The organism is Psychrobacter faecalis, assembly GCF_016107575.1.
GTDB lineage: Bacteria > Pseudomonadota > Gammaproteobacteria > Pseudomonadales > Moraxellaceae > Psychrobacter > Psychrobacter faecalis.
In genome coordinates, this window is record NZ_JABAST010000015.1 from 1 (window position 1) to 57,671 (window position 57,671).

42 protein-coding genes, 2 tRNA genes and 1 pseudogene are annotated in these 57,671 nt (G+C 42.0%); 24 read left to right on the top strand and 21 right to left on the bottom strand.

Annotated elements, in window-relative coordinates; all coding sequences use genetic code 11:
- Window positions 1-187: 187 nt before the first annotated feature.
- Both JFC07_RS06470 and JFC07_RS06475 read right to left on the bottom strand, forming a co-directional pair.
- Complete coding sequence (locus tag JFC07_RS06470; RefSeq protein ID WP_193029977.1) at window positions 188-1,651, bottom strand: hypothetical protein; 1,464 nt, start codon at window positions 1,649-1,651, stop codon at window positions 188-190.
- A 234-nt stretch (window positions 1,652-1,885) separates the two neighbouring features.
- Window positions 1,886-2,167 (bottom strand): SlyX family protein, encoded by a 282-nt coding sequence (locus tag JFC07_RS06475; RefSeq protein ID WP_193029978.1) that lies wholly within the window; start codon window positions 2,165-2,167, stop codon window positions 1,886-1,888.
- A gap of 217 nt (window positions 2,168-2,384) precedes the next feature.
- Here JFC07_RS06475 and JFC07_RS06480 point away from each other — a divergent pair.
- From JFC07_RS06480 to JFC07_RS06510, 7 genes and pseudogenes are all read left to right on the top strand, one after another.
- A pseudogene (locus JFC07_RS06480) lies at window positions 2,385-3,550 on the top strand (RNA-guided endonuclease InsQ/TnpB family protein).
- 50 nt (window positions 3,551-3,600) lie between these two features.
- A complete protein-coding gene (locus JFC07_RS06485) occupies window positions 3,601-5,550 on the top strand; it encodes an ATP-binding cassette domain-containing protein (RefSeq protein ID WP_193029980.1) in 1,950 nt (649 codons plus the stop codon).
- Window positions 5,551-6,015: 465 nt separating this feature from the next.
- A complete protein-coding gene (gene petA, locus JFC07_RS06490; protein ID WP_068404407.1) occupies window positions 6,016-6,600 on the top strand; it encodes a ubiquinol-cytochrome c reductase iron-sulfur subunit in 585 nt (194 codons plus the stop codon).
- Between the two features lie 22 nt (window positions 6,601-6,622).
- Window positions 6,623-7,828 (top strand): cytochrome b, encoded by a 1,206-nt coding sequence (locus JFC07_RS06495; protein ID WP_193030039.1) that lies wholly within the window; start codon window positions 6,623-6,625, stop codon window positions 7,826-7,828.
- Complete coding sequence (locus JFC07_RS06500) at window positions 7,828-8,541, top strand: cytochrome c1 (protein WP_068404411.1); 714 nt, start codon at window positions 7,828-7,830, stop codon at window positions 8,539-8,541. Before JFC07_RS06495 ends, JFC07_RS06500 begins: the two co-directional genes overlap by 1 nt.
- A 194-nt stretch (window positions 8,542-8,735) precedes the next feature.
- Window positions 8,736-9,350: a glutathione S-transferase N-terminal domain-containing protein gene (locus JFC07_RS06505; RefSeq protein ID WP_068404413.1), complete on the top strand. Its 615-nt coding sequence runs from the start codon at window positions 8,736-8,738 to the stop codon at window positions 9,348-9,350.
- 133 nt (window positions 9,351-9,483) lie between these two features.
- Window positions 9,484-9,921 carry a ClpXP protease specificity-enhancing factor gene (locus JFC07_RS06510; protein ID WP_068404415.1) on the top strand — a complete coding sequence of 146 codons (438 nt, stop codon included), beginning with the start codon at window positions 9,484-9,486 and terminating at the stop codon, window positions 9,919-9,921.
- A 148-nt stretch (window positions 9,922-10,069) separates the two neighbouring features.
- Here JFC07_RS06510 and dcd read toward each other — a convergent pair whose 3' ends face one another.
- The 8 genes from dcd to JFC07_RS06550 form a co-directional block, all read right to left on the bottom strand.
- Entirely contained in the window at window positions 10,070-10,645 is a 576-nt protein-coding gene (gene dcd / locus JFC07_RS06515; protein ID WP_102076576.1) for a dCTP deaminase, read from the bottom strand.
- A gap of 151 nt (window positions 10,646-10,796) precedes the next feature.
- Window positions 10,797-11,900 (bottom strand): DUF2804 domain-containing protein, encoded by a 1,104-nt coding sequence (locus tag JFC07_RS06520; protein WP_198328679.1) that lies wholly within the window; start codon window positions 11,898-11,900, stop codon window positions 10,797-10,799.
- 26 nt (window positions 11,901-11,926) lie between these two features.
- Complete coding sequence (locus tag JFC07_RS06525) at window positions 11,927-12,349, bottom strand: hypothetical protein (RefSeq protein WP_198328680.1); 423 nt, start codon at window positions 12,347-12,349, stop codon at window positions 11,927-11,929.
- 91 nt (window positions 12,350-12,440) lie between these two features.
- The gene (gene apbC, locus JFC07_RS06530) at window positions 12,441-13,664 is read right to left on the bottom strand and encodes an iron-sulfur cluster carrier protein ApbC (protein ID WP_068404422.1); all 1,224 of its coding nucleotides are present in this window, start codon (window positions 13,662-13,664) and stop codon (window positions 12,441-12,443) included.
- Window positions 13,665-13,924: 260 nt separating this feature from the next.
- Window positions 13,925-15,277 (bottom strand): magnesium transporter, encoded by a 1,353-nt coding sequence (mgtE, locus tag JFC07_RS06535; protein ID WP_198328681.1) that lies wholly within the window; start codon window positions 15,275-15,277, stop codon window positions 13,925-13,927.
- A 172-nt stretch (window positions 15,278-15,449) separates the two neighbouring features.
- Window positions 15,450-16,250, bottom strand: a complete 801-nt coding sequence (locus JFC07_RS06540; protein WP_198328682.1) for a 3-hydroxybutyrate dehydrogenase — start codon at window positions 16,248-16,250, stop codon at window positions 15,450-15,452.
- 67 nt (window positions 16,251-16,317) lie between these two features.
- Window positions 16,318-16,947, bottom strand: a complete 630-nt coding sequence (locus tag JFC07_RS06545) for a CoA transferase subunit B (RefSeq protein ID WP_193029986.1) — start codon at window positions 16,945-16,947, stop codon at window positions 16,318-16,320.
- A gap of 68 nt (window positions 16,948-17,015) precedes the next feature.
- Window positions 17,016-17,732, bottom strand: coding sequence for a CoA transferase subunit A (locus JFC07_RS06550; protein WP_198328683.1), 717 nt, complete (start codon window positions 17,730-17,732; stop codon window positions 17,016-17,018).
- 326 nt (window positions 17,733-18,058) lie between these two features.
- Between JFC07_RS06550 and JFC07_RS06555 the strand changes: the two genes are divergently transcribed.
- The 6 genes from JFC07_RS06555 to JFC07_RS06580 all read left to right on the top strand — a co-directional run bounded on the left by JFC07_RS06555 (window position 18,059) and on the right by JFC07_RS06580 (window position 26,620).
- Window positions 18,059-19,474 carry a GntP family permease gene (locus tag JFC07_RS06555; protein ID WP_193029988.1) on the top strand — a complete coding sequence of 472 codons (1,416 nt, stop codon included), beginning with the start codon at window positions 18,059-18,061 and terminating at the stop codon, window positions 19,472-19,474.
- A gap of 408 nt (window positions 19,475-19,882) precedes the next feature.
- On the top strand, window positions 19,883-22,000 hold the full coding sequence (gene metG / locus JFC07_RS06560) for a methionine--tRNA ligase (protein WP_197488861.1): 2,118 nt from the start codon (window positions 19,883-19,885) through the stop codon (window positions 21,998-22,000).
- A 308-nt stretch (window positions 22,001-22,308) separates the two neighbouring features.
- The gene (locus JFC07_RS06565; protein ID WP_193030040.1) at window positions 22,309-23,358 is read left to right on the top strand and encodes an ABC transporter substrate-binding protein; all 1,050 of its coding nucleotides are present in this window, start codon (window positions 22,309-22,311) and stop codon (window positions 23,356-23,358) included.
- 166 nt (window positions 23,359-23,524) lie between these two features.
- Window positions 23,525-24,553: an ABC transporter substrate-binding protein gene (locus JFC07_RS06570; RefSeq protein WP_193029990.1), complete on the top strand. Its 1,029-nt coding sequence runs from the start codon at window positions 23,525-23,527 to the stop codon at window positions 24,551-24,553.
- A gap of 341 nt (window positions 24,554-24,894) precedes the next feature.
- Window positions 24,895-25,794 carry an ABC transporter permease gene (locus JFC07_RS06575; RefSeq protein WP_068404436.1) on the top strand — a complete coding sequence of 300 codons (900 nt, stop codon included), beginning with the start codon at window positions 24,895-24,897 and terminating at the stop codon, window positions 25,792-25,794.
- A gap of 31 nt (window positions 25,795-25,825) precedes the next feature.
- Window positions 25,826-26,620, top strand: a complete 795-nt coding sequence (locus JFC07_RS06580) for an ABC transporter ATP-binding protein (protein WP_068404438.1) — start codon at window positions 25,826-25,828, stop codon at window positions 26,618-26,620.
- A gap of 75 nt (window positions 26,621-26,695) precedes the next feature.
- Here JFC07_RS06580 and JFC07_RS06585 read toward each other — a convergent pair whose 3' ends face one another.
- Both JFC07_RS06585 and JFC07_RS06590 read right to left on the bottom strand, forming a co-directional pair.
- Entirely contained in the window at window positions 26,696-27,349 is a 654-nt protein-coding gene (locus JFC07_RS06585) for a response regulator transcription factor (RefSeq protein ID WP_082894261.1), read from the bottom strand.
- A gap of 105 nt (window positions 27,350-27,454) precedes the next feature.
- Window positions 27,455-29,689: a sensor histidine kinase gene (locus JFC07_RS06590; RefSeq protein WP_193029991.1), complete on the bottom strand. Its 2,235-nt coding sequence runs from the start codon at window positions 29,687-29,689 to the stop codon at window positions 27,455-27,457.
- A gap of 236 nt (window positions 29,690-29,925) precedes the next feature.
- On the opposite strand from JFC07_RS06590, the gene JFC07_RS06595 reads away from it, so the two are divergent.
- The 9 genes from JFC07_RS06595 (at window position 29,926) to JFC07_RS06630 (ending at window position 40,767) form a co-directional block, all read left to right on the top strand.
- Window positions 29,926-31,302 carry a cytochrome c gene (locus JFC07_RS06595; protein WP_193029992.1) on the top strand — a complete coding sequence of 459 codons (1,377 nt, stop codon included), beginning with the start codon at window positions 29,926-29,928 and terminating at the stop codon, window positions 31,300-31,302.
- On the top strand, window positions 31,302-32,270 hold the full coding sequence (locus tag JFC07_RS06600) for a c-type cytochrome (RefSeq protein ID WP_198328685.1): 969 nt from the start codon (window positions 31,302-31,304) through the stop codon (window positions 32,268-32,270). The genes JFC07_RS06595 and JFC07_RS06600 overlap by 1 nt, the downstream gene beginning before the upstream one ends.
- A gap of 200 nt (window positions 32,271-32,470) precedes the next feature.
- Window positions 32,471-34,867 (top strand): FdhF/YdeP family oxidoreductase, encoded by a 2,397-nt coding sequence (locus JFC07_RS06605; RefSeq protein ID WP_193029993.1) that lies wholly within the window; start codon window positions 32,471-32,473, stop codon window positions 34,865-34,867.
- 132 nt (window positions 34,868-34,999) lie between these two features.
- Window positions 35,000-35,953 carry a formate dehydrogenase accessory sulfurtransferase FdhD gene (fdhD, locus tag JFC07_RS06610; protein WP_102076593.1) on the top strand — a complete coding sequence of 318 codons (954 nt, stop codon included), beginning with the start codon at window positions 35,000-35,002 and terminating at the stop codon, window positions 35,951-35,953.
- A 902-nt stretch (window positions 35,954-36,855) separates the two neighbouring features.
- Window positions 36,856-38,502: a sodium:solute symporter family protein gene (locus tag JFC07_RS06615; protein WP_198328706.1), complete on the top strand. Its 1,647-nt coding sequence runs from the start codon at window positions 36,856-36,858 to the stop codon at window positions 38,500-38,502.
- A gap of 102 nt (window positions 38,503-38,604) precedes the next feature.
- A complete protein-coding gene (locus tag JFC07_RS13175) occupies window positions 38,605-38,739 on the top strand; it encodes a putative transporter small subunit (RefSeq protein ID WP_219621718.1) in 135 nt (44 codons plus the stop codon).
- Between the two features lie 218 nt (window positions 38,740-38,957).
- A tRNA-Cys gene (locus JFC07_RS06620) sits at window positions 38,958-39,031 on the top strand.
- 122 nt (window positions 39,032-39,153) lie between these two features.
- Window positions 39,154-39,240, top strand: a tRNA-Leu gene (locus JFC07_RS06625).
- Window positions 39,241-39,402: 162 nt separating this feature from the next.
- Window positions 39,403-40,767 carry a tyrosine-type recombinase/integrase gene (locus tag JFC07_RS06630; RefSeq protein ID WP_198328686.1) on the top strand — a complete coding sequence of 455 codons (1,365 nt, stop codon included), beginning with the start codon at window positions 39,403-39,405 and terminating at the stop codon, window positions 40,765-40,767.
- Between the two features lie 21 nt (window positions 40,768-40,788).
- On the opposite strand, the gene JFC07_RS06635 is transcribed toward JFC07_RS06630, so the two are convergent.
- The 7 genes from JFC07_RS06635 to JFC07_RS06665 all read right to left on the bottom strand — a co-directional run bounded on the left by JFC07_RS06635 (window position 40,789) and on the right by JFC07_RS06665 (window position 52,440).
- A complete protein-coding gene (locus tag JFC07_RS06635) occupies window positions 40,789-41,685 on the bottom strand; it encodes a DUF6615 family protein (RefSeq protein WP_198328687.1) in 897 nt (298 codons plus the stop codon).
- A 173-nt stretch (window positions 41,686-41,858) separates the two neighbouring features.
- Window positions 41,859-43,955: a GmrSD restriction endonuclease domain-containing protein gene (locus tag JFC07_RS06640; RefSeq protein ID WP_198328688.1), complete on the bottom strand. Its 2,097-nt coding sequence runs from the start codon at window positions 43,953-43,955 to the stop codon at window positions 41,859-41,861.
- Window positions 43,956-44,087: 132 nt separating this feature from the next.
- Complete coding sequence (locus JFC07_RS06645) at window positions 44,088-44,741, bottom strand: M48 family metallopeptidase (RefSeq protein ID WP_198328689.1); 654 nt, start codon at window positions 44,739-44,741, stop codon at window positions 44,088-44,090.
- 2 nt (window positions 44,742-44,743) lie between these two features.
- Window positions 44,744-47,806: a type I restriction endonuclease subunit R gene (locus tag JFC07_RS06650; RefSeq protein ID WP_198328690.1), complete on the bottom strand. Its 3,063-nt coding sequence runs from the start codon at window positions 47,804-47,806 to the stop codon at window positions 44,744-44,746.
- 3 nt (window positions 47,807-47,809) lie between these two features.
- Complete coding sequence (locus tag JFC07_RS06655; RefSeq protein ID WP_198328691.1) at window positions 47,810-49,081, bottom strand: restriction endonuclease subunit S; 1,272 nt, start codon at window positions 49,079-49,081, stop codon at window positions 47,810-47,812.
- The gene (locus JFC07_RS06660) at window positions 49,081-51,120 is read right to left on the bottom strand and encodes a type I restriction-modification system subunit M (protein WP_198328692.1); all 2,040 of its coding nucleotides are present in this window, start codon (window positions 51,118-51,120) and stop codon (window positions 49,081-49,083) included. The genes JFC07_RS06655 and JFC07_RS06660 overlap by 1 nt, the downstream gene beginning before the upstream one ends.
- 243 nt (window positions 51,121-51,363) lie before the next feature.
- Window positions 51,364-52,440: a hypothetical protein gene (locus tag JFC07_RS06665; protein ID WP_198328693.1), complete on the bottom strand. Its 1,077-nt coding sequence runs from the start codon at window positions 52,438-52,440 to the stop codon at window positions 51,364-51,366.
- Between the two features lie 111 nt (window positions 52,441-52,551).
- Here JFC07_RS06665 and JFC07_RS06670 point away from each other — a divergent pair, with 111 nt between their 5' ends.
- Window positions 52,552-53,448 carry a competence protein CoiA family protein gene (locus tag JFC07_RS06670; protein ID WP_198328694.1) on the top strand — a complete coding sequence of 299 codons (897 nt, stop codon included), beginning with the start codon at window positions 52,552-52,554 and terminating at the stop codon, window positions 53,446-53,448.
- A gap of 106 nt (window positions 53,449-53,554) precedes the next feature.
- On the opposite strand, the gene JFC07_RS06675 is transcribed toward JFC07_RS06670, so the two are convergent.
- A complete protein-coding gene (locus JFC07_RS06675; RefSeq protein ID WP_198328695.1) occupies window positions 53,555-54,967 on the bottom strand; it encodes a purine-cytosine permease family protein in 1,413 nt (470 codons plus the stop codon).
- Window positions 54,968-55,107: 140 nt separating this feature from the next.
- Between JFC07_RS06675 and JFC07_RS06680 the strand changes: the two genes are divergently transcribed.
- Window positions 55,108-56,091, top strand: a complete 984-nt coding sequence (locus tag JFC07_RS06680; RefSeq protein ID WP_198328696.1) for a polysaccharide deacetylase family protein — start codon at window positions 55,108-55,110, stop codon at window positions 56,089-56,091.
- A 277-nt stretch (window positions 56,092-56,368) separates the two neighbouring features.
- Here JFC07_RS06680 and JFC07_RS06685 read toward each other — a convergent pair.
- A protein-coding gene (locus JFC07_RS06685; protein ID WP_198328697.1) for an IS3 family transposase occupies window positions 56,369-57,534 on the bottom strand; the annotation gives its coding sequence in 2 pieces (ribosomal slippage) (window positions 56,369-57,279 and window positions 57,279-57,534; 1,167 coding nt in all).
- Window positions 57,535-57,671: the final 137 nt, after the last annotated feature.

Sequence of the window (57,671 nt, forward strand, 5' to 3'; positions counted from 1 at the left end):
GATTAGTGAGGTGCTCTTCTTTTTTCAATCACTTTCGAAGTTGAGAGTGGGGTAAGTATATGCTTGCTTATAACCACTTTGTCAGATGAGAACGCTTTCGAACTTCCAAAGCATAAAAAAAACGACCCATTACGGATCGTTTTTAATATGACTAAAATAATTTTAGTTAGAATAAAGACATAAATTCTTAGTTAAAGTTCTGTTTAGCTTGATAAGATAGTTTTACGCCAAGAGCAAAACCGTCATTGTTTTCAAACTTACTGACGACTTGCTTGGTTGGGATTTGGCCATCTGCATCACCGAACCATAAATACTTACCGCCAGCAGATACTGCCCAGTTTTCAGTGATATCATATTTACCACCTAAACCAACGCTATAATAGCCTTCGATTGGACCGAGTGAAGTAACAGGGTTGCCTGCGCCACTATCCCAACCAACGGTACCGCTTACCGCAAACTTCGGTGCTAGACGTTTTGCAAGGCCTAATTCTACTTGCCATTGATCCTTATCGTAACTAACTAAAGGCAAACCTATATCATCTTTAGTTAGGTTTTTACTTACGTCATTATAAACAGGCGGAACAATGGCAAAATCTCCCCAGGGCACCCAACGTACTTTTGCTGTAGCTAAAGTTGTTGGATTAATACCAGTCTGAAAATCAAAGTTTACAGATTTTGGTGTGGTAATATCAATATCACCACCCTTTTTTATTCCTGCTACTGGATATTGTTCATATATAGGAAGGGTATGGTCAATTTCTGAACGATACGTCAATGCAGCTTTTAAAGCAATTTCAGGTTTGCTGTAAGCAATACCTGCTAACCAACCAATATCCTTATCAGAGCTAATATGGGCAGTATAACCGTTCGCTAAACCATAAGCCAGTCCTCTAAGCTTGACATCGGCCTGTACTTGCTGCGCGACTGGACCACCATACACTTGGAATTCTTTGTTAGTACCAAATTTTGCGCCTAATATTGCTGTAAGACTCTCAGTGCGTACCTCGACATTCGTACCCTCGCCTTTACTGTCTAGCTCAGATTTGACAGCATTTAAGGGTGCGCCAAGTTGTTCAGCTTCAGTTTTATAGCCTGTCGCTTTCTCTTTTGCATCTTGTGCCAAAGCAGCCAATCTACCCGCTTCAACAAGGTTGCCCTGCTGCTGAGCTAAGCCTGCTTGCTGAGCAAAACCTTGTGCCTTGGTAGCTTCTTCTACTGCATTGTTACGAGCACTATTAAAGTCTGAGTTTAGATCATTAAAAGAAGTATATTTACCTTGTGTTAAATACTTCGTAGAATTATCAACATTGCCTTGAGCTACGAAATCGTTATTACCAAGATAGTCAGCTGCAGCACCAAATGGTTCATCATATAAGATACCAATACTAAAGGTGTCATTGATATCCGTTTTTACACCATAACGGAAAAAGTCATAATCTTCTGCGATGTCATCAATTTTATTACCTGAAGAGTCTTTACCACTAACATCAGCATCGATATAGGTATAAACGGTTTCGGCATAGGTACCATCTTGCAAAAACGCGGTGATATCTTGACCTGAACGATCAAGACCTGCCGCACTAGCGATACTAGCTGCAGAAATAGCAGCCAAAGCTACCGTTAGAGTCTTTAGATTGAAATATGCGCCCATTATGTATCTCCAAACATCCACATTGTTTTACCGCTACACCGAACTTTGTTAGGTAGACAGTATCTAAGGTGAAGGATACTAATGTGTTTTTTACATGAAAACAACCGAAAAATACATTATTTCTGCAATATGACTGAATAGACGGCAAACCGTATATTTATGCTAAAATTCGCATATAAACTTATAATAAATGCTGTGCAATTGTTTGTTATCCATAATTAAAAAAACTTATTACTAATAATGCGGTGGTCTATCTGCCATGACATCAAAAGGCGCTACACCGCCCTCCCTATCTTGGTTTTGCACCTGCTTATAGATAAACTGTAGTTGGCGCTGCAAGGTTTGGATATCTCTATCTTGGCGCGTAATAACCTCATCAAGCCTCTCGACAGTAACTTCAAGGTGAGAGAGGTTCATTTGCAACTCAATGACCTGTGCTTGTAAATCTGCTTGGCTATCTGACAACTGAGCTTGTTGATTAGACGCGTCTTTTTCAATCGAATTTGGTTGGTTCATATTTTTCTCAATAGTAGTTCTCAATAATAGATAGTATGGTTATTTTCTTTATTAAATCTCAGACCTAACCATTTAAAACAGACTTTATAAAATAGTGTTTATCAAAAAGCCCCGTAAAACCACGTCACTTCTAGGGCGTGGATATCAGGCGTCAACCGTTGTCACCTAAGATTGAACCCACCTTGTTAACCAAACCCATTGAGAACATAATCACTCTATGAAAACGCTCAAACTACGCATCAAAGACAAACACACCAATCAGCTAAACATCTTAGCAGGGTCGGTTAATTTTGTCTGGAATTACGTCAATGAGCTTAGTTTCAAACATCTCAAACGCACGGGTAAATTCTTTACAGCTTACGATTTAGCAGCCTACACCAAAGGGGCTGGTGAATACCTAAATCTACACAGCCAGACCTTACAAGCTATTAGTGAGGTTCACGCTAAATCTCGCAAACAATTTAAAAAAGCCAAACTCAACTGGCGTACCAACAATCCTAAAGCCAAACGTAGAAACTTAGGTTGGATACCGTTTAAAAAGACCGCGATAAAATATCTAGCAACCCATCAATCAGGCAAGAAAAGCCTTAAATCCACCATTCAGCTAAGCCTCGCTAAGGGTAAAAATCTCACTATTGACCTATGGGATGGCTATAACCTAGCCCTATACAACATCAACACCTGTGAGCTGGTGCAAGATGCTCGCGGCCACTGGTATGCCTGTATCACCGTTAAAGAATTTCCAAAAACAGCTTGTGGTAGTGGTCAAGTCGGTATTGATTTGGGCTGTAAAGATGCCGCAGTCAGTAGTGATGGCGATCAACTACAAACCAAAGTCACGCATCAATACGCTGAAAAACTGGCGATTGCTCAAAGGGCCAAGAATAAAAAGCGGGTCAAGGCGATTCATGCCAAGATTAAAAATACCCGAAAAGATTTAACCCATAAATTTACTAATAAACTGGTTAAAGCCAATAGCTTAATTGTCGTTGGTAAAATAAAATCAACATCATTCACTAAGGGCAAACTGGCCAAATCTGTCTATGACGCTGGTTGGTTTGAGATTAAGCGGCAACTGGATTACAAATGCAAGCATGCAGGTTGCCACTATATCGAAGTGAATGAAGCGTACAGCACCCAAACCTGCTCGTGTTGCGGCTCACGCCAAGACAGTCCGAAAGGTAGAGCGGGTCTTGGTATAAGAGTGTGGTTCTGTCGTTCTTGTAAAACGACCCATCAACGGGACGTTAATGGAGCAAAAAACATACTCGCGGTCGGGCTTGGCCGTCTTGAGTAGGAATCCCCTTCGCTTTTAAGAAGGGGAGGAAGTCAAAAAGGCATTTACGCATACTACAGTTAGGTGGCAGCATGTTATACTGCTAGGAATTTTGCAACAACCCTTACCTCACTATTATATAAGCTTAAGATATTCTATGGCATTGATACATTTAAAAGATATTCACTTGGCATTTGGCGTGGCTCCTATTCTCGATGGCATCGATTTTTCAATCAATGCAGGCGAGCGCGTTTGTTTGATTGGCCGTAATGGCGAAGGCAAATCTACTTTATTTAAACTGATAAATGGGTCATTGCAGCCTGACAGCGGCGAGATTATCAAAAATAGCAGCATGCGTGTTGCGATGTTAGAGCAAGACGTTCCTGAAACCAGCGGACGTATCTTAGACATCGTGATGGGCGGTAGCCGCCACACCGCCAATTTGCTGATTAACTATAATAAGCAAGTCGATATGTGTGCCAATGGCGATATGGACGCTTGCGAGCATATGGCAACCTTGCAACACGATATCGATGCAGTACATGGCTGGGATTTAGAGCGTGATGCAACCCGTCTAATTACGACTATGGGACTTGATCCTGAAGCTGACCTGTCTTCATTGTCTGGCGGTCGTAAACGCCGTGTGCTACTTGCTCGTGCACTAGTCACTAAGCCTGATGTGCTATTACTCGATGAGCCAACCAACCATTTAGACGTTGAAAGCATCGAATGGTTGGAGCGCTTTTTACTCGACTGGCAAGGTCTGACGTTATTGTTCGTGACGCACGATAGAGCATTTGTCAATAAGCTCGCCACCCGTATCGTTGAGCTTGATCGTGGACAATTGACCAGCTATGACGTGACCCAAGGCGCTAAAGGTTATGCGCGTTATCAAGAATTAAAAGAGCAGCAGCTACTCGCTGAAGAAAAGAACAACGCTAATTTTGATAAAAAATTGGCACAAGAAGAAGTTTGGATTCGCCAAGGTATCAAGGCTCGCCGTACCCGTAATGAAGGCCGTGTCCGCGAGCTAAAAGCCCTGCGTGAAGAGCGCAAAGGCCGCCGCGAGCAAGTCGGTAACGTCAATATCACTATGGGTGAAGGCGAGAAAAGCGGCAAGCTAGTTTGTAAAGTTAAGAACCTGCATCTAGAATATGATGGCAACGTCTTGGTCGATAACTTTAGTACCATGATTATGCGCGGTGACAAAATTGGTATCGTCGGTCCCAACGGCGCGGGTAAAACCACGCTGATTAAAGCCCTGCTCGATATGTCTGATGATGAAGTCACCAAAACAGGCACAGTCGAGCTTGGCACCAATTTACAAATTGCCTTTTTCGATCAGCTGCGTGATCAGTTGGATTTAGAAGCCAGCGTGGCGCAAAACGTCTCAGAAGGTTCTGACTTCGTAGAAGTTGGCGGGCGCAAAACGCATATCATGAGCTATTTGCAAGATTTCTTATTTGCCCCAGAGCGTGCGCGTACGCCTGTTAAAGCCTTATCAGGTGGTGAGCGTAATCGCGTACTACTTGCCAAGCAATTATTAAAGCCTGCCAATATTTTGGTACTCGATGAGCCAACCAATGACTTGGATATGGCCACCCTGGAGCTTTTAGAAGAATCGGTCGCCAGCTTCAACGGTACTATCTTGCTGATTAGCCATGACCGCTCATTTATGGACAACGTCGTTACCTCTACTTGGGTATTTGACACGGATGAAAATGGTAATGGCATCGTCAAAGAATATGTCGGTGGCTATCAAGAATACTTGATACAAAAAAACCGTGAAGAAGAAGCGAAAGCTAAGAATGCTAAATCGTCTAACGATAATGCTGCTATTAGCAAAGCTAACAATAAAACTACGGTCACGGTAAAGTCTAATACCGCTGCCAAAAAGCTCAACTACAATGAACAGCGCGAACTCGATAATTTGCCAAAAGAAATTGCTGCGTTAGAAGCTGAGCAAACGGAGCTAGAAGAAAGGCTGGCTGACGGTTCATGGTTTACGAAAGATATGGAAGCCGCTACGGCTGCCAGTGAGCGTTTATTAGTCATCGAAGATGAGATGATGACTAAGCTTGAGCGCTGGCATACGCTTGAGAGTTAATACTATGTATCGCCATTTATGACCTTATAACTTTTATATTAGGCATGCTTTATATTGGACATAGTTAAGGGTTATAAATAGCTTACGACCACTTACAACCGTGTAATGTGCGGAAAGTTAGTGAACATTGTCTTGATTTCAAGTATCATTCCCTATTGCTGAATACCCTTATTAATTATAAGGTCATTATTCATAATAGTCTTGTTGATAAAAAAGCGTACTTTAAGGTAGGTTAAATATTGATAATTAAGCAGTTTTAGACTAATTATCTTGTTTAACACTGAAGTACGCTTTCTCAAGGCTGCTTTATTTTTAACACAATAATTTATTTTATGACCGAAATAGCTTAGAATAGCAACAATTAGCAAAATTAGGCACAGCTAACGTGGCTTGATAATTGTCATTTTTCTAAGCCACAAACCCAGTGTGGGATAATCCCATTTCATTCACCTGGAGGAAGTATTAATGAGCCATGCCGAAGGCGTTAACGTACAACGTCGTAGAGTTCTTATTGCCTCGACTGCCGTCATTGGTGCAGCTGGGGTAGCTGCTGTGGCGACACCTTTTGTCCGTTCTTGGACTCCGAGCGCAAAAGCCGAGGCTGCAGGTGCTGCAGTGACCCAAGATATTGGTTCTATCGAAGCAGGACAGATGATTGTCGTCAAATATCGGGGCAAACCTATCTTTGTGGTCAAGCGCACTGAAGAGATGCTGACCACCTTAGAATCAGTGAAGCCATTACTGTCAGACCCTGATTCAGATGAGTCGCTACAACCAGAATATTGTAAAAACCCTGAGCGCTCTTTATCACCAGAAGTCTTGGTGGTAGAAGGCGTCTGTACACATTTAGGCTGCGCACCAAACTACCGTCCTGATGTGGGCGCAGCTGATTTAGGCGGTAATGACTGGTACGGTGGATTTTTCTGCCCATGTCATGGCTCTAAATACGACTTATCGGGTCGTGTTTATAGTGGTGTCCCTGCACCGCTTAACTTACCAATCCCAGAGTACAGCATGGATGGTACTATCTTGACGATTGGGGAGGCTTAATATGAGCATGGGTAAAAAGTTAATGCATTGGGTAGACGCGCGCTTTCCTGCGACTGAAACCTATGAATATCATATGTCAAAGTACTATGCACCAAAGAACTTTAACTTTTGGTACTTCTTTGGCGTGTTATCAATGGTGGTATTGGTCAACCAGCTAGTGACTGGTATTTGGCTAACAATGATGTACAACCCAAGTGCCGAAGGGGCATTTGCGTCTGTTGAATATATCATGCGTGATGTCAAAGGAGGCTGGCTCATCCGTTATATGCACTCGACGGGCGCATCTGCGTTCTTCGTCGTCGTATACCTGCATATGTTCCGCGCCTTGCTATATGGTTCATACCAAAAACCGCGTGAGCTTATTTGGCTTATCGGTATGGGTATTTACCTCGCATTGATGGCAGAAGGTTTCTTCGGTTACCTACTTCCTTGGGGCAACATGTCATTCTGGGGCGCTCAGGTTATTCTAAACTTACCTGCAGCTCTACCTGTCATTGGCGATGGTCTTGCTGAATGGGTACGTGGTGACTATATCATCTCAGGTATCACCTTAAACCGCTTCTTTGCTTTGCACGTTGTTGCTATTCCACTTGTCCTTGTCGGCTTAGTGTTTATGCATTTAGTGGCGCTGCATCACGTTGGTTCGAACAATCCTGATGGCATTGATATTAAAAAGCTAAAAGATAAGAATGGCGTACCATTAGACGGTATCGAATTCCATCCGTACTATACTGTGCATGACATGGTTGGTATTGTGGTCTTCTTTATCTGTTTCTTTGCAGTGGTATTCTTCTTCCCAGAAGGCGGCGGTTTCTTCCTTGAGCCACCAAACTTTGAAGCAGCAAACTCACTGAAAACACCTGCGCATATTGCACCAGTATGGTACTACACACCTTTTTATGCCATCTTACGTGCGGTTCCTAATAAGCTTGGTGGTGTGATTGCAATGGGCGGTGCGATTGCCTTCCTATTCTTAATCCCATGGCTTGATAGATCGCCTGTACGCTCGATACGTTATAAAGGTATTTTGTCTAAGATTGCCCTTACTATCTTTGCTATCAGCTTTGTGGTATTAGGCTACTTGGGTGCGACACCTGCAACGCCAACAGCGACAATTTTGGCACGTATCTTTACTATTCTGTATTTCTTGTTTTTCTTATTGATGCCGTTCTACACAGCTATTGAGAAGTGTAAACAGCCACCAGAACGCGTTACCGGAGGTCACTAATGAGCACGCTAATTAAATCCCTAGCTGGTCTAGGCTTAGGCGCCGCGCTGACGTTGACTGCTGGCACTGCAAGCGCATCAGGTGGTGGATGTGGTACTTTTACCAATGCTGATGGTGTGGTTGAACACTTAGCTTGTAGTACAGCTCCTATTGATTTTACCAATAAGGGTTCGCTACAAAACGGCGCGAAAATCTTTATGAACTACTGCGCTGGATGTCACTCAGCAAAATATGTTCGTCATTCGCGCATTGCTAAAGACTTAGAGATACCGCCTGAGCTGGTTGAAAAGTATTTGATGGTCACCACCGATGAAATCGGTGACCATATCAATGCTGAAATCGACCCTGATGTTCAAGCATCATGGTTTGGCGCGGCACCTCCGGACTTGTCACTTGAAACAAGACTACGCGGTGATGACTGGGTTTATACTTACCTTCTATCGTTCTATGAAGATCCAAGCCGTCCTTGGGGCTCGAACAACTTAGTACTTGCAAACGCTGCTATGCCGCATGTGTTGCATAATATGCAAGAAACCTTGAGTGAAGAAGAGTTTGAATCTGAAGTTGGTGACTTGGTTAACTTTATGGCGTGGATGGCAGAGCCAGTACGTCATGACCGCCAAGTAATCGGTTTCTTTGTGATTTTATTCTTATTAGTACTACTCATTCCAGTTTACTTATTGAATAAAGAATTCTGGAAAGACGTAAAATAATAAAGCAATAAAGATCCAAAGTTAATCTAAAAAATAAGCACTACTTCGGTAGTGCTTTTTTATGTCTAATTAGACCATTAATTATAAAATCTTCTATTAAGAAATCGCCTTATATGCAATGTTTACGTACGCTACCTTGATAAACGCAGCGACATTGTTTACGATAATAGGCTTTATTAATACATTAGGCTTCCATGATTGATGCGAATGACATTCCAAGTAGTCAGCTGATTTTATACGCTGACGATGGCTACAACAGCCATGTGGTCCGCCTATTGCTTGAAGAAAAAAAGCTTGCCTATTATTTATCACGCCTGCATTCTGAGCGTCCGGAAGACTTGACCGAGCTCAACCCCTATCACACTTTGCCTGTTTTGCAACAGCGTGAGATTGCGCTATATGAGATTAACGTTATCTTCGAATACCTTGAGGAGCGTTATCATGCCAATAAACTATTGCCAGATACGCCGCAAGAGCGCGCCCAGTTTCGTCAATTGGCTTGGCGTATACAACATGATTGGTTAGTGCTCGGCAAACGATTGCTGATGCATCCGGACAGTTTTAACAAAGCGCAAGCAGCCTTGGCGAAAAAGCAGCTAAGCGACTCCTTGATTACTTTGTCGCCTTTATTTGCTCATAAACCTTATTTTATGGCCGACGAGTTTGGTTGGTGCGACGTGCTATTAGCGCCTTTGTTATGGAGATTGGAAGAGATGGGCATTGAGCTACCGCGTGCTATCAGCCGCCCCCTATTTGACTATCAAAAACGGGTCTTTGAACGTGACAGCTTTCAAAAAAGCGTACGTTAATTAGACAACCGCTGATGACTCCCCTAAAATAGACTCTGATATAGAATAGCGATATAGTGAATGATTTTTCTATAAATACGACTTTATCGCAAACGAGACAGTATTTAATAATAATGCATAAGGAAACCAAAAAATGAGCGAAGAAACCACCTCTATTACCCCAACACGTCCCTATATGGTGCGCGCGCTATATCAATGGATAGAGGACAATGCGCTCACCCCATACCTGATGGTAGATGCTACTGCTGACAATGTCCAAGTCCCTAAAGAGCATATCCAAGACGGACGTATCGTGCTCAACATTGCTAGCCGCGCGACCGGTAATATGAGCATGGAAAATGATTATATTCATTTTAGTGCGCGCTTCGGCGGTGTCTCGCAAGAGATTTGGGTACCATTGACGGCGGTAATGGGGATTTATGCCAAAGAAAATTCGCAAGGGATGTTTTTTGACCCTAATGAATACGATGATTATGTCCCTGAAGAAGACGCAGCGACTACCTCCAAGAAAAGTACTGCTGCCCCAAAACCTAAGCGCGATAATAAAGCAGGGTTAAAAGTTTTAAAATAATTATGTTGAAAAATCGACTTTAAAATAGCCGAAAGAATTAGCCATAAAAAAGCCAGTCATATTCCATATGCTGGCTTTTTTTATGGTCAGTCCAAAATGCTAACAGGCTCAAAAACACTTAATCTCTTGGCGTTTAAGTGCTTGAGTATTAAGTTCTTGGCAGTGTCACACCGCGCTGACCTTGGTATTTACCGCCGCGGTCTTTATAACTGGTCTCACAAACGTCGTCCGCATCGCTTTGAAAAAACAGCATCTGTGCCACGCCCTCGCCCGCATAAATACGCGCAGGCAAGTTGGTGGTATTACTAAATTCCAACGTCACATGCCCTTCCCACTCAGGCTCAAGTGGTGTGACGTTGACGATGATACCGCAGCGTGCATAGGTCGATTTACCAAGACAAATCGTCAATACATCACGCGGAATACGAAAATACTCCATCGTGCGCGCCAAAGCAAAAGAGTTTGGCGGAATGATACACTCGTCACCGATGACATCAATGAAGCTTTTTTCATCGAAGTTTTTTGGGTCTACAATCACTGAATGCACGTTGGTAAAGACTTTAAATTCAGGCGCACAGCGTACATCATAACCGTAGCTTGAGGTGCCATAACTGACCAAACGCTCGCCGGCATCATTAAAACGTACTTGACCTGGCTCGTATGGTTCAATCATGCCATGTTCTTCGGCCATTTTACGAATCCAGCGGTCAGACTTGATAGACATTGTTGTTCCTTAGCAAATATAAAATCGAGATGATGATATGAATGATATTTTGATAGCGACGATTATACGGAATTGACGGCGCAATTTATAGAGCGGCAACGACTTTAAAGTTAAACCTGCTATTTATAAGTGCATCATAAGCGCTCATAAGCTACCATTTAGCAAAATGATCTTCCGCTAAGCCCATTACCTTATCAAGCTTAATCACCTCATCTACTAGCCGTATCTCACCACTATACAAACCAAGCCATTGCTCAAAGATACTGGCGAGCACACCGAAGTTATCGGTCTTTTTATAGACAGTCATCGGCGTAAAGGTTAAATCAATATCAACCTTGCTCCAGCCAAGATTTTGATGATAAATACGCCAAGTATGCTGCGCAGCTGCATCCAAATCTTGACGTACAAACATCACAGGCGGCAAATACACTATCTGCCCATCAAGCCAGCAAGCGTTTTCACTGGCGCCGGTTTCATTGACACCCATCGATAAGTTAAGAGTAAAATGACGACCGTCTGGCAAGTAGCTATTAATACAAGTCCAAAACCAATTGGTCTTGTGGCGCATATAGCCAAGCGTCCAATCTAGATTGGCAATAGTCGTGTCAGTAAAGTCGATTTGCTTGGCTTTAGCATCAGGAACAGTAATATTAGATGTTGAATGAGATTTAATAAGTAGATGTCCAGATATTGCTGTCAGCGGCTCTTTTTGGGTAAAGGTCCAACCGCGTCTGCCCGTTGGTGTACAGATAGCTAGTGGCTGTGATTGTCTTGCTAAGGTTGCATTGAGTGCAAGGTTTTGACTATCTAGCACAACGTTAATCTGCGAAGGCGTAAAATCCAATGTTACGGTCAGCTTATCATGGGTAAACGCCATTTGACCTTGATAGCAATCGCCTTTTAATAAGGTCTGCCGCGGCAAAGGTTGCAAGGCTTCGCAAACTTCTAGCTCACTAATTTCATCATGATAAAGATAAACGAAGGCGCTGGTCGCAAGCTTAATCGTCGCCAGTGCTAGGCAAACTCGATAAGGCGGCTCGATAATTTGGATAAAACAAAATTGGTTGGCTTTAAGCGCTTTGCGCCAGTTTGGCAGCGCTTTTTGCGAGATAAGATAACTATGATAGTCAAGATAGTTGATGCGCTTAACGTTAGCAAAAACGCCTAAGTTAGGTTGACCGTTTTGAATAAGCTGGTCAATCTCAACTACTCTCAAGTGATTAGCGATAGGTTGATGATTATTATTTTGCTTCATGGTTAAGGCATCCTAGCCAAAATTCATTACGAGACTACCTGTCCTTGGTAGCTAACCATGCTGCTGACGATTCTTCTCTTCGCTTGTCCTAAAGCAGCCCAAACGGCTTCTCTAATAGCTTTAATCTCTATCATCGTCAAACCATCTATAAGTTCTTCTGTCACATTGACTACTGCAAAAGAACTTATGCCAAACGGATGCCTAGAAAACTTAAGCAATAAATCAGTCATAGCTTGTACTGCTTGTAAAAAATCAGCAATCACCATTCGGCGATTGCTAAAATCTGCATTAACCTGATAGCGTTTGCCACTGCCATCTTTATAGTAGCAAACCGCGCTTACTTGATTATTCGACAGCTCAATCACGTATATCGGCGGACGAAATAGCTTTAGGAGCTGATATTGCTTGGGGATAGTATCTAAATGACGTTGATAAATGGATAGACTCACGATACTTCCTTTTTAAAATTCAAAGTCATTTAGATTGTAAGACTTTATATGCTTAGGCTATTTTACTAACTTTAGAAGCCATTAAAAACTATTAGAAAATCCGCTTATCATCAACTGGTTTGGCAAATTTATTGATATTGGCTTCGATATTTTTAGCAATACTTAGATAATACGGCGCAAATTCATCATCGGCCAACACGCTCGGCTCACCTTTATCCACTTGGGCGCGAATACCGCTAGCAAGTGGCAACTGACCCAAGAGTGGCACATGGTATTGCTCAGCGATTTTTTCGCCGCCACCCGTACCAAAAATCGCTTCAGTATGGTTACAGTTGCTACAGGTATGCAGCGCCATATTTTCAACCACGCCAAGTACTGGAATATTGGTTTTATTAAACATCTCGATGCCTTTTTGCGCATCAAGTAAGGCGATATGCTGCGGCGTCGTCACAATCACCGCACCCGTTACCGGAATGCGCTGCGCCAATGTCAGCTGAATATCGCCAGTACCAGGCGGCATATCGATGACTAAGTAATCGAGCTGCGGCCAATTGGTTTGGTTATACAGCTGCATTAAGGCGCCAGTGGCTTTTGGTCCGCGCCACGCCACAGGTGTATTATCACCATCGAGCAAGCTACCAATCGATAGCATTGCCAAACCATGCGCTTCAATAGGTACAAATTGCTCGTTTTCTAGCTCAGGTTTGACTTTGTCCACGCCCAGCATCGTCGGCATACTTGGTCCATAAATATCAGCGTCTAGCACGCCAACCCGATTGCCCAATTTCTGTAATGCTAAGGCGATATTAACGGTAGTGGTTGATTTACCAACGCCGCCTTTACCCGAAGCGACGACGATAATATGGCGGATACGCGGATGCGCCGTTAAGGACGCTTGCGTCGGCGCCGCTTTCGTAATCGGCGGTTCAGCCTGATTGCTGCTATTTGTATTTGCAGAGGGTTTGGTCTGCTTTTCCATCGCGTTAGTGGTTTTTGGCATGGCTTTCGGTAGGCTTGAGCCCGCGCCTTTTGCAGGCGCTGGCAGGCGCACATTCATATGAATCACTCTGATGCCATGCGGATGCAGTAGATTGCCAAGCTCTTGCTGAATGGTCTCAGGGTCGCTATCTTGCGGCAGACGCAAATCCAAAGTCAGCTCATCGCCATCGCGCTCTAGACCTGTGACCATAGTTGCAAGACTGTTATTACCCAAATGGTAATTGAGCAACACTTGATCAACGGCGCTATCACGAGCCGCTTGTTGCTGCGGAGATTCGGATTTCGAAGATGCTCTTTTTTTTATAAAATTAAACATAGCTACCTCTACTACCTATATCGATGGTTAAATTTGGCAAAAACGATGAATCTTTTTAAACAATAACTGTTTAAAATTGTTTAAAAAAACTCTTAGCTAAAACTTTAGCCCATAAAACTTTTGCCAAATGCTTTTATATAGATACAGTGTAGCTCAATGGGCGCTATAAAAAAACCACACTGTCAGTAGGTATGAGGGTCAAAATTGGTGTTATTTTTTTATTTAAGCGGTCTTATGTAAATGACCGTTTATTAAACAAACTAACCAATCGGTAAAAATTTAGAAGCGATGAATAAATAGATCAGTACACCCGAGGCATCACTGATTGAAGTAATCAAAGGCGCACTGGCGGTTGCAGGGTCAAAACCGAGTTTATTGAGTATAAAAGGCAGACTCATGCCAATGACACTACCAATCATAACAACGCACAGCATACTTAGTGCCAAAACCAAAGAGACGGTCGCGTCACCGCGCACATAGCCAATAAGGGCAATGGCAACGGCCATCGTCGCCCCGAGCAGCAGGGCAACTAAGGCTTCGCGGCCAAGGAGTGAAAACCAATCACGCATCACCACATCACCCGTCGCTAAAGCACGTACCATTAAAGTCGCTGATTGCGAGCCGGCGTTACCGCCACTATCAACCAGTAAAGGTAAGAAAAATACCAATACTAAGTTTGCCGCAATGACGTCTTCGAAGTTAGCAATACTTAGCCCCGACAGCAAGTTGCCAAATACTAAAAACACCAGCCAAAAAACCCGCTTACGGTAAAGGACAGTAATACTGACGTCTTTTAAGCGCCCAACCATGGTCGAGACACCGCCTGACTTATGGAAGTCATCCGTGGCTTCATCACTTGCCACGTCCATCGCGTCATCATGAGTGACGATACCAACCAACGCCCCACTGGCATCAGTAATGGGTAGGGAGATTAAGTCATAACGGGCAACAGTTTTCGCAACGTCTTCTTGATCATCGTTGACATCAGAAGAGATGACCGAGCTGACCATGATGTCTTTAATCAGCTGCTCAGGCGATGATAAAATAAGCACCCTTAATGACACCACGCCCAAGAGCTTACGCGCGTCATCAATCACATAAGCATGATAAATAGTTTCGGCATCGGGCGCTTCTAAACGTAGCGCGTCCAAGGCTTCGGCGACAGTCATCTCAGCCCCTAACGTCGCATAATCAGAGCTCATCAAGGCACCAGCTGTGCCTTCTTCATAGGCCGATAGACGGCGAATATCCTCACGCTTCGCCTGCGCTAAGGCAGGTAATAACACGTCGCGTTGGTCTTGACTTAAGCGCTTATACAAATCAGTCCGTTCATCAGATGGCATCTCACCGACTATCTTGGCTAAAATAGCGCGCGGAAAGACATAAGCGAGCGCCACTTGACTATCTGGGTCTAAATAAGCAAATATCGTCGAGCGATTGGGCAAATGCGCAAGGAGCTGCCAAGCGAGTTTGGGTTCAATTAATGCCAATAAATCAGCTATATCGATAGGACGCAGGTTTTGAATCTCTTCAATCGCTTGCTCATACTGCTGCTGCTCGATAGCACGGCTTATTTTTTCGGCATAGGTCAACGCCAAGTCTTTATTATTCATCGCTTTTACTCCGTGCAGCGCAAAATAGGGCAACAGGCGCTCATAAAAAAGAGCCAATATTATTGGCTCAAATTAACATAAAATCAAATGCTAAAGGATTGAGGTTTTATTAGCAAGCGAATGATGCTTAAACCAAGCAAACAGCCCGCAAATCTATCCATTGACCAAACTATTAATTCATAAACCAACCATGACTGGCGACGATAGACTGCCCAGTAAATACATTGCTTGGAAAAGCCGCTAAGAATAATGCCAATTGAGCGATATCATCAACCGTGGTAAATTCTTTATCAACGGTATTGACCAACATAATGTCATTTACCACAGATTCTTCACTGATGCCTTTTTCAACCGCTTGTTGCGGGATTTGTTTCTCGACTAATGGTGTTTTGACAAAACCGGGACAAATGACATGTGCGCGTACATTATGTTCAGCGCCTTCTTTTGCCAACACCCGGCACAGTCCAAGTAGTCCGTGCTTGGCAGTAACATACGGTGCTTTAAATAATGACGCTTCATGCGAGTGCACCGAGCCCATATAAATGACTGTACCGCCTTTGTCAGCCTTATACATATGCTGCACAGCCGCTTTAGTGGTTAAAAATGCCCCATCTAAATGAATAGCAAGCATTTTTTTCCAGTCAGCAAACGCCATTTTATGAATCGGGTCAATGATTTGAATACCCGCATTTGATACAAGAATATCTATACCACCAAAGGTATCCACTAATTGCTGTACGCCAGAATTTACGGCACCCTCTGAGGTCACATCCATGGCGATCGCTAACGCACGTCCGCCAGCGGATTCGATAGCATCGACCGTTTGCTGTGCGGCTGCCAGATTAATATCAGCAATACCAACGGCAGCGCCTGCTTTAGCATAGGTTTCAGCGATATCACGGCCAATGCCGCTTGCAGCGCCAGTGACTAATGCCACTTTGCCGGTCAAATCTTGTTGTAATGTGGTCGCCATATTTTATAGTCCATTATTAAATAGGTTGTTTGGATGCCTATATTACCCGCTTGTTTATTAAACAGGCTTATTGAGTAATGCTCACTGGCGTTTTTTCTTGTAACTCCTCAAAACTTACGCCTTCTGCCAGCTCAACCAATTTTAGACCGTTGTCAGTGACATCTAATACGGCAAGCTCGGTAATGATACGGTCGACCACCCCTTTACCCGTTAGTGGCAGCTCACAGTCGGCAAGGATTTTTGGCTCGCCATGTTTGTTGACTTGCTCCATCAGCACAATCACCCGCTGCACGCCAGCCACCAAATCCATCGCGCCGCCCATGCCTTTGACCATTTTTTTCGGAATCATCCAGTTGGCCAAATCGCCTTTTTCGGATACTTCCATCGCGCCCAATATCGCAAGATTGACATGACCGCCGCGGATCATCGCAAACGACTCTGAACTACTAAAATAGCTGGCACCGGGTTCAGTGGTTACGGTTTGCTTGCCCGCATTGATTAAATCCGCATCGACATTTTCTTCGGTTGGAAACTCGCCAATACCGAGTAAACCGTTTTCAGACTGAAGCCAAACATCGACGCCCTCAGGGATATAGTTGGCGACTAGGGTCGGTAAACCAATACCTAAATTAACATAATAGCCGTCTTTTAATTCTTGAGCGGCACGCTGTGCCATCTGCTCTCTTGTCCATGCCATGATAATTTCCTTATTTTTTACAAAGCCTATTGTTATTTTTTCATTAAAACTATTAAATAATCTTTCATTTAAGCGCGTGTAGTGGCTGCTTTGGTAGTAGTTTTTTCAATACGTTTTTCGGGATTATTATTTAAGACAATACGTTGGACAAAAATACCCGGCAGATGAATATCATCGGGGTTTAGCTGCCCAATCTCTACGATTTCCTCAACTTCGACAACCGTAACTTTACCCGCCATCGCACAATCTGGATTAAAGTTACGCGCTGTTTTATTAAAAATTAAGTTGCCGGCTTTGTCAGCCTTTTGTGCTTTAATTAGTGCCACATCTGCCCGCAAAGTATGCTCAAGCACATAGGTACGACCATCAAACTCGCGCGTCTCCTTGTCTTCAGCCACTTGTGTGCCAACGCCAGTTGCGGTATAAAACGCTGGAATACCAGCGCCGCCTGAACGCAGTTTTTCCGCTAACGTGCCTTGCGGCGTTAGCTCAACTTCTAGCTCGCCTGATAAGTATTGACGCTCAAACTCTTTATTTTCACCTACGTACGATGAAATCATTTTTTTAATTTGGCGCGTTTGTAATAGTAAGCCCAAACCAAAATCATCGACACCGGCATTATTACTGATACAGGTTAATTCCTTGACCCTACTATCACGTAATGCTTCAATCAGCGCTTCAGGAATACCGCACAAACCGAACCCTCCAATAGCGAGAGTTTGACCGTCACTAACGATACCTTTTAACGCCTCTGCTGCGCTGCTATATACTTTTGATTGACTCATGCTTATCTCCTTGCAAGTCACTTTTTATATTTTATTTAATGATTTTTCCTGCATGATGCAACTCACATCATGGCAACTCTCGTCTTACCAACCAATAGACACAGTTATTCTAAAAGCAATACACTGCGTATCGATATATCTTATTTAAAATTCTTATGCTAACTTAACATATTATTCTCACAGCGACTAGAGAATAACCATAAGGAAATGGGAGCGGTATTTCACGTTTGGGCTATTTGATAATAGCGATATTACTATCGCCTGTACATGACGTAGTAGCAAACGTTATTTATTCGCTATTTAACATCGGCTAAGGAGAGGCTTTCATGTTTAGCACATTTGCTATTATTATCACTTTATTATTATTGATGTTCTTTGCTTATCGCGGCTATTCCGTGCTGATTTTGGCACCGATTATGGCGATGTTGGCTGTATTACTTTCAGGTGATTTCTTAAGCAGCATTCCTGCCTATACTGATGTATTTATGGGTGCATTAAGTGGATTTTTGCTAAAGTTTTTCCCTATCTTCCTACTCGGGGCACTATTTGGGCGCTTAATGGCAGACTCAGGTGCGGCAACAGCGATTGCCAAAACCGTGGTCGAAAAGCTCGGTGCCAGCAAAGCTATTTTGGCCGTTATTTTAGTATGCGCTATTTTGACCTACGGTGGTGTGTCATTATTTGTGGTGGCATTTGCAATCTATCCGATCGCTAAAGACTTGTTTAAAGCTGCGGATATTCCTAAACGCTTGATTCCAGCTGCAATTGCGCTAGGTTCGTTTACCTTTACTATGACTGCATTGCCTGGCACGCCAGCAATTCAAAATGCAATTCCCATCCCTTATTACAATACCAACGTTTTTGCTGCCCCTATTTTGGGTATTGTAGGCGGTCTTATAATGTTCTTTTGTGGCTGGTTGTGGTTACAATCAAGAGCCAAAAAAGCCGTTGCAGCAGGTGAAGGCTATGGTCAGCATGATGAAAGTGATGTGGGTGGTGTTGGTAGCGCAACAGTAGAAACCAATTTGGCGAGCACGCATCACAGTTCCTTTACCGTTGCTATGATCCCGCTGGTGCTGGTCATCGCACTAAACGCTTTATTAACTTACTTTATTTTTCCATCGATGGATTTTAGCGGTTTACAAGCCCAGTTTCCGGACTTAAATATCGCAGGTTCACTTGGGTTATGGTCAATTATCATCTCATTGGTCGTTGCTTGTACTGTACTCATTGTGCTGCGTATTGGACATTGGAACAATCTACAAAAAACCATTAACCGTGGAACTTATGACTCAATGTTGCCAATTTTTAATACGGCCTCGGAAGTTGGTTATGGCGCAGTTATTGCCTCATTAGCAGGTTTCCTTATTATTCGTGACAGTATCTTAAACCTAACCCCTGGCAACCCACTTATCTCAGAGGCGGTCGCTATGACCACGCTGGCTGGTATTACGGGGTCATCTTCTGGTGGCTTAAGTATCGCTCTATCGACGCTGGGCGAAGACTATTTGAGAATGGCTGTCGCTGCTGGCATTGACCCAGAGCTGATGCACCGAGTCGCTGTGATGGCAGCAGGCGGTTTAGACACCTTGCCACATAGTGGTGCGGTCATTACCTTGCTGGCGATTTGTGGTTTGACGCATAAGCAATCTTATCTAAACGTTGCTATGGTCACTATAGTAATCCCACTTATTGCGGTGGTTGTTATTATCATTTTAGGAACGATGTTTGGCTCGTTCTAAAAAGTAGCTAAAATATAAAAACGGACTATAAATACCACAGAAATCTACCCTTTCATCGAATCCACTTATTCATTAAACCTACTTAGCAAATTGCTGGGTGGGTTTTTTATGTTAGTTTTAGCATAGCTGACTTTAAATAAAGCTAATTTCCTCTATCAAACAAATAACCATATAAATGCTAAATATAGTTAATCACTGTCTTAGCATCGATTTAATTACCAAGGTAATATCACAAAATCGGCCGAATTACGGTATCATAGGCGCACTTTTTTAATTCTTCTCTTTTTTAGAGTTATTGGACGTTTTAAGTGTTAATAATTTAGCATTGATAATACGGTGCTGACTCCTCATAAAGTGCTCGAGACGTTTGAAAATCAACCCGTTTATATAAAAATATAGGTGACAAAAGTGCGTGAGATTTTAGTAACCAGTGCGCTGCCCTACGCCAATGGCTATATCCATTTGGGGCATCTTGTAGAATATATTCAGACCGACATTTGGGTACGTGCGATGAAAGCACAAGGCCATCAGGTCACCTATGTCTGCGCTGATGATGCACACGGTACGGCGATTATGCTCAAAGCAGAAGCCAATGGCGTCACCCCAGAAGAGCAAATCGCCTCGGTAAAAGCCTCACATGAAGCCGATTTTGCCAAATTTTTGATTGACTTTGATAATTATCACAGCACCCATTCAGAAGAAAACAAGCATTTCTCTGAGCTGATTTATCGTCGCCTTAATAGCGCCGGACATATCAGCACAAAGGACGTCAAGCAGCTTTTTGACCCTGAAAAGCAGCTGTTTTTAGCCGATCGTTTTGTCAAAGGAGAGTGCCCTGAATGCAGCGCGCTTGACCAATATGGCGATAATTGTGAGGTATGCGGTACCACTTATGATGCAACCGACCTTATCAATCCGCATTCAACGCTATCTAATGCGACGCCCGTGCTTAAAACTTCTAAGCATTATTTCTTTGATTTGCCTGAGTTTGAGCAATTCTTAAAAGATTGGACGCGTAGCGAAAATCGCTTGCAAGTCTCCGTCGCCAATAAACTGCAAGAATGGTTTGACGCGGGTCTGACCAGCTGGGATATCTCGCGTGATGCGCCGTATTTTGGTTTTCAAATCCCAGATACACCAAGCGATGAGCCAGAAAAATACTTTTATGTCTGGCTAGATGCACCAGTTGGCTATATGGCAAGCTTTAAAAACCTATGTGATAAGCGCGAAGGTAGCGACCAAGCGCTTGATTTTGACCGTTATTGGATGCAAGAAAACGAGCATAAAACCGAGGTGTATCATTTCATCGGTAAAGACATCGTTTATTTCCATGCGCTATTTTGGCCAGCGATGCTAGCCGGCAGCGAGTTCCGTACGCCAACCGGTGTTTTTGCCCACGGTTTCTTGATGGTCAATGGCGAAAAAATGAGTAAGTCACGCGGCACCTTTATCAAGGCCGAAACTTACGCGGAACACTTACACCCTGAATACTTGCGTTATTATTTCGCCAGTAAACTGTCTGACAAAGTTGAAGATATTAACCTTGATTTAGAAGACTTTATGCAAAAGGTCAACTCTGACTTGGTGGGTAAAGTGGTCAATATCGCCAGCCGTAGTGCCGGTTTTATCGTGAAGAAATACGACGGTATGCTGTCAGACAATTGCGTAGAATCAGAATTACTAGAAAATATCACCAAAACTGGTGATGAAATTGCCGCCGCTTACGAAAACCGTGAGTTCTCGCGTGCGATGCGCTTAATCATGCAGTGTGCCGACAAAGCCAATGAATATATCGACGAGAAAAAACCTTGGTCGCTTGCCAAAATCGAGGGCACTGAGAAAGAAGTGCAAGACGTCTGCTCGGTGGCGATTAATATCTTCCGCCAATTGATGGTTTATTTGGCGCCAGTATTGCCTGAGCTGACAGCCAATGCTAAAGAATTCTTAAATATTGATGATTTAAGCTTTGCTAGCCGAAATCAATGGCTACTTGGTCATAAAATCAATAAATTTAAACCTTTGATGCAGCGTATCGAAGAAAAAGACGTTGCGGCAATGGTTGAAGATTCAAAGGCCTCGTTAGCGCAAGCAGACGCCCCTACTGCTAACAGCGATAATAATTCAGATAATAAAAAAGCAGTAGTAAACACCCAGCCAGTACCAGCGGCTAATACTGACAGTGAAGCTGGGCAAGCGGACTATATTGGTATTGAAGACTTTGCCAAAGTTGAGATGAAAGTGGCACACGTCTTAGCCTGTAATTATGTCGAAGGTGCGGATAAGCTTTTACAATTTACCTTGGACGTTGGCGAAGACAAACCGCGTAATGTCTTTAGCGGTATCCGTAAGTTTTATGAGCCTGAGCAATTGCTGGATAAAAAGGTAATTTGCGTCACCAATCTTGCGCCGCGTAAGATGAAATTTGGCATCTCAGAAGGCATGGTATTATCGACTGGCAACCCGAAAACTCAGTTAACGGTGGTTACTTTACCGGACAACTGCGTGATTGGTGATGTGTTAGCTTAAATGCGGTTGTACTTATAGAATAAAAAAGATGCTTTCGTGGCATCTTTTTTTTGCCTAAAATTCATTGGTGACAAAATAAAAAGAGCGTGGGCAAAAAATAAAAATATCGACAAAAATCTGCCTTTATTCACTTTTATAAAATCAATGACAAATGCGTTTTATTTTCTTATTGCCATAAGTTACATTACTGTCATAATATGGACGTAATCATCAAGGGATTGATTACCTTTATGTTCGCCCGTTATCTCAGCATGCACATAACATTGACTCGGGTAACCTGCAATTTTTAACCTATGAGCCAAAATAAAATGACCTTTGCCACTACTTTACGCCTTAGCCTGTGCGGCGCTGCTTTTAGCGCGGCGCTTGGTTTAACCGCTTGCTCTAATAATGCGACCGACCCTGCCGTCAACGCTGATGATAGCGCAACTAACGATAAGCCTGCCAAAACCTTGGCCATCACGCAAATTGTCGAGCATCCTTCTTTAGATGAGATGCGCCGCGGCATTATTGATGAGCTGGCGGACAACGGCTACGCAGAAGGGCAAAACCTAACCGTTAATTTTCAAAGTGCGCAAGGGAATACCGCAACGGCTGGGCAAATTGCCAAACAGTTCGCCGGTGACAATCCAGATGCCATCGTCGCCATCTCAACACCTTCTGCGCAATCAATCGTAGCGTCGACTAAAACTGTTCCCGTTATTTATACCGCCATTTCAGACCCTGTGGCAGCCAAGCTAATTGACGAAAATGACGTGCCTATCCAAACCAATGTGACTGGTTTGTCGAGCGAATTACCTATTGAACCGCAGTTAGACAATATTCAAAAAATTGTCCCTAATGTGAAAACCATTGGTTATGTTTATAGCCCAGGCGAAGCCAATTCGGTGGTGGTTCTTAAACAACTGGAAAAAGCAGCACCAGCACGTGGGCTTAAGATATTGGGCGTTACTGCCAATCGCCCTACCGACGTTGCAATGGCGACTCGTAGTCTAGCAGGCAAGGTAGAGGTTATTTATACCTCATTAGATAACAACGTGGTTTCTGCCTTTGAAGCAATGGCAAATGCGGCTAATGAACTTGATATCCCAGTTATTGCCTCAGATGAGTTTAGCGTCAGACGCGGTGCGACGGCGGCACTTGGGGTTAATGATTATGACTTTGGCCGTACCACGGGCAAAATGGTGTATCGGGTATTAAACGGTGAAGCGACCAAAGATATCGCACCGCAAGTGATGAATACCTTAACGCTATATGTCAGCCCAAAACACGCCGCTGAACAAGGTACTAGCCTATCGGCAGACTTACTTAAAAACGCCATCAATGTCGACAAAGAAGCACAAAAGGTCAGTAAATAGTCACTAATAAATAGTTGCGACTCAATAGTAAAGAATAAATGGACGGTAATTAATAATCAGCTATACAACGGATTACACAATCAGCTAGGATAATGGCTGGCAGCGCTACCCTTTTTTATCTTTTATATAATGTACGGACACATTATTATTTTCAGGAGTCAGACCCATGTTGTATCAAAATCGTTTTGCCAAAGCTTTATTATGGGGCGGTGTTTGCACCGCTATCTTGACCGGCTGTAACCAGCCAGCACAAGATGCCAACACCACTGACGGCGCTGCAACGGGCGGCGATGCCAAAGCTGTCATGAAAACGGTCGCTATTACCGCCATCGTTGAACATCCAGCACTCGATGATGTGCGTAAAGGCGTTATCGACGAGTTAAGTGACGCCGGCTTCAAAGAAGGCGAAAACTTAACCATCAACTTCCAAAGCGCCCAAGGTAATACCGCCACTGCCGGTCAGATTGCCAAACAATTCGTCGCTGATGCACCAGATGTCATCGTAGCGATTGCCACACCATCGGCTCAGTCTGTAGCCGCTTCTACCAGCAGCATTCCTATGGTGTTCTCAGCGGTCACCGACCCTGTTGCAGCTAAATTGGTACCGAAACTTGATGGCTCTGGCACCAACGTTACTGGCGCCTCTGATGCCCTTCCTTATGCACCGCAAATCGATTTGATGCGTCAAATTATCCCAAGTCTAAAAAACGTCGGTTATGTCTATAGCCCAGGCGAAGTAAACTCAACCATCGTTTTAAAAGCGCTAAAAGAGAATCTGACCCCGCTTGGTATTAACGTTCACGAAGCGCCTGCGCAGCGTAGTAACGATATTGCGATGGCCGCTCGTAGCCTTGAAGGTAAAGTCGATATGATTTATACCTCAACGGATAATAACGTGGTTTCAGCATACGAATCACTGTACCAAATCGCTAAAGAAAGTAAGATTCCATTGATTGCCTCTGATACCAGTTCGGTTGAACGCGGTGCCGTTGCTGCGTTAGGAGTGAACTATTACGATTTGGGCCGCGAAACCGGTAAAATCGTTACGCGTATCTTAAACGGTGAAAAAGCAGGCGAAATCCCTGTTTATACGCCGCAATCGCTTGATTTACATGTCAGTCCAAAGAATGCGCAAGCCGAAGGCATCACGCTACCACAAGCCGTTATCGATAAAGCAAAAGTAGTGTTAGAATAACTGCCGCTTTTAACTCTAATTCTTAGACGATAGTTTTTATCAATTATCGTCTAGGTTAATTGGATATAGCTATTTTGATATGGCTATGTAGGTAGCGCAGACAAACCCAGCTCTCAGTCAGTAGGCTGGGCTTGTTTTTTCAAGGCTGTAAATAAGCAAAGCTTATAATCAAGCATTCTAAGAATAGGTTTTGCTTGACCCTAACTGCAGATACCTCTATCTGTTAAATTCACCGCTTAGTCGTTTAAGCAAAGTTGGCTGATTGATAGCGCGATATGTCGCCTATCTCAATTATCTCGCCATCATTTATTAAACGCTGGGTTATGACTTACTGATCTCTTATGTCTTTAATTGCTTTTTTTGGTGCGCTTGAAAGTGGTCTGATTTATGGCCTAGTGGCGCTTGGCGTCCTTATCTCATTTCGTACCCTCGACTTTCCAGATTTGACCGCTGACGGTAGTTTTCCGTTGGGCGGCGCTGTCGCGGGTATTTCTATCATCGCTGGAGTGAATCCTTGGCTTGCTTGTGCCTTTGGTATGCTAGCAGGGTCAGTCGCCGGTATTGTCACCGCGTGGCTACACGTTAAGCTGGGCATTTTACAGCTGCTTGCCAGTATCCTTGTGATGGTTGCTTTATACTCTGTCAATCTACGGATTATGGGTGCGCCAAACTTACCATTGTTAGGTGAAACGACCGTATTTAGTACCTTGGTCAGTGATGGTAATGGTTACTGGATGCGCTGCCTCATTATTGGTGTCGTCGTCCTATTGGCCATGTTGTTTTTAAACTGGTTTTATAGTACCGAAACGGGTTTATCGATGCGGGCGACTGGCTCAAACCTACGCATGGCACAGGCGCAAGGTATCAATACCTCATGGATGACCATCATTGGTATGGCGATTTCTAACGGCTTGATTGCGTTAGCAGGCGCATTATTTGTGCAGACGCAAGGTGGCGCTGATATCTCAATTGGTATCGGTACGATTGTCATTGGTTTAGCAGCGGTCATCATCGGCGAGACCATTATTCCAGCTAAGCGTATTTGGCTGATTACCTTTGCGGTGGTCGTTGGTGCGGTGCTTTATAAGCTCTTTATTCAAGTGGCTCTATCAAGCAGTACGCTACGTAGTATCGGATTTGGTCCCCAAGATTTGAACTTGATTACCGCGCTACTCGTGGTATTAGCCTTAGTCTTGCCAAAAGCTAAAAATAAATTTTTAAGTCGTAAAGTTCGGGCTTAATGTCAATATGCAACCATAAGGAATAATTATTATGATGCAAGCTACAGATTTGCGGTTGACCTTTAACCCTGGAACGCCCATTGAAAACCCTGCCCTACGCGGTATCAATTTAAATATCGCCGATGGTGAATTTGTCACCGTCATCGGTACCAATGGCGCAGGCAAATCGACCTTTTTAAATGCTGTCAGTGGCACCACGCGCGTGGATAGCGGTTCAATCTTGTTAAATGGTATTGATGTCACCAAAAAGACCGCACACCAACGTGCCCATTGGGTTGCTCGCGTTTTCCAAGACCCGATGGCGGGAACTTGTGAGGCGCTAACCATCGAAGAAAATATGGCGCTAGCCTATAAGCGCGGCGGCAAACGTGGTTTGAACTTTGCCCTTAATCAAAATAACCGTGACTTATTTCGCGAGAAATTATCGGTATTAAAATTGGGTCTAGAAAATCGTTTAACCGACCGTATGGGCCTGTTATCCGGTGGTCAACGCCAAGCCGTGAGCTTACTGATGGCGTCATTGCAACCGTCTAAGATTCTACTGCTTGATGAGCATACGGCGGCCCTTGACCCTAAAACAGCGGCGTTTGTTTTAGAATTAACCGATAAAATCGTCACCGACAATCAGCTAACAACGATGATGGTGACGCATTCGATGCAGCAGGCTCTAGCTCATGGTACGCGTACTGTGATGCTTCATCAAGGTCAGGTGGTATTAGACGTATCTGGCGATATCCGTAAAGGCATGGATGTGCATGATTTACTGGATATGTTTGAGCAAACCCGCGGTGAAAAGGTCGAAGATGACAGTTTGATATTAAGCTAACTCATTTTGCAAAATATTTTGAATTTAAAATAAAACGCCTTCTCATTAGGCGTTTTTTTATGGCTGTTTTAGTTTTTAAGAATCAAGCATGACCAATTTTTGAATCAATTCACTGACATGCTGCGCTTGCATTTTCTTCATCACCTGTGAGCGATGTACCTCTACCGTTCGTACCGATATGTCTAAATGGTCGGCGATATTTTTATTTAGATTGCCTTGCATCAGCTCATGAGCGACCTGTTTTTCTTTCTCGGTTAGCTGCGCATAGAGCTTTTTTATACTATAAAGCTCAGCTCGTTTGAGGGTTAATACTTGCGCACGCTCAAGCGCTTCTTGGAGACGGTGACTATTAATCGGTTTCTCTAAATAATCAGCGGCGCCTTGTTTGAGCATATTAACAGCATCAGCAATCTCACCTTGACCAGTTAATGCAATAAGCGCTATCGGACTGTCCTGTTGATTAAGGTGCGCTTGTAGTGCTTGACCGCTCATGGCTGGCATCATTAAATCACTGACGATCACCGCGGGATAATAGATATCAACTTGCTGCAAAAAAGTCAGGGCACTTGACCACACTTGGGTCGGCAATCCTAAGCTGCTAATTAAAAAATTACAGGAATGACGCACGCTTTCTTCATCGTCGATGATATGAACCAGTAGAGGTTCATTATTGCTATCAACTGGCGTTTGCCATTCTGAGTGCTTAACTGAATTATGCTGAGCATTCATACGCAACCTTATGATTAAGTTAATTTGTAAAATTTATAAATGCTTGGTTGTTGATAACCCTCTCTTGCTCACTTTCGCTTTTGCTTACTGTCTCTGTTGATTATCTTATTTCTGCGCATCATCTGCCAAATGCAACGGCAGATAAAAAGACACTTGCGCACCTACCCTGTTTGCTAATGGATGAGTGTTTTCCATTTTTATCAAGCGCACTTTACCATTTAACGACCGCTTTAAGCGTTGCTGATAACCATCTAACGCTTGTATAGTATTAAGCTCCTGCTGGAATTCGATATTGCCAAGCTGCATCATACCGCCAATTGACTTGCACAAACGCTGACATATCATCAGCCCCAAGCCTAAACCATTTTCTTTGGTCGATTTGGTGGCGTATTTATTAGTCAGACGCTGTTGTGATTGACCCTCAACTAACTGCTGATTACCCTCTAACGGTTTATGGTCAAGCAACTGCGCCTCATCAAAACCGCCTGCATCATCGGTTATATGCAATACGATATAAGATTTACCATTATAATCTTTTGCCTGACAACGTAACATTATCTGCGTTGCCCCTTGCTGCTCGGCATTGAGCATACTATTCATCAATAACTGGTCAAGAACCAAGCTTGGCAACTGCAAAGTCTGGTAGTCACTCGCCAACCAAAAGCCAATACTTGAGGCTTTTTCACCAAGTAGCAATATACACTGCGCATAGGTGGTGACGATGTCCACTTGAACGTTGTTCGGCTGCGAGCGCCCTGCCCAGCGCCGAATATTACTGATAACAGCCGCGACCCGTTCGGTTTCATTAACAATTTGCTGTAACGCACTTTCTGTCGCTTGTTTGTCTATTGCTTGCTTTTCTAGCACTTGCTTGTCCGTTAGGGTCTTTTCTAGCGCATTCAAACTATGGGCAGAGTTTTTATCCAGCACCGTACTTTCTTTACCGTCTTGGCGGCTGACACTGCTTTGACTGCGAATAAGTAAGCCTTGCGCATAATTTTGAATGGTCGCCAGCGGCTGATTGATTTCATGGGCGATGGATCCACTCATCTCACCGATGACAGCGAAGCGTTCTGATTGACGTAGCTGCTGGTCATAATCACGAATCAGTTGATTTTGCAGAATGATTTTTTGCCGTCGTCGCCATGCCAGCCAGCTCATCCACGCATAATTCACCGTTGATATCAGTACAATTAAAACGATAACTGCCATCCACAATCGATGCGCCTTTACCCAATCGACCATATGCGCGCCCAGCTGCTTTTGTGCTGGATGACGATTCATATCATAAAGGATACGTTCAGCATCGCTACTCGATTCGGCTGGTAGCCAGTGCTGTCCTATCCCTAACGACTCTTGCTCTGGTTGACTCTTTCCATATTGACTCAAACCAAATAAATTTTGATTGATTTGCCGAATCAAGGCAGCTGGCGTTTGCTCGGTCGCCGCCAATGTCCAATTGGGATATATCTTTGTTGAAGACTGACAGCTAGAAGCGGTCGCCACAGGGTGAATAAGTCGGTATTGTTTTTTGCTAATCTTCCCTTGCTGCGCCATCTCTTCCATCAAACAAAGTGGCGCAATCGCTGCATCTACACTGCCACTCGCCAATGCATGTAAGGTACGCTCAATAGGATAACCGACGAACTGGGTCTGATAACGGTTGGATGGCATACCGTTTTGTTGTAATAAATGCGCGACGAGCAGATAACCACCAAAAGCCTCACTGTCGACGGCAGCAATTTTACGCTGCTGCAAATCTTGCAGCTGATAAATGCCGCTGTCTGCCTTTACCCAAAGAGCACTAGCGACGGCTTCCATGGCGCTGGGCTCTTTTAACTGCCTATCTTGAGACAGTTTATTAAATTCATTAGCTAGATTAACCGTTGTAGAAAGCGGCTTATCAACGGTTTTATTGAAACCTTTTTCATGAAAAGCTTTTTCCTTAAAGTTTTTACCATTGATATCAGCAGGCGCATGCAATTGAGCGGTCTCTGTATCAGCTTGCAAGGTCGCAAGCCAGCGCCAATGGGTGGTATTCATTTTAATCAGTTGAACTTGTGGTCCAAGCACTAGGGCAAACTGCTGCGCTTCGATTTCCTGCTGCCAATTTTCTAACGCTAGCGGCACCAAGACCACAGTGTCTTCTCGGAGTTGCTCATTAAGTTGATTAAGCCAAGGTTGCCAACGCTCTTGCGCAGCCGTTTCCCCTTGCGGCGCCAGCACGCCTAAATAGTAGGTTTGTGCATTGGCACTGGCTAGCATTAACCAAGTAAAGGACGCTACCACGACAAGAAAATAAGCCTTCAAGCTCGCCCAGACTTTAGACTTTTTATCCATACACCTAGCCTTACAATTGAGCTATCAAACCTTCATTATAAATTAAAACCATAATTATAATGTGGTTTTCCACAATATCACAATGTTACACGCTCCTCTATACTGAATGACAATCGTGTAACTTTTCATTCACTAAGCTTAAATCCTAAATGTTTCATAGGACTATCTAATAGTCCTCATAGAATGTATATGACGAATGAGAAGCTTAGTAAAAATATCTTATGGAGGGCAGGCTTATGAAAAAGTGGCTATTAATCATTATTATGGCAGCCATTGTCGGGCTGATTTTAGCGTTTATTATTGGGCAAATACTGCCTAATATGCGCACAACCAGCAGTGACATTGAGGTTAATGTCACCGACCCTGCGCTTATTAAACAAGGCGAATACATCGCGCGTACTGCTGACTGTGTCGCCTGCCATACGACGCTTGACGGGGAGAACTATGCCGGTGGTCTGCCTATGCTGACGCCGCTAGGTGCCATTTATTCAACCAACATTACCCCTGATAAAGAAACCGGTATTGGTCAATATACCTTTAGCGACTTTAAAAATGCCGTCAAGCATGGCGTGCGCCGTGATAATAAAGCGCTATATCCTGCCATGCCCTATCCGTCTTATCAGCTTATGCCAGAGGAAGATTTGGCCGCGATGTATGCCTATTTTATGTCTGACGTCAAACCGGTCAAGCAAGCCAACTTAAAAAGTGAGTTGCCGCCAATAGCCAATTGGCGCTGGCCGCTGGCTTATTGGCAAGCACTGTTTGACCCAAAACGTGACTTTGTGCCAGAAACTGATGATGCGCTATTGACCCGTGGCCAGTATCTAATAGAAGGTCCTGGACACTGCGGCTCTTGTCATACTGAGCGCGGTATCGGTTTCCAAGAAATCGCCTTAAACAATGCCGACTCAGAAGAATATTTGAGCGGGGCGGTTATCGATGGTTGGCGCGCCAAAAGTATCCGCGGTGAGCATCGCGGTTTGGCTACGTGGACCGTCGCAGAATTAAATGATTTCTTTAAAACCGGTCGTACTGACACCACGGCTGCTTTTGGCGCCATGGCCGAAGTGGTCGAGCACAGCACGCAATATATGACAAACTATGATATCAACGCCATGTCATCTTATCTAAAAACCTTAACGCCAGCGCCCAATAAAGAAAAAACCTTGCCGGCGAAAAAAGACATTACCACGCAAAAACTGCTTGATGGCAATTATGATTCGCGCGGCTCGATTCTATACGCCGAGTATTGCCAAGTTTGTCACCGTGCTGATGGTAAAGGCGTGGCGCGTATCTTCCCAGCCCTTGATGGCAATAGTGCGGTATATGCGAAAAATGCCGACTCGGTACTCCAAATCACCTTGAGCGGTGGCCGCATGCCAGAAACCCCGCACGACCGCATGGCCTTTACCATGCCTGAATTTATTAACCTGAGTGATGCCGATGTGGCGGAAGTGGTCAACTATGTCCGTAATAGCTGGACCAACCAAGCACCTGAAATCGATGTCGATGATGTGGTAAAAATGCGCGCTTTTCTTGCCAAAAAACCAAAGACCAGTACCGATATCGCCCCAGACTTAAGTATTGATGCGCAAACAAAAGGAGCAAAATAATGAAAAACTCTCCACTCAACTTGCCTGCTATTGTTAGCGTAATCTCTCAGAAAATAAAAATGGGCAAACTAACCACCGCTGCCCTGACTGCTTCAGCGCTTAGTATCGCCGCTATTAGTAGTGGCTGCTCACAGCCCGAGCCTACTGAGCAAAACGCGCCTAAATATGGCTTAGTTACTGCTGATGATGCCAACGAAGACATCGGTACTTATGTACTGCCGCAAGATACTTCTATCTTGGATGAGCCAAACGCTGATGAAATCTTTTATGGTAAGCGATTATTAAACGAAACCAAGCGCTTATTACCCGAGCACGTTGGCGCGCAAATGAACTGTAATAGCTGTCATATTTCGCAAGGTAAAATCCCCCTTGGCGACCCGTATATCAACAGTTACAACTTCTACCCGCGTGTGATGCCACGCGCAGGTAAAGAAATCGATTTAATCAAACGCATCAATGGCTGTTTTCAGCGTTCGATGAATGGCAAACCATTAAAACCTGAATCCCCTGAAATGCTAGCAATGTTGGCCTATATGAAATGGCTGTCCCAAAATACGCCGAAAGAACAAAAGGTCGATATCCAAAACGCGGGTAAAGTGGATGAATCCTTGGTCGGTAACCCTGTACGCGGTAAAAAAATATACCAAGTACAATGCGCCACCTGTCATGGTGATAACGGCGAAGGCATGAAAGACAGTCGCGGTGATATTGTCTTCCCACCATTATGGGGCGATGAATCCTTTAATATCGGTGCGGGCATGGCGCGTACTTATAAAGCGGCGGCTTTTGTGAAATACAATATGCCGATGGGCATTCAAACCAAAGGTCTATGGGGTCATGGCAATGTGCTCAGTGATCAAGACGCCATCGATGTCGCTGAATTTTTTACCCATCAACCGCGTCCTGACTTTGCTGGCAAAGTAAACGACTGGCCTAATGGCAAAAAACCTAAAGATGCGCGTTATTAAATGCACTAACCTGACAACATATCAGTCATGCTGATTTTTAAAATAAAAAAACCTCAAACGCCTGAATGACTTTGAGGTTTTTTGTTATCTATGGTTAATGCGACTAAAAAATTTTGACCAGCCATTATATAGTAGTGCTTAAGGCAATGACTTTTATTACAGTCATACTTACTTATCGCCATTCGCTTATGAGGTCTATCATGCGTAAAATTCCTATTTACTCTCACCCTGCAGCTGGTTGGCCAGCTTTGGTTGCTTCTACTCGTAAGTTAATGGATTATAAGGCTTTTTTGCGTGGCAGCATAAGTATCTTGCATAGCAACCAGCCCAACGGCGGCTTTGACTGTCCGGGCTGTGCATGGCCAGATCATAAGACCCATAAAAGCCTTGATGTCTGTGAAACGGGTATTAAAGTCATTGCTAGTGAAACGATGAGTAGGCGCGCCGATGCCGCATTTTTTGCCAAACATAGCGTTAAAGAACTACAAGGCTGGTCAGGCTACGAGCTTGAGCACAGCGGCCGCTTATCAGAGCCGTTATATTATGATGCGGGGCAAGACCGCTATGTGGCGATTTCTTGGCAGGCAGCGTATGAGCGTATCGCCGAGACATTACAGAATCTCGATTCGCCAGATGAAGCGTTATTTTACACCTCAGGACGCGTCACTAACGAGCCTGCTTTTATGTATCAATTGTTCGTACGCTGTTTTGGCACCAATAATTTGCCAGATTGCTCAAATATGTGTCACGAGCCAACGTCAGTGATGCTCGGTAAACAGTTAGGCGTCGGTAAAGCCACGGTGGTTTTGGAAGATTTTGAACAGGCGAAGCTAATTATGCTGTTTGGGCAAAATCCTGCCACCAATCATCCGCGTATGCTTGAGATGCTGGCACACGCTCATAAGCAAGGCTGCAAAATCATCTCTATCAATCCGATGCGGGAGCAAGGTTTAAGCAAGTTTAGAAATCCACAAAAACCTACCCATATGGCCGCAGGGCAAAGTGATGAAATGGTTGATGAAGTCATTCAAATTCAAATCGGTGGTGATACCGCTTTATTGACGGGCTTGGCCAAATGGCTGACCAAAAATGGCAAAATTGATAATGATTTTATTGAGCAGCACACATCAGGTTATGAGGCGCTCGATACTTGGTTACGCCAGCAGTCTTGGGCAGAGGTAGAGCGTGGCTGCGGTATTAGTAAAGCAGACATTATCAAACTTGCCAAACTTGTTGCTGATAGCCCAGCAACCATTTGTACCTGGGGCATGGGTATTACCCAACATGTCCAAGGCGAAGATAACGTCGCCATGATTACCAATTTGTTGCTACTCATGGGGATGATTGGGGTCGATGGCGCAGGCGCCTCACCGGTGCGTGGTCACTCCAATGTGCAGGGCGATCGCACCATGGGTATCCATGAGCGCCCTAAACAGAGCTTACTTGATAGCCTTGAGCGCGTGTTCAAGCGCCCTATGCCACAAGAAGATGGGCTTGATGTCATCGCTGGCGCAAAAGCATTAATGCAAGGTAAGCTCAAAGCTTTTATCAGCATGGGCGGTAATTATGCCGTTGCCGCGCCCGATAAAAGTGCGATTCAAACGGTCTTAACCACTACCGAACTCAATGTTTTCATCGGCACCAAACTTAATGAAACTATGCTATATCCGGGTAAAAATAACCTTATCTTACCTTGTATCAGTCGTACCGAACGCTTAGTAACGGAAAAAGGTGAGCAGTTCGCGACGATTGAAGACTCTATGTGCCAAATTGTTCCTACGCGCGGTCGCATTGAGCCGATTAGTGATAATTTAAAATCTGAAGCGCAAATTGTGGCCGATATGGCAACCCACGCGCTTGACGCTGATTCGTCTATTCCATGGCAAACAATGAGCAGCGACTTTGATATCATCCGTAATTATATCGCTCAAGCGATTGAAGGCTTTGAGAATTTTAACGATCGTATTCGTGAAAACGAGCGCGGTTTTCATTTATACCACCCTGCCCGTCATCGCGTTTGGAATACCGATAGCGGCAAAGCGCAGTTTGAAGTCCCACAATATCCCATTACTTATGTCGCAGCACAGATGGCAGAAACCACATCGAGCTATCATAGCCATGCTAAAAATAACAATGCTAAAAGTGACCATAGCAAAAATAATGAACCCGCGATTCATCCAAGCAATAGCGATCACAATCCAACCCAAAGCGCTGAGCAAAAAGTATGGCAGCTAACCAGTGTCCGCAGTCATGATCAATTTAACACCATGATTTTTGGTCATCAAGACCGCTATCGCCAGACCAACCGCCGCGACGTGTTATTTATGCATCCCGATGAAATCAAGCGTTTAGGTTGGCAAAAAGGCGATAGTGTTATGGTATCGCGTCAAGACAGTCAAGATGAACAGCGCACCTTAGGTCCATTAATACTGACTGAGATGGATATCGCTGCCAATGCAGTGGCGACTTATTATCCTGAATGTAACGACCTTATCGACTTAGACACTCACGCGCCAGACTCAAGGACGCCTTCTTATAAATCCGTTACCGTTGTTTTGCAGCGCGTTACTGAAAACACACTAGCTGCCAGCGCTTAACAAAGATAGTTTGATAAAGGAAATGGTTAAAATATGATGGTCAGTAAACATAACGTAGTTGCAGTAGAACCTTGGTTAAATGGCTCAGCGGCCGATTTAGAAACCAATGCTGATCATGCTGCTGCGCCAATAATGGATATGCAGACCGTGCCTTTATCGCGCCTACATTTAACACAAAAACATGCTTATTTATCTACAGCAAATGTCTCTTCTAAAAATGCAGAAACAGAGGTTGATGACAAATCAGCGCTGCTGGCAGTAGAGGCAGCGGTTGCGATTGTCATTAATGGTATCCACTATGCGATATTGATGGCAAGCCCCTACCAGCTTGAGTATCTTGCTATTGGTTTTTTGTATAGCGAAGGATTGATTCATCATAGTCATGAATTATTAGAGTGGGAGGTAACGCAACTGACCGATATTGCCAGTTACCGAAAATTCACCAGTGATTTAACGGATGACTTACTTGATGAAAAGACGGCATTTGAGCAATTTTCAGCGCAGTTGCAAGACTATGATGTATATGTAGTAGAGCTGGTACTAAATCAGCGCTGTCATCAGCGTATTCAAGCGCAGAGGCGACAGCTAGCAGGACGTACAGGCTGCGGTATGTGCGGTATCACCGGGCTTTCGCAAGCGCTTCCCGATTTAAGTCATTATTTATCATCCAGCTTGCAACAAAAACAGTCAGAATCCTCCGTGCCCAGTCTTAATTATTTACTGCACATGCATCAGCAAATTAACGCCGCCCAGCATACCCATCAACTCACTGGTGCGGTACACGCTGCAGCCACCATGCAAGGCAAGGATTTGTATTTATTTGAAGACGTAGGGCGTCATAACGCACTTGATAAACTCATCGGTTGGCAATTGCGCAACAAGACCAAGCTGACATGCGTGGTGATGACCTCGCGATTGTCTATTGAGCTGGTACAAAAATCCATTCGTAGCCACATTCCTTGGCTCGTTGGTATGTCGGCACCGACCAGTACTGCAGTACGCGTCGCTGAACACTATGGTTTGGGACTGGCAGGGTTTTTACGCGATGACCGAGTTACTTATTATACCAATTATAAAGACGCTTAAAACAACAAGTTAGGGGCGACTCTTTTATTATATCCATTTAACTCTATCACTAAACCGCTAAGCAATAACTATTTTCTACTTATTTTTACTTCAACTTAACTCTCCCTGTAAGTTCGTAAAAGAGCCCCTAGCCTTTATCGTTACCTTTCCTTAATACAAGAAAATTTGTTTAAACTTCATAGTTTCTCCTAACCTCTTCTGCTTATTAGGATCATTTTAATGACGACCTATTAGTTTATCTTAATGCTGGCTGACTAAAAAGTCTGCGGTAAAATTTGAGATAGCAGACAGAATAGGTTACTCTTACCGCACAAACATGTTACGAGAATTTAACATCGCTGTAGTTTTATTTATCAATGAGAAGTAAATACTGGCAATAACTGCCGTAAAAATTTACTTATTATCACGACAGCGGATGTTCGCTCACAAGCAATAAAGGGATGAAAATCCATCCTAACTGTTGCTTAACGCAGCTACTATAAACAGCTCTATTTAGCACCGCTCAAGCAGTTTAGGCTCAGTGCTTATCCGTATTTTTGCTAGAGATGCTTAGTCAATAAGCGTCTTTTAGCGTCTCGTTACTATCGAGTAGGCATCACTTGACAGCGTAATGGTCAATCCATTAACAGACGCCTATTGAGAGTTGCCGCCGTTATTTCTAAGACAAATTTTTAGTCTATATTTTTTGTCAAATATTTGTCTAACAGGCTGTGCTAAATGAAAAAGCGGCATCACATTTAACGTGAGCGTTTGGCTTGCCTCATTGCGTGCTTGTGCGCTGTATACAAGCAGCGAATAGAACCAATGCGTCCTATTACATTCCTAACAGTTTGTGGCATGACTTTTATTGCAAACCTTTATTCTTCAAACAATTGCGAGGTATGAATTTGAAAACTGAGTCATTGTTCCAATTTTCATCAATCACCATTCTTTTACTTTTATTAGGATTTTATGGCGGTACTTACCTGCTGTCTTTATTGATTAAAAAAGATAAGGAAACCACTTCTGGATTTATGGTCGCCGGTCATGGTGTCGGTTTTGGCATGGGCGCGGCGAGTATGACTGCAACTTGGATTTGGGCAGCCTCGTTTTATGCGGCTGCAACCTCCGGTTATAAATACGGCGTTTCAGGACCGCTACATTATGGTTTTTGGGGCGCCTTGATGATTTTATTCATCTACCCTTTTGGCATGCGCTTTCGCGAACTTGCTCCTAATGGACACACCTTAGGTGAACTTATCCACGCGCGCCACGGATCATCAAGCCAATTAATTTTAGCAATATCTAATCTTATGGGCAGCTTAATTAGCTTGATGGTCAACTTCACCGCTGCTGGTGCTTTGGTATCAGTATTATCGCCGTTATCTTTTCAGACCGGCGTCATTATCGCAGGTGTCGGAGTGCTCAGCTATACGTTAACCTCTGGATTTCGAGCGTCCGTATTTACCGATTTTGCTCAATTAGTTGCTTTGATGGCGATTGGAGTCATCATCATCCCTGCGGTGCTATTTGCCATGGGCGGGCCATCGGTCATGGTCAGTGGCTTATCAAACTTAACCTTAGAGCAGCAAAACCTGTTTTCTTCCGAAGCCTTTTTTCAGCAAGGGGCGCCTTATTTTGTCGCGGTATTGGCTTATGCTATCGGCAACCAAACCATTACCCAGCGATTATTTGCCATTGATAAAAGCAAAATCAAAGCCACTTTTGTCACTGCAACGGTCGGCTACGCGGGCATCGTCATTGGACTTGGTATGATTGGCTTGATGGCTTTGACCATTGGTATTGAACCGCTCGATGGCAATATGAATAACTTAATCCCGCAAATGGTTAGTACTTATTTGCATCCGGTATTTATTGCCTTGTTCTTTATTTTGGTCATTGGCTCGTTATCCTCAACCGCTGACTCAGATTTATCGGCGCTATCAACGATTATGATGGCGGACGTTTATGGCAAAAATATCGCTAAAGGGCGCGTAAAACCAAAAACCATGATGCTGGTTGGACGCTCAACCATGATTATTGCCACCGCTGCCGGATTGATTTTTGCCAGCTTTAAGCTTGATATATTGGTCATGCTGGTCTTCGTTGGCGCATTGTGGGGCACCATTGTATTCCCTGTGATTGCTAGTGTGTTCTGGAATCGCGTCACCAATGTGGCCTTTACCTCAGCCGTCATCGTCGGGTTGTTATTATTTTGCGTCGCGCGCTTTGAGCTGATTCCCATTGAAGGCTTCACCGCACTATTTTTTGAAATTTTGGCCAGTGTTGGTGCTGCTGTCGTCATTGGACTCATGGTCTTTGGCTTTTTAGGACGCAAAATCGGTGTGGGCGCCGCCGCTATTACGCTCGTACTGATGCTCATTTTTGCCACCGGCTTTTTACGCCAATATATGGTCTTGCTGGCTTCCTTGACCGCTTACGGTGCCAGTACCATCGTCTGCGTGATTGTTAGCCTTATGGGTGACGAGCATTTTGATTTTGACCTCATTAAACAGCGGGTGGGCAACTACGATAAACAGCCGCAAGCACAAACGTTACCAAAAACTTAAGCAAAAACTCATTAGTCATTGATGGTTAACCAATGCTTGGCTAGCCATTGTTACTAAAATCTAGTAAGCAAAAAATTTATATAAACACTATAAGGAGACATCATGGAAAACGTCTTTATCTATGGATTTTATATCCTCGTCTGGCCGGCGATTACCCTTGGGGTGCTGACATTAATCTGTACCGCAACTTATCGCGATTTCAAAAAAGCAAAACGTAATAATCAAGATATTGTCTAGCAAGCGCTAAACTAGAATAACTATTTTTAACAAGTCATCACTGAATTTAGGTTTGGCGATGACTTCATTTGCACCACTTTTGCTGTCCTTTTACCTTATTAAGGCTCAAATAATGCCTCATTTATGGTTAAATAGCGGCAACTTAGCAAATAAGCGCTGTTTCGTTAAAAAATGACTTGTAATTTAAATTATTTTTGCTAATATAGGCATCCTTGATTGGCTGGGTGGCAGAGTGGTCATGCAGCGGACTGCAACTCCGTTAACGCCGGTTCGATTCCGACCTCAGCCTCCAATTATTTAGCTATAAATATATAAGTATGACGTTAATTTTAGCTTGCATTATTAATGGAAATGCTTATAATAGCGACCACTATCTAATAAGTAGAAAGCTTACTTTTAGATAAGACAAGTTTTGCCCGGGTGGTGAAATTGGTAGACACAAGGGATTTAAAATCCCTCGCTAGTAATAGCGTGCCGGTTCAAGTCCGGCTCCGGGTACCATTACATAGTTCTATGCTATCTCATAGAGTAGCCAAAGCCCCTGATATCAGGGGCTTTGCTGTATCTGACGTCCTATACTGTCTTTTAATATCTATCCCAATCCATGCATCTGATGTACACTACTATGTACACTGACTTTTAAATGTACATTGGGTGGCAGTCATGGGAATACGCAAGCCAATCAGCTCTGATCGCAGCATCAGCAGTCACAAGGCCGAAGACAAAGAATATCTGGTCTCTGTAAGAAACTACCCCATGCTGTATCTCATGGTCAGACCTAACGGCACTAAGTCTTGGGTTTATCGCTACCTGTCTCCTACTCACTCAAAAAATAAACGTATATCGCTTGGCGTGTATCCAAACGTCTCGTTCGCTCGTGCCTGTGAAATCTGGCGTGACTATGAAGAGCTACTAAGTCGTAATATTGATCCTAAAAATCACCGTGAAGAATTAAAGAATAGTATTATTAGTAAAACTAAAAACTCATTTAATCATTTTGCTTGGGAGTACTTTGATAGTTTAGAGCAGACTCAAAAAGGTAATACGTTAATTCGTAAGAAAGGTCGCTTGGAGCTAATATGCTCATATATTGGTGATCAGCCTATCAGTGAAATCGACTCACCTAGAATGCTTGAAGTGCTTTTAGACATCCAAGCTAAGTCATTAAACAAAGCTGGCAAGCCCACAGATAAGGCGGAGCGCTGTGCAGGTATCGCTAGCGACGTATTTGTCTATGCTGGTGCTCGCGGCTTCTGTAGTAGCAATCCAGCCGCATTAATCAAAAGCCAACTGGCTAAGTCGAGCTATGGTCATCGTCCTGCGATCACTAAGCCTAAAGAACTAGCTAAGCTGCTACGTGACATAGAGACTATAGAAGGTGATCCAAACACTATCAACTCTCTTAGGCTATTATCGTTACTGTTCATGCGTAATGGAGATCTCAGGCGCATGCGCTGGGCTGACGTCGACTTAGATGTTGGTAGGTGGACATTAAAGCCGCTCAAAGGACAAGGCAAGGTAAACATGGTTAAGGACATGGTCGTGCCCCTACCTCGTCAGGCAGTGGCTATCTTACGCGCGCAGCAGCAAATCAATGGTCATACTAAATTCGTCTTCTACAGTGAGACGGCAAAAAAGCATCAGATCATCTCTGATGCGACAGCGAATAAGCGTTTAAAAGATTTGGGCTACAAAGACATTCATTGTGCTCACGGCTTTAGAGCTACAGCGAAAACCATCTTACAGGAGCAATTAAAGTATCCTCTCGTGCTTGTTGAGATGGCTTTGGGACATACAACCAAAGATCCTAATGGCACGGCATATGGTCGATTTGAGTACATTGATGATCGTAGTGATATGATGCAGAAGTGGGCTGATTATTTAGATGCTTTGCGAGAAGGCAGAGATACAGCAGAATTTAAAGCAGATGCGCAATCCAAAACTGACTCTACCGCGCAGCTCCAAGCATTGATTGATCAGCTGGGAGAGGATAAAGTAATGGAACTTCTTAAGAAGGAAGAGGCATAGTCTTTCAGCTAATAAGTACTACTATATTCTAAGATCATATACAGCAATATTTGTGCTCATTAAACTATGACTATTAGAGTCATTATAATCATCATAAAAAATATTGTTATCTGGGATTCCGATGCTAGCTATGTAAGCTTTTACTGATTCACGATTTCTTATATATGCCTTCTCAGCATCTTTATAATCTTCTTCCTTAGCCTCTATTTCCTCCGATAGAAGCTTAGTCACATAGTCTGGCAACATTTCTGAAGATACTACACAACTGGTAATTTCTTCAGAACTATCTACTAAAGCTGAAAGCCTTTCTATAATTAGCCCTACGATGTTGCTATTATTCTGGTCGAGATATTCCTGTCCATAACAAAATAACTCATGAAAGTGGATACTTTTAGAGAGTAGTTTAGTCTTTGATAACTTCGCATATGGCTTCTGCGGTGCAAGTTTATTCACAGTTTTAGCATGGGCTATGAATACACCAGAATCTTTGAGAAGCTTGCGTGAAACAATATTAACTTTACTTGTAGAAGAAGCACTGTAAAAAATATATAAGGGCACTTTTTTAGTTATATTAGCGTGACATAATAATTTAGTAATTTGTCCCTTCGATTGGTCTGGATAATTAATAGCTGAAACGTATTTATTATGCTCTTTACTAATTTTTTTCGCTTGAAACAGTAAAGGCAAGCTCTGAGTTTTACCTACTAACCAAATCTCCATTCTAAAGTCAGCGCCTGATGTCTTGCTCTCCTGAAGTTTAGTATAGTGTCTGAAATCTAAATGTTGGAAACACTTATTAATATCTGCCCACTTCCAAAATAAATAGTCGGTAATAGATTCTTCGCCTACGTGTCTAACATTTTCAGTAAATTCTACTACTTGCCTTTCGACCTCTTTATGTTTTTCACACATGTTCATATTAGGCTTTCCTAGCTATCAAATTAATAAGTTGTATTTAAAAAACAATCGTCTTACAGGCATATACTCTCTTCAAAAAACCGATTTTTCATCAAGCACAATTCAAGATAACTATTATTTATAAGAAAGCTGTTTGTGTTAGCGTTTATGTCTAGCAGAATTACTGTAGAGAGTTATACGCCCTCACCCATCTGTATTTCTAAAGCTTGGCGAATCAGACCCATGACGTAAGGCACCTGAGAGATATTATTAATTCCTACCTCAGCATCCCCATTTCCCCATCGACCAAGATTGGTAACATCACGAGCTATACCTTTAGGATCATTTAGATCATGGAAGGGTATATTTAAAGTGAGACGCAGTCTACTCTTTTGAGGAACAACGTCCACAAAATTGGTATCCGCTTTAAACGCAACATAAAGTTTCAATATATCTTCAGTGACACTAGGATCAAGTGCCATTATTTCATTGCGTAGCTGTTCAAAAAGCTCGCGCATGGGCATTCCTTTATTTAGTTGAGGATGATCAGCTAATGTGTAACTTCCTTGCTTTGGTGGAGTATTTTGATAAGTTCTTAATACCTCTTCAGTCAGCGAAGGAGTATCCCAAACTTTAATAGCACGATTAGCAAGTTGATTGGCTCTAGCCTTGATTGCTTGTTCATTCCATAATTCTACAGCACCTAAGCCTTCATTGAGTATAAGAGGGCTATACTTGAAACCACCTGACATATCGCGTTTATCAGTAAATGGACGGTCACTATATTCAGAGTTATAACCAGTGAGTGTTAAGTTGCCCAAGGTATGTAGATAGGTTTCATGCACTCGTACCCATTCTTCACCAAGCTCATTCTGCCATTCTTTGGAAAGCTTTTCATTTTGAGGCATGATATGTTCGACGGTATATTCGTGCACTGGAACACGCTCTTTGCGTTCAAAATTTTCCAAACGGCGTAACCAATAACTTCTACTACGTATGGTATACAAATCGCGGAGAACTACATCACGCTTAAACTCATCATTACGTGGAAATCTCTTATAAGAACGCAATCCTAGTAAATGCGCTTTAAAACTTTCTAAGTAACGTTCTTTATCCAAAGATTTATGAAAAGTGGCAAAGGTTTTATTTAGAGAGTTGGTAGGAATAGCACAGACTGCACGGCGAAATACATAAGCTTCAATTAAGCGAATTGCTGTATGGAAGTCCTCTTTAGTAAGCTGCCTTTGACTATAGTCATCATATAACTCAAGCAATAATGGATAAGCTACATCGACCTTTAATTCACGCAAGTCTTTAAACGCCATAGACAGCTGATTATCAGTCTCTTTATCTAATACCATTGCACAGAAGTAACTTGCAAATGCGTGAATATCTGTTACCAGCTGATCTACACCTAAGCCCATTGTTTCAGCATTTTGCGCGTGTTGCTTAAAGGCATCATAGACACCATCGATACGTGGTATATCTCCAGTTTTAACGGTAAGGTAATGGCGCATAAAACTATCAAAATAGCTTCCATACCCTTCTTGACCAAACTCAATTTCCATCGGTCGCCAATGATTATTATATAGTTTAGATTGATGTTCTGGCTCTAACCCCATTAGTACAAAGTTACGAATCAGATCAGCTTGGCTCAACGCCTTACCAGTAGAGTTCATACTCTCAAAAATCAGCTGTGGATTGTCTTGATCTCGACTTAGAGCGATATCAACAATAATAAGCTTAGCTAAACCACGGCAGAGTTGTTCCAAATTACCATTCAGTTTTTCGATCTTCTTATCAAAGAAATTAAAAATTTCTTCAATACGAAGCGAATGATTCTCTGGAAGTGACTTCTGTGTTACCAACGCCAAAAGACTGTCTTTATCGGTTTGTGTTAATATTAATTTATATTTGCGTTCACCTTTTTCATAAGGATTAAGCAAATAGTAGTTACGTAACTTTTCTGCTGAGAACCCCTCTATTGGCTCGCTGTCACCAAGATGCCTAGATAAAGCCTCTAACAGTAACATAGCCGTCGTTAAGCGCTGTTGTCCATCTATAACTAACAATGGAGACTGACTTGATATTTGGTATAAACCTTGCTCGATATAAACAATAGATCCAATAAAATGACCTCCTACAGCGTCATTACTACCTGCTCGAATGATATCATCCCACAGCTGTTGGCACTGTTGCTCGGTCCATGAGTAGGTACGCTGATAAATAGGAATAACAAATTGTGGTGACTTTTGCAGGAATTTAAGGAGTTTGGCTTCTGTTGCTTTCATAGCTGTAAATATTTCCTTGATATTAATTTTGTCATTTATTAATTGATCACTACAATAACTGCAGAATTTGGGTATAGCTTAATTGATTCCAATAACGAGGTAGATTGAACCCTATATATTGTTACTGTATGCTTATAAGCTATTCCCGTATTTATCAAGCCAGTTAATCGCCTCTTTATAATCAGGATACAGTGACTTTAATAACGTCCAAAACTTAGCTGAATGATTCATGATTTTTGTGTGTACAAGTTCATGAATGATAATATAATCTGATACTAGAGTTGGCACCTTAATCAAACGCCAATTTAGAGAAATATTTTTATCACTAGAACAATTTCCTAATTTAGTTTTTTGATCTCTAATGTAGACAGCTTTGTAAGTGAAATTCAACCTTCCTGCTAGCTCTTTAGTTCTAGGCACTAAGTATTTTTTGGCTTCAGCCTTATACCACTTTTTTTGAACAACGGGATCTAGCAGATCTTTTTTGGCTCGAATTGTCTTATATTCATGGTCAATGATAACTTTAGTACTACAAGTTTCATCGTAGAAGTAAGAGTACCTGTTACCAAACATTAAGAGTTGGTTACGGCCCAACTCAATCTGGGTTTTCTTACTAAAAAAAGACTGCTGTTTAATAACCCATTTTGATTTCTTTGTGATTAATGCCTCTATCTCATCATCAGTAAATGAAGTCGGTATAAGAACTCTGACTTGCCCATCTTCTGACACCTTTATTCTGGCGTGTTTAACATCTTTTTTCTCTATTACGTAAATCTTTGATGACATTTTTAATTTAATCCAAAATACTTAATAATGCTCAGCATAATAGCATCCATAAGCTGAGAATCATCTTCAATGCCCAACTCTTGGTACTTGTCTGAAGCTGCAAATATTTCAATGTATACCTGCAAACGTGTAACTTCTTTAGGTATATCCTGCCAACCAATGTAAATTTTCCTTTTAACAACTGATTCTACTATATCCTTAGCAAGCTCTTTTGTTAACTCATCATTAAACCTAACTAAATTGGCGTTTTTAATGTGGGCATAGATCTCAAACGTCCCTTTATCTGCAAACCCCATTTTTTGAGGCAAGGTAGCAATATCATCAAGTTCATCGTAAAGCTTTCCTAGCTCAAGTAAAAGCTGCTCAATCGCCTGATTTTCTTCATTTTTCTTTTTTACTAGCTCATCCAATCGGTTCTGGAACTCAACATATGCTGCACTATTTACTTCATTCCTGCGGATGACTGTTTCGATATCACGTATAATTTTTTCTGCCTTATCTGATGGAGACAACTTAGTTTGTCTTAACTCATCCAGATAATTCGAATCAATAGTGACCTCAGGTAAATGTCCCTTAAAGTCAATTAATTGAGCGCTTTCTTCTATCAGCTTTCTAGTTTTAGCTGCATATATCTCAGCATCGAAGTCCAAGCGTTTAAATTCTTCCAGATAAATCTCATATATTACATTGAGCCATAGATACTTATTGCGGTACTCTCTTAGTTTAGGATGTGGTGATATTGCCTCCCATAACTGAAGTACTTCTTTATAATCCTGTTCAAATTTGCCTTGGTCTAATTCATTCAATTTGCGTACAATTGCCATTGAGCATTCGTAACTATCTTCTAGCTCTATATCTTCAAAAGGCTTTAATGCCGCTTCTAAAACCTTAGGAAACTGATCTACTAAACTCTCAACATCCTCAAACTCTCCGATGTCTTCAGGATCATAATTTAAAGCTGCTTTATAGTTTTGGAATACGCCAACATAGTCCACAATGCGACCAAACTCTTTAGATAGATTAGATATTTTGTCATCATAAGGGCGGTTAGTACGAGCAACTGCTTGTAGTAAGTTGTGGTCTCTAATTGGACTATCCAAATACATGGTTTGTTCAATGGGTGCATCAAATCCAGTAAGGAGCATATTGCAAACAATAATGATTTTAAGATTGTTGCCACTCTTCAATTCTTTAGGAGTAATACGTTTTTTAAAGTTCGCGATTAATTTACGACGTTCTTTATCTTCTTTATAATGATCTTTGAAAAGCTCATACTTCTCACCTTCTTCATAATTACCTGTAGAGAAGATAATCGTCATTTCTGATTGATCAAAGTAATTTAGTAACTCATTATAGTAAAGAACACACGCTTCTTTATCACAGGCTACTATCTGTGCCTTATAGCCTTGAGGCTCAACACCTTCTTTGAAATCTTGAGCAATATCTTTGGCAAGAACTTCGATTCTATCAGGATGCTTTAAAAATACTTTCCACGCCTGAACTCTTCTCTCTACCAATTTCTTTTCATCTTCACTTAAATCAGCCGTAATCTCATCATAACCTTGCTTGAGCTTATCTTTGTCAAGAAACCATTCTTGCGGACCGAAAGTATAGCGAATGGGTACAGTAGCTCCGTCTTCGATAGCATCTTGAATGCTATATTTGTCTAGATAATGCTCATGAGAGCCTTCTTCGTTTTTTATACCAAATTCTTGATGAGTCTTGGGGATTGGTGTGCCGGTGAACGCAAAACGACGCGCGTTAGGCAAAACGTTTTGTAGCTCTATCTGAAAGTTACCATACTGAGTACGATGTGCCTCATCAATAAGTATGATGATGTTATCCCGAGTGTCTTGGACATTACCAAGCTCTCTAAATTTTTGCACTGTAGTGATAAACACCCCTGCTGGTGATTTATCAATAATATATTTTAAATCGCCAATATTGTGGACAGGCCTAGCATTAGGAAAGTCGCAATCATCGAAAGTACCACCTATCTGCTCTCGAAGCTCTTTACGGTCAACAACTATATATACGGTTGGGTCTTTAAGGGAGGGGGTATTGCGAAGCTTATAAGCGGTATATAGCATGGTCAAACTCTTGCCTGACCCTTGAGTATGCCAGATTACACCTTGCTTTAAATCCGACTCTGCAACTCGGTGCACAATTTTATTAGCCGCACGAAATTGCTGATAGCGTGCTACTTTCTTAACAATACTGGTTTCAGCTCTTTCAAAGACCAAAAAGTTTTTAACAACATCTAGCACTCGGGCTGGTTGTAACAGACCAACGATACCAAGCTTCATCTGCTCTAAGACTTCACCGTTAGGTAAGCGCTCTACATCGAAGTGATAAAAGCCATCTTCTTCATTTATTGAAGTATGACATAGATCATTATTTTCATCCAAGATAGGGTTAGGATGATCTGTTTCCAACAAAGTACTTTTCCATTCGTTGAAATACGACGAAGATGCTCCTGGAATACCATATTTTGCGATGCGTCCATTACATGCCACACCAAAGCCGTGACACATGTAGAGTTTATCAGCACGTTGATCGTAGGTTGAGAACTGCTTAACACCTTCAAGCCAGTTCGTACCCTTACGTGCTCGTTGTTTTGCTTCAATAGGTACTAATGGAATACCATTTACCAACAGGACAATATCCGTTCTTACCAATTTAAACCCTTGTACTGAGTACTGGTTGGTGACAATAAAGCTGTTTTGCCAAACATCATTAAAATCAATAAAACAGAAATCTTTATCCTCACCGTCTACTGATAAAGTAATACCCTTCACAAGCTTTTCCAAAAAAGCTTCGTTTCCAAGAATTGGGCTAGGATTGTTAAGGTTATGGGTTAGCTGCTCTACCACTCTCTCGGCGATATCGACTGAAACCTCATTGATACTAGCAACTTTATCAATAAGAATTGTGTCAATAATGGGATTCGAAACTGGTCGGTTATACCTCTTTAAGTCATCATAACTTTCAAATACCCAACCCATCTTAGATAACCATTTCGTGACTGGCTTCTCAACGCCTTTAAGTTCTGACAGCTTTCCCATGACTTACGCCTTATCCAATAGCTTATTTATTTTGTCCACATCCACTCGGACTTTTCCTGTTAATAGGTTTTGCATTAATGACTTTCTCAAATTATTGAGCTTTAATCTTTTTGCTAACAATAAATTTAACTCTTCATCAACAACTCCAATAATTTTCATTATGCTAATCTGCTCACTAATATTATCCGGTACTAATATTTTGATACCATTTAAGTCGCGCTTGTTAATTTTTGGTTGAGCAGAACCATAAATAATTGAACGATAATCCTTTGACTCTAGTTGTTCGCATAAATACTCAGTTGTAATATATTTAGTATTTGCTTGTATCACGTGTGCATGGTTGTTAGCCCAAAACTTTCCTCTAACAATGAACGCTTGTGGAACTTTCCTTGATAGAAGATTATTACCATCCTCACCAAAGAGTATATAATCTCCATCGAAAATATAGCTATTTACCCAATCAATTATTCCAGCTGCGCCATAGTAAGGAAAATCACCAACTATACCTTTCCTGTTTTCAGCTTTGATGGGTTTTCGGCGAGAATCATAATTAAAGGAAATATCACTTACCTTCTTGATTTGCCAATTTCTTGGAACCATTCCAAACTTTTCATCAATATAAAACTCTTTTTCACTGCGCCAAACACCATCTGGCTTTAACTTACCTGTCAGTAAGTTTTGTATAAAAGATTTTTTTAGGCGTTCTGCCGAAAGTATGCTATTTGCTTTTGCTTTGATAGACTCATCAACTATAGATAATATACCTGCAATAGCTTTTTGCTCAGGAAGTGGAGCACAAGGCAGCTCAAGTTTTGAAAAATAACGTTTCGATAACTCAATTTGGTTTGTTGATCCTGTATAGCAGACTGACTCCAAATATCGTTGACCAAGTTCAGATGTTAAAAAGTAGCGAGCATATGTACTATCAATGGAATCTTCCATCGTTCTTAGTACAGTAACGTGACTGTCAGCAACTGCCTGAACGTCAGAGTATGACCACTGATTTACTCTACCTATAGTACCTGTACCTGTAGAGTTAATGAGAATATCTCCTTCGCACAAATAGGAAGATTCATCTATCTGATTTGGTACTACATGATATTTAACTTTTCCTAAATTAATGCAGTTCCATCTAATGCAATCTTGATTAACAACAAATAAGCCCTGATTATCTTCACTATAAACAGGAGATTTGCCACGACGTAGAAAGGTATTATTATCTTTTAATTGTTTTTCAGTCCAACCTATCGGTAGGCTTTCGATAATTTTTTTCATTATTGAATTACCTCCATTAGTTCCTTAAGTAAATCATCAAGCGAACTTTCAATAACTAATGACGATTTAAAGTCTGAAACTGCTTCTTTTAGATCAATTTCTTCCTCTGGCTCAAACGTATCAACGTAACGTGGGATATTAAGGTTAAATTCATTTTCCTCTAATTCTTCCATGTCTACTACAGAGAAATAACGCTTACTTAGCTCTGGATCAGCTAGTACAGTTAATAGCTCAGTTTCAACCTCATCAATAGCTAGTCGCTCTTTATTTGCTTGCTCTTGAGCATCTGATATTTTTTGTTCTTTTTCAAAGATCAGCTTTTCGAGTAAATCTTCGCCCTTTACTTTGTTATTGATCATCGTTTTAGTTGGCTTTTTATCTTCAGACTCTCGCTTTAATATCTGCTCATCCGCTTCTATTATTTTATTCTTAGCAAACTCAATGTCATCAATACTATCAATCTCTATTTCATTTAGTTTAAAAGCTAGCTCTTCATCAATAAGTTCACGCAGCCGCGTTTTTTGCGAGTCTATCCACGCTTTGGCTATTTCTATATCACCCCAGCTCTCTAATATGGTAGATATACGCAGCATATCTTGCGGCATAAGCGTATTCATATTGGACTCTTCTTTATACCAGCCCTCTCTAGCAGCATAGACCATCAGCACCTTGTTTTTGCGCTCTTCTGGTTTATTCTTATCAAGAAGCAAGATTGAGCCTGGTATTGTCGTTCCATAAAACAAATTACCCGGCAATACGACTATGGCATCAATAATATTGACACTCTTAACGAACTCACCATCTTTGTTAACTGGACCCTGCAAAAAGCCACGACGAATTAAATATTCATCATCCGCTTTTCGATTCTGTCCATCCTCTTCCTCAGTTTTTTCAGGTTGACCACGGAACAATACCCCTTGTGGGCATACCACACCAGCCTTACCATTTTCATTGATTGAGGCAACGATATGCTGTAGAAATGCGAAATCACCATTTGAATAAGGCGGAATGCCATAATCAAAACGTTTATATTGATCACTGAACTCTTCTTTACCTGGATAGCTCAGTTTAGGAGAGCCATCCTTATTAGTTTCAGGTTTACCCTTTTTGTTCTTCTTAGGTTCACCGTTCTTCCACCAGTTTTCCTGTGAGAATGGGAAATTAGCAGTGGCATAATCAAATTTCTTTATAGCTAAACTATTATCTTCTTCAGTAAATTTAGGGTCTTTTAGAGTATCCCCTTTTTCGATAGAAGCGTCTAACCCATGAAGAATCATATTTATATTAGCAATTGCCCAAGTATTCCACACATCCTCTTGCCCAAATAACCGAATGTTTTTTTGAGATCCTGTGGTTTTTTTGATGTATTTGGCGGCATTAATTAAGAAGCCTCCAGAACCACAAGTTGGATCGTATAATGTAGTGCCTCTTTGAGGCTTTAGATAACGCACGATAATATCAACGACTTCTTGCGGGGTATAAAACTGCCCAGCCGTAGTGCCACCTTTATTTTCGTCTGCAAATCGCTTAATCAGGTATTCATAAGCATCACCAAGTATATCTACTGAAGCATTTCTATTACTTAAATCTACTGCATCCAAATAGCTAACTAGAAGGCTAACAACCTCAGGATGCAACTTTTTACCACCAGAACCATCTGGAGATGGCTCATTCCAGCGTACTGTATTGATGACGCCCTTAAGTGATGGGTTAGCATCAGCAATTGCATTAACGGCTTTATTTAAAGCATCGTTTTTTCTATCCAATGGTGCGTTTCGGACATCTGTCCAAAAATGACCTTCAGGAATAATAAAGTCGTGTTTGTCCTTAATAATTTTTTGTTTTTGTTTTTCATTAGGCTCTACGCCATACTCTTTTACAAACTCTTTGATGCCATGCTCAATCTCCCAAGCATAGTTGTCTGATAAGCGCTTAAAGAATAGGAGTGATAGTATATATGACTTATAATCCTCAACTTTATCTCGTAGAATATCTGCCATTCCAAAAAGAGTACTACCTAATGCTTGCTTACTAATCATTTTTGCTCCGTTAAACTGCTGCCTATAATTGCTTCAGATATATTTAAAAAATTTGATTAAGATGTTTAAAACTAGATCATGATGCCTTACATGTATCATTACATTGTGGTTCATTGGATACTAATTTACAATCCTTCCACCATTTAAAACGTCAATTTGTGTCGCGCAATTAAACGACTTATCTATTTAATTACTAATTACTTTATGATACCTCACCTACTAAAATTCGTAGATCACCAATATTTAAGTATTTGGATTTTCACATCTTAGCAAATTATCCACTCCCAAAAACCATCCTTTCATCGTCATCCGATCAAAGCTATATACATGTGCATGAGGCGCTTCTCTACAGAGTCCTACTAGCGGCTGCTTTTGATCAGGCTTGCCATCAGCAAGCTCTATCAATCCTGAGCAAATTGGACAAGTTGCAGTAAACTCTGTGACTCTCGCTACATTCAGCCTATCTTTGTCCCAATACATCTCGATATCCGCATTTACGACATTAATATTTGCAAAGAACATAGGCGCTTTAACAACACGGTAATAAGGCAGTCTATATAACGGCACAAAGAAATATCGCCAGTTAAGATAAGCCAGAGGAATGAATGCTACAAAAATTATGGCTTGCCAAAGCTTAAAATTTGGCAAGTCGCTTAGCAATAAGATGACGAGTAAGGAAAATATAGCAATAAAGATATCCAATAAAAAACTTAGCATCAGCAAAACCATTAGCAAAACGCCTCGAAAGCTTAAGATCTTTAGCTCACCCTTTTTGAAGAAAAGCCGAGTGAATAAAGATGGCTTAATCTCAGAAGCCGCTTTTCGCTCATAAGTAACACTACTTAAATATTCATCATCCTCAATGTCATCAGAGTCAATGACGGCAGATCCAGCTATCTGCTCTTCATCTACTTCCTCATTTTCAATAGCTTTAATGCTCATCCATACGAGGGTTCTGTTCTTGGCACCACCCTCTGATAAAGATGAGATAACTTCTGGCAAATAGCCTATATCATTAAACGCCTGTTCACAGTCTGGTTGTGACTCAATAAACTTTACTAACTCTATATTTAATCTATCCGTTTTTATCTTATTTTTAGCGATTTCACTGCTTACAGTATTTTCATTTACGCCTCTAGCTTTGGCGTAAATAACTTGCCTCGATAGCTTCTCAGGCTCAAACTCTTCATCTGAATATTTTAGTTTGTTGAGCTGTGCGTCAACTATTATTCTTAGACAATGATCATAAAAAGTATTTCTTGGAAAATTAAGCAATTGTTTTTTGAGCTCTTCAAAAACAACTAAGTGTATGTTTTTCATAGATAAATACCGATTAAAACCCTATTATATCCCCTATAGCAGTCTGTTCCAGAGGCAGAATTCTTCTCATAATTACCTCACTCCTAACCAACTAACAAGAGGATGGTAACTATGTCAATGTCAATCGCTGTTAATGAGCAAAAGCAAATCGTCAATTTTAAGCAAGTCGAGCGAGGGCTGGCTTGTATGTGTTTTTGCTTTGAATGTGGTGAGCCTGTAGTGGCTCGTAAAGGTGAGAAAAATGAGCATCATTTTGCGCATCTCAACAATAAGGAAAGCTGCACGATCCACCCTGAAAGTATCCTACACAAGTTTGCCAAGCAAGTCATTATGGAACAGAGGTATTTAACACTGCCATCACTACCTGATGACGAAAATAGCGAGGATAAAACTTGGGAGTTTGATCAGCTGATTGAGGAACAAGCTGTTGGCTGTATTCGGCCTGATATAGTCGCAACGGTTGACGGGGAAATGATGTTTATTGAAGTTGCTGTGACTTCTTTCATCGATACCGATAAAGCGGATTTTATTAAGCAATTAGGTATTAAGACCGTTGAGATCGATTTGAGAGGAATCATCACACAAGGTATTGAGTTGCCAAGTGAGGAAGCCAAAGATTACATTTTAGACTGTGTCAGTAATAAGCAGTGGATATTTCCAGCACCGAAATCGTTAGCAGTACCAATAGCCCCTGCACCATCACCTGAGCCTCTTTATAATTGCCAGAGCAGTACTGATGAGAATAACAACGGAAGCTTTGATAAAGGCTATACCATCTATCGCTTTACCATCAAACACGCTTGGGTAGATGTCAGGGTCTTTAATTCAGGCATGGTATCTATTAAGTGTGTGACCTACAACCATGATGTCATTGAGATACTAAAGCAATGGCATAACGAAGGCGGTGGTCAGTACAACCAAAAATATAAGTCATGGAATTACTTTAAGCCGTTTTCAGACACCGTCTTGCGACGATTACAAGAGATGGATAGCTCCCCCAAGCAATGAGCTAATCCAGTGCATTCAAGGTAAGGCCTTACTATCAGCATTGATAGTAAGGCCTTACCTTATAACAAACTATAGGAGTTTTTGTCTAAACTCTATCATATCTAGATTAATTTGAAATAGGAGATAAAAAACCAGGACTTATGACTTGCTTTTGTTCAGCACGCGAAGACATAGCAAAAGATAGAACAATATGTAAAACAAAGGTAATTATTAATGCCGCTAGACCTGCGGGGAAATCAAATGGTATAGATATTTTATACTGAAATAAAACTCCCATAATCGCTCCAACTATGAATGAAATTATGGCAGGCCATCGTACTGGTGGCATATCATTAGGATTTGCTGTCGCATATTCAGAACGTCTAATGATGTAGAAATCTGCTAGGATTGGTCCTGCCAAGGGCACAAATGCGGCTCCTAGAATTGTAATAAAATCACTGAAAAAATAACTATAAAAGCCTAACGCCCCTAATACACTACCAATAGCTCCCATTGTAATAACGATTTTACCACGTGGTAATTTAATGCCCATAGACTCAGCTGAAGGGCCGATATATAAAGCATTACAGTAAAGCTCAGACATGTTAGTCGTCCAAAGAGCTACGACCCATAATGTAACACCCATTACCGTTAAGACAAGCCCATTTTGTACCATCCACGTTATAAAATTCGCATCTCCAGTTGTTATAGCACCTAAATAACCGACAACATTCAGAAGAGGGTTAGTTAATACGAAGCAGGCCATTGCACCAATAAAAACATGTGACGTACGTTTAGCATAACGAAAGATATCAACACCCATAATAACGCCAGCGATCCAAGCACCAATCATCACAGTAACTGCAGTACCTCGTGATAACCCTTCTCGTGTTGAAGCCTCAACCATCACTTTATCAAAACCGCCAAACTGTTTGACCATTATATAAGAAGCAACTATAGCGATGACCAAAACAAATGGTGCCGCGAAACTTGAAATCTTTTCAATTGCAGCTATACCTTTCCATGCAGAATACGTAAAAACAGCTCCCCATATTAAACAAATTAAAATATATTCTAGACTAAGGCCATTAATAACAGTTATTCCTGTTACATCTCCTAGTGCTACGTTGAAGATATCACCTACCATACCTACAATTGAAGCAAACCAACCTAAAGTTAAACAAGCCATAATTAGCATAGGTAGGATCATGCCTTTTTTACCATAGGAAATGCGAGATATAAGAGAAAGGTTCAATCCAGTCTTCATAGCCGCAAAACCAAGTAAAAACGTAAGTACTAGTAAGACCCCTTCTCCAACTGATATAGCAATCAGAGCATCAGTAAAAGACATTCCGGGATTGCCGTCTTGGCCTGCTAATAGTCCTCCAATAATAAGTCCCGTAGGTACATAGCCAAAACCTACCCAAATCGCAAACATCGCCCACCATGAACGTCTTTCACTGGTTGGCACAGGTGTAAGCATATGTTCTTCATGACTATCTTGCTCATCCAACTGAGCTGTATGTAGATGATCAGACATACGTATTCCCTCCATTGAAGTTTTTTAACATCCTCATTCTCTATATCATTACAACATATAATGACAAATGTAAAGATTTACTTACTCACTTCTTTGTTATAGGGTATATAGGAAGAATATCTTTATTAAAGGGAGTTAATATGTCTAGAAAAGAGCAGCTTTCAAAAAATCATTGGTATCGTAACGACGATCTACCAAATGTGAGCGGACCCAATCGCGAAATACAAGGTTACGGAGAACACCCTCCAAAAATAAGATGGAATAACGGTGCGAAAGTCGCAATTAATATCGTTGTTAACTATGAAGAAGGGTCTGAGAAAACCTTTGCTATGGGCGATGGTATGAATGATGGCATGCATGAGTTACCGTTTGAAGTAGATGATCAGCGTGATCTTGCTAAAGAATCAATGTATGAATATGGATCTAGAGCAGGCATTTGGCGTCTATTTAGAATATTTGATCGTTATAAAGTTCCAGCAACCTTTTTTGCTGCAGCCGTAGCACTTGAACGCAATCCTGATGTTGCAAAAAAAATGAATGAGCGCAAAGACGAGATTGTTGGTCATGGTTATCGTTGGATTGATCATTATGAGTATTCACGTGAAGAAGAAAAAGATCTCATAAATTTAGCAATGGACTCTTTCCAAAAGACACTTGGACGACAGCCCATAGGATGGTATTGCCGTGAAATGTCAGTTAACACGCGTGAGCTTTTAGTCGAAGATGGACGTTTCACTTATGATTCAGATTACTATGGTGATGATCTACCATTCTGGACTTTTGTGGATGGAAAGTCACATTTAGTAATACCCTATTCCTTAGTCAGTAACGACTGTCGATATATCATAGGTACAGGCTTTGGAGCACCATCAGACTTTGTTGAAACAGCATCACGTATGTTGGACCAATTGTTAGAAGATGGCGACGACTGTGGTCGTATGATGTCTATTGGTATACATCCGCGCATTACTGGAAACCCAGCACGTGCACATGGTTTGGCTGAATTTATTCGCTATGCACAATCTAAAGAAGACGTAGTATTTATGCATAGAGATGATATTGCAAAAAAATTCATTGAGCAGGTTCCACGTCCTGCATCTCCAGAAGATTGCCTTAATAAGTAAGTGACATACGTCGGTTTTATACTTTTAGGGTTTAAATATAGATAGTTAGTGATATTAGAATAAAACCTCTTAATGAAATTAAGAGGTTTTTTAGTATATTATTCTGAGATTTGTCTCACTACCCACATAAACTGCCTTAACCTTTTCGACTGTTCAGTTAGGATCGAAATGTCGTAAACTTTACTCATTACCTATTCTTTGGTTAGTGGATTATAAGCAGTTACACAATTTTGACCACTGTCGTCAAATCCGTAGAACCAAACTTGGGAGATTTTAATTACGCAGCTTGACGATAATAATCAAACCACACCTGTCTTGGCGATTTATAGCTCAAGCCCTTTTGAATCCTAGTTTGGTTGTAATATAGCTCGATGTATCTAATGATATCGGTAATGGCGGCAAACCTTGTTTTATAATCCTTATGATATACCAGCTCATTCTTTAATATGCTCCAGAAGCTTTCTATGGGTGCGTTATCAAAGCAATTACCTTTGCCACTCATTGAGCCTATAAACTGGTGCTGTTTAATGATTTTATGATACGCATGGCTACAGTATTGACTACCTCTGTCTGAGTGCACAATTAACCCTTTATTAGGTCGTTTGTTTTTGATTGCCATATTTAGTGCTTTGCAAACTAAGTCAGCAGTCATGCGTTTGTTGATAGCGTAACCGACCAACTCTTTGGTATATAAATCTTTCACTCCTGCTAAGTACAGCCAGCCCTCATTTGTCCAGATATAAGTAATATCGCTCACCCAAGACTCATTAGGGCAACTGGCATCAAACTGCTGATCCAGCACATTCGGATAAACTAGCTTGTTGTGATTAGAGTCGGTGGTCACTTTAAAGCGCTTATGACGACGACATTTAATGCCGTGTTGCTCTTTGATGCTTCTTACCATATACAAGCTAATGTTATGGCCTTGCTCGCTTAGATAAGCATGCAGTCGATCTACGCCATAACATTCTTTCGTTTCACTGTGAGCCGCTTTAACCAGTAATTCAGACTGGTTGCGGTGTATCTGTTGGTCACTGATGTCACGACTAATCCAGTCGTAATAGCTTGAGGGCTTAACGCTCAATACACGGCACATAGTGGTTATGCTAAATATCTTCTGGTTATCCTTGATAAAGGCGTACTTCACTAACTGTGCTTGGCAAAGTACGCCGTCGCCTTTTTTAAGATCTCGCGCTCCTCTTCAGCCACTTTAAGCTGCCGCTTGAGCTGCTTTATTTCTTGAAGAGCACTCATAAGATCAGGATCATATTGATCTGTGCCGACAAGCTTGCCTTGATTGGCTTTGTTCTGCCAATTTGAGAGCGTTTGCATGGCAATGCCAAGCTGCTTTGCGGTAGCCGAGATATTGCCATTATTGTCTGATATCTTCTTGACAGCTTCTGCTTTAAATTCGTCACTGTAGGTTCTTATTTTCTTGGTCATGATAAACTCCGATTAATACGCTTAGTTTACCAAGTTTAGTTGTACGGTTTCTTCAGCATAGCTCAGAATATCAGAGAACAACCGTACGCTATAATTGACAATACCTACTTGTAAGAGATATAGTCTTTAAGAGATAT

Coding starts and splice junctions, on each gene's coding strand:
- JFC07_RS06470 (WP_193029977.1), bottom strand. CDS start 1,651: ATGGGCGCATATTTCAATCTAAAGACTCTAACGGTAGCTTTGGCTGCT.
- JFC07_RS06475 (WP_193029978.1), bottom strand. CDS start 2,167: ATGAACCAACCAAATTCGATTGAAAAAGACGCGTCTAATCAACAAGCT.
- JFC07_RS06485 (WP_193029980.1), top strand. CDS start 3,601: ATGGCATTGATACATTTAAAAGATATTCACTTGGCATTTGGCGTGGCT.
- petA (WP_068404407.1), top strand. CDS start 6,016: ATGAGCCATGCCGAAGGCGTTAACGTACAACGTCGTAGAGTTCTTATT.
- JFC07_RS06495 (WP_193030039.1), top strand. CDS start 6,623: ATGCATTGGGTAGACGCGCGCTTTCCTGCGACTGAAACCTATGAATAT.
- JFC07_RS06500 (WP_068404411.1), top strand. CDS start 7,828: ATGAGCACGCTAATTAAATCCCTAGCTGGTCTAGGCTTAGGCGCCGCG.
- JFC07_RS06505 (WP_068404413.1), top strand. CDS start 8,736: ATGATTGATGCGAATGACATTCCAAGTAGTCAGCTGATTTTATACGCT.
- JFC07_RS06510 (WP_068404415.1), top strand. CDS start 9,484: ATGAGCGAAGAAACCACCTCTATTACCCCAACACGTCCCTATATGGTG.
- dcd (WP_102076576.1), bottom strand. CDS start 10,645: ATGTCTATCAAGTCTGACCGCTGGATTCGTAAAATGGCCGAAGAACAT.
- JFC07_RS06520 (WP_198328679.1), bottom strand. CDS start 11,900: ATGAAGCAAAATAATAATCATCAACCTATCGCTAATCACTTGAGAGTA.
- apbC (WP_068404422.1), bottom strand. CDS start 13,664: ATGTTTAATTTTATAAAAAAAAGAGCATCTTCGAAATCCGAATCTCCG.
- mgtE (WP_198328681.1), bottom strand. CDS start 15,277: ATGAATAATAAAGACTTGGCGTTGACCTATGCCGAAAAAATAAGCCGT.
- JFC07_RS06540 (WP_198328682.1), bottom strand. CDS start 16,250: ATGGCGACCACATTACAACAAGATTTGACCGGCAAAGTGGCATTAGTC.
- JFC07_RS06545 (WP_193029986.1), bottom strand. CDS start 16,947: ATGGCATGGACAAGAGAGCAGATGGCACAGCGTGCCGCTCAAGAATTA.
- JFC07_RS06550 (WP_198328683.1), bottom strand. CDS start 17,732: ATGAGTCAATCAAAAGTATATAGCAGCGCAGCAGAGGCGTTAAAAGGT.
- JFC07_RS06555 (WP_193029988.1), top strand. CDS start 18,059: ATGTTTAGCACATTTGCTATTATTATCACTTTATTATTATTGATGTTC.
- JFC07_RS06565 (WP_193030040.1), top strand. CDS start 22,309: ATGACCTTTGCCACTACTTTACGCCTTAGCCTGTGCGGCGCTGCTTTT.
- JFC07_RS06570 (WP_193029990.1), top strand. CDS start 23,525: ATGTTGTATCAAAATCGTTTTGCCAAAGCTTTATTATGGGGCGGTGTT.
- JFC07_RS06575 (WP_068404436.1), top strand. CDS start 24,895: ATGTCTTTAATTGCTTTTTTTGGTGCGCTTGAAAGTGGTCTGATTTAT.
- JFC07_RS06580 (WP_068404438.1), top strand. CDS start 25,826: ATGATGCAAGCTACAGATTTGCGGTTGACCTTTAACCCTGGAACGCCC.
- JFC07_RS06585 (WP_082894261.1), bottom strand. CDS start 27,349: ATGAATGCTCAGCATAATTCAGTTAAGCACTCAGAATGGCAAACGCCA.
- JFC07_RS06590 (WP_193029991.1), bottom strand. CDS start 29,689: ATGGATAAAAAGTCTAAAGTCTGGGCGAGCTTGAAGGCTTATTTTCTT.
- JFC07_RS06595 (WP_193029992.1), top strand. CDS start 29,926: ATGAAAAAGTGGCTATTAATCATTATTATGGCAGCCATTGTCGGGCTG.
- JFC07_RS06600 (WP_198328685.1), top strand. CDS start 31,302: ATGAAAAACTCTCCACTCAACTTGCCTGCTATTGTTAGCGTAATCTCT.
- JFC07_RS06605 (WP_193029993.1), top strand. CDS start 32,471: ATGCGTAAAATTCCTATTTACTCTCACCCTGCAGCTGGTTGGCCAGCT.
- fdhD (WP_102076593.1), top strand. CDS start 35,000: ATGGATATGCAGACCGTGCCTTTATCGCGCCTACATTTAACACAAAAA.
- JFC07_RS13175 (WP_219621718.1), top strand. CDS start 38,605: ATGGAAAACGTCTTTATCTATGGATTTTATATCCTCGTCTGGCCGGCG.
- JFC07_RS06630 (WP_198328686.1), top strand. CDS start 39,403: ATGGGAATACGCAAGCCAATCAGCTCTGATCGCAGCATCAGCAGTCAC.
- JFC07_RS06635 (WP_198328687.1), bottom strand. CDS start 41,685: ATGAACATGTGTGAAAAACATAAAGAGGTCGAAAGGCAAGTAGTAGAA.
- JFC07_RS06640 (WP_198328688.1), bottom strand. CDS start 43,955: ATGAAAGCAACAGAAGCCAAACTCCTTAAATTCCTGCAAAAGTCACCA.
- JFC07_RS06645 (WP_198328689.1), bottom strand. CDS start 44,741: ATGTCATCAAAGATTTACGTAATAGAGAAAAAAGATGTTAAACACGCC.
- JFC07_RS06650 (WP_198328690.1), bottom strand. CDS start 47,806: ATGGGAAAGCTGTCAGAACTTAAAGGCGTTGAGAAGCCAGTCACGAAA.
- JFC07_RS06655 (WP_198328691.1), bottom strand. CDS start 49,081: ATGAAAAAAATTATCGAAAGCCTACCGATAGGTTGGACTGAAAAACAA.
- JFC07_RS06660 (WP_198328692.1), bottom strand. CDS start 51,120: ATGATTAGTAAGCAAGCATTAGGTAGTACTCTTTTTGGAATGGCAGAT.
- JFC07_RS06665 (WP_198328693.1), bottom strand. CDS start 52,440: ATGAAAAACATACACTTAGTTGTTTTTGAAGAGCTCAAAAAACAATTG.
- JFC07_RS06670 (WP_198328694.1), top strand. CDS start 52,552: ATGTCAATGTCAATCGCTGTTAATGAGCAAAAGCAAATCGTCAATTTT.
- JFC07_RS06675 (WP_198328695.1), bottom strand. CDS start 54,967: ATGTCTGATCATCTACATACAGCTCAGTTGGATGAGCAAGATAGTCAT.
- JFC07_RS06680 (WP_198328696.1), top strand. CDS start 55,108: ATGTCTAGAAAAGAGCAGCTTTCAAAAAATCATTGGTATCGTAACGAC.